Here is a 57,671-nt window from a genome sequence, read left to right as displayed (position 1 = left end):
GACAAGAGCTTTGGGATGAATTTTCGCATTATATCAATCAAATGTTTACGCGCACGCACAACTCTTTTTCGCCTTGGATTATTGTCAACGCAAATGATAAAAATACGGCAAGATTAGAATCTATTCGTTATGTGCTTTCTTTGTTTAATTATAAAGGAAAAGAGGATGCCGAAGTAAATTTAATGGTAGATCCAAATGTGATTGAACGTTATTATCGAATGGTAAAAGAATTGAATCATTAATTTTAAATTGTAAGAAAATGGAGCTAAAACCGAAAGATTTAAAATTAATCGAAACCAAAAAAGGTCTTGTTGGACTTTTACAATCTGATCATGGAAAGTTGAATTTTGCGAAAGCCTTGCGTACTGTAAAATATGAAAATAGGATAGAGCAATTACAAGAAGAATTGATAAAATTACAAACTTGGGTAGCCGAAAATAAACGAAAAGTTGTGATTGTTTTTGAAGGTCGAGATGCAGCTGGGAAAGGAGGTGCAATTCGTCGAATTGTAGAACATCTAAATCCTCGTGAACATAGAATTATAGCACTGCCAAAGCCTAATGAAGTAGAACGAGGACAATGGTATTTTCAACGTTATGTTCGTCAGTTACCACGTGCAGGAGAAATTGTTTTTTTTGATAGAAGTTGGTACAATAGAGCTGTTGTAGAGCCTGTAAATGGGTTTTGTACACAAGAGGAATATGAAACTTTTATGAATGAGGTAAATGATGTCGAGAAAATGTGGATTAATTCGGGAATATATTTGATTAAAATTTATTTTTCGATTACAAAAGAACAACAAGCAAAACGTTTTGCAGATATTGTAAATTCACCAACCAAACGATGGAAGTATAGCTCTGTAGATCAAAAAGCGCAAGATTTGTTTGATGTTTATTCAGCTTATAAAGATGTAATGTTTACGAAAACAAATACAGATTTTGCTCCTTGGAAAATCATTGATGCCAACAAAAAGTACAAGGCTAGAGTAGAGGCGATGGAATATATTTTGTCTAAAATACCTTATGATGATAAAAATAAACGTATTTTGAAACATCAAAACTTAGAAGAAGAAAATTAATTATCAAACCTAAAACTATGGCTGAATTTGATTTAAATGATTTAGAAAAAATAAATAATAAGCAAGAAATCATTGATTTTTTGGTTAGACATGATATTATAAAAGAAAAGAAGTTCAAAGAACAACTCGCTTATGAGAAAGAATTAAAAGAACTTCAAGAAAAATTGTTAGAAATACAATCTAAAGTTATTCAAGAGAATAAACGTGTGTTAATTATTTTTGAAGGTCGTGATGCAGCTGGAAAAGGAGGAACAATTTCGAGAATAACAGAATTTCTAAACCCTAAAAAATATCGTGTTGAAGCATTACCAAAGCCGACTGAAATAGAACAAGGACAATGGTATTTTCAGCGATATTTTAAAGAATTACCAAATGCAGGTGAAATTGTATTCTTTGATCGTTCTTGGTATAATCGTGCTGTTGTAGAGCCTGTTTTCGGATTTTGTACGGAAGAACAACATACAAAGTTTATGAAACAAGTAGTAGAAGTAGAAAAGCTTTTGCAAGATGATGGAATTATTTTGGTTAAAATTTTCCTGTCGATTTCGAAAGAAGAACAAGCAGAACGATTACAAGATCGGAAAGATGACGAATTGAAACAATGGAAATTAGGGGCATTGGATCAAAAGGCACAAGAGTTATGGGATGTTTATACCAATTACATTGACAAAATGTTTCAGCAAACAGGAACAGAAAGTTCATCTTGGCTAGAAATTGTGACAGATGATAAAAAAACTGCTCGACTTTTAGCGATGAAATCAGTCGTAGCACAATTAACAAATCAATCTTTTGAAAATGATTTAATAAAAATTCATTCATAAAAGAAAGAGAATCATTTGTATAATCAAGATTTTTGATTAATTTTGCATCCACATTGTTCAACCTCTGACGAAAGACGTTTAAGTTGCTCAATTCAAATAAATTGAAATTATAATAATGGAAAATTTAGTAAAATACGTACAAGAGAAATACGTAGCTAAAAAAGAGTTCCCAGCTTTCGCAGCAGGTGATACTATTACAGTTTATCAAGAAATTACAGAGGGTGGAAAAACTCGTGTTCAGTTCTTTAAAGGGGTTGTTATCCAAAGAAGAGGACAAGGAACTACAGAAACTTTCACAATCCGTAAAATGTCTGGAGATGTTGGTGTAGAGCGTATCTTCCCAGTTAACATGCCAGCGTTACAAAAAATTGAAGTAAACAAAAAAGGTAAAGTTCGTAGAGCTCGTATCTTCTACTTCAGAGCATTACGTGGTAAAAAAGCTCGTATCAAAGACGCTGCTTACTAAAAACTGCTTTTTTAGGAAAAATATAAAATCCGTTCGATTATCGAACGGATTTTTTTTGGCTGATTTTGAAAGTTTAATATAAAATATTAAATTTTACCATTTCTTAACATTCTATTAAGAGTTGAAAAAATAGTTTAATATTTTATTGAAACAAGTAATCCCTAAAATTATTCTATATATTCTTTTATTACTTGGTTTATTTTTGTATTTGAATTGTAGAGTAATTCTTAAGTGTTTTTTTTAATACTTTTATTGTTAACAATTTTAACACAAGAGATGAGAAAAAAACAATTTAGAATTTTTAGTCTTCTTTTTGTTCTTGGATCGTTTGCTTATGCTCAAACTACAGGTCATGTAAAAGATTCTGATGGTTTTCCAGAAGCAGATGTAGAGGTAAAAATAAAAGGGACTGATAAGGCAGCTTACACAGATGAAAATGGAGATTTTAATATTGATGCCAAAATCGGTGATATTTTAATTATTAAAGGCAAGGAAATTACCGTTACTTCTGAGAATTTAGGAGATTTATCCACTCAATTAAATCCTAAAAGTGAGAATATAGATTTAGGAACTGCAGTTGTAACTGGATATTCTACACAACGTAAGGAAGAGGTAACCGCTGCAGTTTCTGTTGTAAATGCAAAAGACTTAATGGATGCTAAATCTCCGAACATTACCAATTTATTACAAGGTAAAGTTGCAGGTCTTAGAATTACAAGTAGCTCTGGACAACCAGGTTCAACGGCTTCATTACGTTTAAGAGGAAAAACAAGTATTTCTGCAGGAACAGATGCTTTATGGGTAGTTGATGGAGTGATTTATCATGGAACACCAAATATTAATCCAAATGATGTTGAAACAATTTCTGTATTAAAAGATGCTGCTGCAACTGCGCAATATGGTTCTCGTGGAGCGAATGGAGTAGTAGTTGTAACAACTAAAAGAGCCAGAGGAAATGGATTGGTTGTAAATGCAGATTATTCTACAAGTTATAATCGTTTCAATCCAGGGAAATTCGAAGTAATGAACGGAAATGAATTATATAATTTGTTTCTGTCGTACTTCATGACTTCGTAGACTTTAAATATAATTATTTTAGTTTTAATTTTAGTATTTCATAAGGAGTTTTTCCTTTAAAAGATCCATGTGGTCTATTGAAATTATAAAAATTTTCCCATTGTTCTAATTTTTGATTTAGATCAACATCATCAGTATAGCTTAAAAGTTGATAAAACTCTTTTTTATCAGTTAAATGAGATCGTTCAACTTTCCCATTTAACTGAGGCGTTCCTACTTTTATAAATCGGTGTCTCATTCCTAAATCTTGAACATGCCAATGAAATTTTGATTGAAATTCATGTCCGTTATCTGTTTGAATTGTATTAATTCTGAAAGGAAATTTATCTACAACATAATTTATGAAATCAATTGAACTTAATTGATTGTGCTTTTCATAGATTTTAAGCGCTCTAATTCGTGTAGCATCATCAATTGCTGTATATTGAAATCTCTTGATTTTATGGCCATTTGCATCTTGAAAAATTAGAAATTTAACATCAACCTGTACATGATGACCTGGTGTTTCTTTTTCATATCGAATACTATGCATAGCTCTTCTAGTTGCCTTTCTGTCTAATCGACCTACATTATTGCGTTTTAGAATACGATAAACACTTGATTCTGATATTAAAATATCATGATAACGTTCTAAATACCATTTAATTCGCCAAGTCCCTAATTTATGTTCTTTTCGAAGTTCTAATACTTTATTTACAATTTCTTGCTTGATTTGATTGGGAAATGTACGAGGAGTTGGTTTTTTTCTAAGTAAACCTTCTTCTCCATGTTCATCATATGCCTTTTTCCATTTATAAAATGTACTCTTTTTCACGCCAAAAAATTTATATGCTATAGAGTTATTTCCATATTCTTTGGCATATTTTAGAACTTGTAGTTTTTTACTATAAGTTAAATAAGCTGCTATTTCTTTTGTCTTTTTAATCATCATAAAGCTATATTAGTTTTTTACTAATTTAGTCTACGAGGATATGACGTACCCACATATAGAAATGGGTTGACAATGGATAGACGCTACCCTGGTACACATTTATCAGGAAGTAATCCATTATACACTATTCTTGCTACAGCAAATGAAGTAATTGAATATATTCCTGAACAACAAATTATTGTTTCTAAAGGAGTTTTAGTTCAAAATCCATAGGATTGAGAAACATTTGTAAAACTAAAATCCGTTCGACTATCGAACGGATTTTTTTATATTTTGATTACTAACTTTCTATTTTTATTGTTTTCAACAATTCTGGTAAAACGGTATTCGTAAATTCTTCTTGGGCTTCGATTAACAAAGGTTTATAATCGTGATAACGATTAGAAAAATGACCTAAAATTAATTTCTTTACATTGGCTTGTTTCGCAATCATTCCAGCTTCTTTTGCAGTTGTATGCCCTGTGTAAACCGCTAAATCTTTCAATTCGTGTAAAAATGTTGATTCGTGATATAACAAATCGACATCTTTTATAATTGGAACAATATCTGGTTTATATTTTGTGTCCGAACAAAACGCGTAACTCAAGGACTTTTGAGCATCAAATGTTAAATAATCATTCGGAATTATTTTTCCAGATTCTAACGTAAAATCTTTTCCATTTTTCAAATTTTGATAATCGCAGATTTCAATTTCTGGAAATTCCTCGATCGTATCCATATTCAATTTTCGAGGTTTTGGCTTTTCTCGAAAAAGATAACCATTTGTATAAACTCGGTGATTTAGCGGAATAGAATAAACTTCAACTTTATCATCTTCAAAAACTAAAACAGATTCTTTTGTATGCAATTCGTTGAAAATAATCTCGAATGAGTTATTAGATTCTGTTAAACGTAATTGTGTTGTAATAAATTCCTCAATTCCTTTCGGACCATGGATATGCAAAGGCATATCGCGACCAAGCAATTGAAGTGTAGAAATTAATCCAATCAATCCAAAAACATGATCGCCGTGCAAATGCGATATAAAAATGTGATTTATTCGGTTGAATTTTGCCTTCGCTTTTCGCAATTGTACTTGTGTTCCTTCTCCGCAATCAATCAAAAAATAGCGTTCTGCGATGTTTAATAATTGAGCGGTCGGATGCGTAAAAGCTGTTGGTAATGCTGAATTAAATCCTAATATTGTTAGTTGTAAACTCAATTTACGTTTAGATTAGTTAAAAAATCGTTTAATTTTTCGACAGCTTTTCCTCGGTGGCTAATTGCATTTTTTTCTTCAGGAGACATTTGTGCAAAAGATTTTGAAAAACCATCAGGAATAAAAATCGGATCGTAGCCAAAACCATTGTCACCCATAATTTCAGTTGCAATAGTTCCATTCACTCGTCCTTCGAAAAAATATTCCTTTCCATCCAAAATTAAACAGAAAATAGAAATAAAATACGCTTTTCGATTTGTTTTTCCTTCCAATTCTTTCAACGCTTTTGCAATATTATCTTCGTCTTTTCCTGTGCCAGCATATCGAGCAGAATATACACCAGGTGCTCCATTTAACGCTTCTATCACTAATCCAGAATCATCTGCAAAGATATTTTTCCCAGTTTTATCGAAAATAGTTTTCGCTTTTAATTGCGCATTTTCTTCGAAAGTTGTACCAGTTTCTTCAATTTCATCAAAGAAATTAATATCAGTCAATGATTTCATCGATAGGTAAGAAGGTAACATTTTTGTAACTTCTTTTACTTTATTGTTGTTATGTGTGGCAAAAATTAATTCCATTTATATTGTTTTTTGTTCTGTTTTTTTGATTAATAAATAGACAGATAAAATTCCGATAAGTGTCATTCCTCCAATTAATAAATAATCTCTTTGCGCAAAAACTTCGCCTTCCATATCGCCCTGCATTAACATTAACGAGTACGAAAGAGTGTTGTTTAGGAAATGTAATAACATAGGTAAAAACAACGATTTTGTGCGATAATAAACTATTCCAAAAATGATTCCTAAAAGTCCAGCGCCTATAAATTGCCAAGGATTCATATGTGCACATCCAAAAATAAATCCATTGATTAAGATTGCAGTTGTAGGATTTACATTGAAATTTAGCATTCCTTTCAAGATTATTCCTCTGAAAATAATTTCTTCGAAAATTGGAGCCAAAATACAAATCATAATAAATCCAGCGATTTTGTAATCTAACATCATTTCAAAAGAAGCTTGAAAGATTTTATAGATTTCTTCTAAAGGTCCAGTTGTTGGAATTAAACTTGTTGCAACCTCGGCTAAAGGCAAAAGAAATAACCAACAAGCTATTGATAATATGAGCTGAATTGGAGTAAAAGAATGTTTGATATCTTTTAAAATTGATGCAAATTTAGTTTGTGTCAACATCAATAAAATAACAATTGCGCAAACCGTTCCTGTTAAAAATCCTAACGGTAAAAGTAAGTGATTAAGCGGTTTGTAAAAAAGTGCTGGAGCAGAAACAAGTCCGCCAGCAAACTGCATTATAATCACTGCAATTGCGCTATACAAAAGAGCTTTTCCAATACCAAAACTTAGTTTATTTTCTTGCTTAGGAACAAATTCTTCAAATGGAGAGGTGTTATTCATGATGATAAGGTTTACCCTGCAATATACTAAATCCTCGGTAAATTTGCTCAGTCAAAAATAGACGAACCATTTGATGCGTAAATGTCATATTGGATAAAGACATTTTTTTATTTCCACGATTGTAAACAGATTCGTCAAAACCATAAGGACCACCAATCACAAAGACAAGATTTTTGACAGATTGATTCATGTAATTCTGAATATCATCTGCAAATTGCTTCGAAGTAGGTTGTTTTCCTTTTTCATCCAAAATAATAACAAAATCTGTATTGATGATTTTATTCAAAATTTGCTCAGCTTCTTTTTGTTTTTGTTGAATTTCGGACAAATTTTTACGATTTTTGATGTCAGGAATTTCAATTCTTTGATAATTAATGTGCGAAGGCAATCGATTTTCATACTTTTGTAATAGCATTTCGATGGCTTTTTCGTCTGTTTTACCGATACAAATGGTCGTAATATTCATTCAAAATTATTTATTGAGACAAAAATATGCGCATTCTACAAGATTTTAAAACATATACAGGAATAAATTATTTTCGAGATTGGTCGAAAACAAAATTGATGAACAAAAATACGGGCATCACGGTATATGATTTCTTGAAAGTTTTTTGGATTCGCGTCATGAAAGGTAATTTTCCGTTGCGTTCGGCGGCAGTTTCGTGGATTTTATTTTTTAGTATGTTTCCATTTTTGCTTTTTTTGTTTAGTATTTTACCGCATTTGGTTTATTACCAAGAAATAAAAAACTTGCTATTTACACAACTTCTTCCTCAACTTTTACCTAAACATGTGAGCAATGAAGTGATTTCGTATATTGATAAAACGACGGCTGTACAAGGAAAACGTAAAGTGAATTATTTCTTGATTTTGATTACAATTTTTATGTCATCCAACGGAATACAAGGGATTATAAATGGATTTAATGTTTCGTATCAAGATGTTTATGTAAAGCGAAAAAACTCAAAATCGAGAATGATTTCGATAATTTTAACCTTGTTTTTTACAGTTTTTATTGTGTTACAAGTGTTTTTATCTTATTCGACATCAATTATTTGGAAATACTTAACCAACGTTTCATTTTTAAGTAAACTTGGACAATTTTCGTATTTAATCAACTATTTTTCGGTATTTATTTTTTATTTTGTTTCGATGTGTATGTTGTATTATTTCGGACCAAATCACAAAAAATCGCGTAGTACAGTTATTCCAGGGGCATTGTTAACTTCTGTTTTGTTCTTGTTAACTGTGATTGGTTTTAATTCGTATTTAAGTTATTTTACAAATATTGATTTGTTTTATGGATCGCTTGGATTAGTGATGATTATGATGATTTTTGTTTACATCAATGTTATTTTGATGTTAGTTGGTTATGAATTGAATATGTCAATTAATTACACCAAAAATTACGAATACGTTAATCATATTGACAATAATCGATTCATTAATTTGGATAAATTTTAAGGTTCATTTAAAAGATGCCCGCAGGTTTTGCAATAAATAGCACCATCTAGGTGGTAATCATCGCCACAATTGCGACATCTTTGCGTGTTTGTAGGAATATCTTCCTTATGTTTAGCCGCTTTATTCATTTCCATAGTTACAATACTTGTGGGAACAGCAATTACACCATAACCTATAATCATTACAACAGAAGCTAAGAATTGTCCTAAACCAGTGACAGGTGAAATATCACCATAACCTACTGTTGTTAAAGTAACAATTGCCCAATAAATACTAATTGGTATACTTGTGAAACCAGATTCGGGATGATCGTGTTCAACCATATACATAATCGAGCCAATTACAACAACAATTAATACTACAAATGATAAGAAAACGATGATTTTATCTTTACTTTCTTTCAGTCCTAACACCAACACATTTTTCCCACGAGTAAATCGAGTAAGGTTAAAAATTCTGAAAATACGTAGTAATCTTAAAATACGAATACTTGCTAGGTACTTACTTGTAGGTAAAACTAAACCAAGATAAAATGGTAAAATAGACAATAAATCAATAACTCCATAAAAACTAAAAATATATCGCCAACGATTTTTAACGCAATAGATTCTTAATAAATATTCTATAGTAAACAAAAAGGTTAAAATCCATTCTAAAGATACTAAAACTGTATGGTGTCTTGCGTTAATTGCCGGAATAGACTCCAACATAACTAAGCCAACACTCAATAAAATTAAAAGTAATAAAGAGATATCAAAAAGTTTTCCATAAGGTGTATCAGCTTCAAAAACTATATCGAATATTTTTTGTTTTAGCTTCTTTTCTTCATCAGCCCCCATTCTTTTTAGATAAGGAAATCTACCTTTAAACATTGGTTTATATTTTTGGAATGAGCTAAATTAGGAAAAAATTTTAGTATGAATATTCTATTGACTGGTGGAAGTGGATTAATTGGTTCAGAATTAACAAAGATTTTAATTGAAAATGGACATCAAGTTCGCATTTTGACAAGAGAAAAACAGATTGAACATCCTTTTTATCATTGGGATAAAGATACAATTGATGAAAAAGTTTTTGAAAATTTGGATGGAATTATTCATTTGGCTGGAAGCTTAATTGCGAAAAGATGGACAAATTCTTACAAAAAAGAAATTTTTTCGAGTAGAGTTGATACAGCGAATTTACTTTTTGAGTATGTCAAAAAATTGAGTATTGATTTGAAATTTTTTATCTCCGCGTCTGGAACAGCTTATTATGGACAAATTACTTCGAACAAGATTTTCAAAGAGTCTGATGAAGCAAATATTGATTTTTTAGGTAAAGTTTGTGTCGCATGGGAAAATGCTGCTTATCAGTTCGAAAAAATAGGTGCAAGAGTGGTTTGTCTTAGAACTTCTTTGGTTTTGTCAAAGAATGGCGAAGGTTTCAAATTATTAAAAAAACCTATTCAACTTGGTGTAGGAGCAAATCTAGGTGACGGAAAACAATGGATGCCTTGGATACATATTACAGATTTGATAAAAATGTATGCGGAAGCTGTGGGTAATGATAAAATAAAAGGAAGTTATAATGCATCTTCACCACAATATATAAATCATTCAGAATTCAATCATACGTTAGCGAAAAGAATGAATAAACCTTTTTTTATGCCAAATATTCCTGCTTTTGTTATGAAATTAGCATTAGGACAAATGAGTAGTTTAGTCCTAAATGGATCTAGAATTGACGCAACTAAAATTCAAGAAACAGGTTTCAAATTTCAATATCCTACCTTAGAAAAAGCGTTAGAAGAATTGATAGAAAAGTAACGAAAATTTTATTTAGATTATTCTTTATGTATTATTGTGTATCGTACTTTTGCAGGAATTACAAATTGAAATGAAATTAAAAATTACTTTACTCTTTTTATTTATTGCATTATATACAAATGCGCAATCGAAAGATTTAAAATTCGGGAAAATTTCGGAACAAGAAATTAACTTAACTCAAGTTCCTTTCGAGAAAAATGCAGATGCTGTTATTCTGTCGGAAGAAGGAAAAATGGATTTAACTTCATCTAATTATTACTTGACTGTAAAACGAAGAATCAAAATACTGACTGATAAAGGACTTGATGAAGCAAATATACAACTGAATTATTACAGCAAGAATAGAAATGAATCTATAAGCGGAATCAAAGGAGGTACAATTAATATTGTAAATGGAGTAGAGCAAATGACTCCGATTGATGAGAAAGAGATTTTTGATGTTTCTCTAAATGAATTGTATGCTGCAAAACGTTTCACTTTTCCAAACGTAAAAGTTGGTTCTATTATCGAGTATACTTATATCAAAAGTAGTGAATACAATTTTTCTATTGATGCGTGGAATTTTCAACACGATATACCAACGCTTTCGAGCAAGTTTCGATTAAATAATCAAGCTTATGGTACATATTCGATTATTACAATTGGAGATGGTTTGAATACAAAGTATAAAGGTAAATCGAGTTCAACGGAATGGTTATTACATAATATCCAAAGTTATAATCAATTAAAATACGTTTATAATCCTGAAGATCAAAGTGAACGTATCAAAATTCAGGCAGCAACTTATCATACAGATGGTGCAAAGAAAACTACGATGAGCGCGTGGAGAGATTTGATTCAAGATATAAATGCACAATATGATTTGTATCGAAATCCTTCTGCAATCAGAGATGTTGCGCAAAATATTCCGAACGGAAAAGATGAGGTAGAAACCTTGAAAAATGTGATTGAATATATTGATTCAAATGTAAAATGGAACAGATTTTATGGAATTATTCCAACGCGTTCAAATAAAACTTTATTGAAAGAAAAGTCTGGTTCTACGGCAGATATGAATCTTTTATTGAATGAAATTTTAACAGCCAAAGGTTTCGAAACTTCGATGGTTATGTTTAGTAGTCGTCATCATGGACAAATTTTGTTTTCTTATCCAATTGTCAATCAATTCAATTCTGTTTTAACAGTTGTGAAATTGAATAATGGCGCTTCAAATATTATTTTGGATGCTTCGAAATTAAATAAAGAGCAAATAGAATTTGGACCTTTAGATGTATTTAATTATCATGGAATTGTCATCAAAAAAGGTGAAGCTTCGTTTGTAAAGTTGAATCAAAAATTGTCTTATTATGAATCATCATTAAAGTATGATTTTATGAGTAATGGAAATTTAGTTCTCTATCGTAAAGACAAATTCAATGGTTATTTTTATGATGATGATATAGACGAAAAAAAAGTTTTGAATAGATATTTGACTGAATCTTTAGATGTGCGTTTGGACGAAGAAATTAATGATAAAACGATTTTTGATACTGATTCTTACGTTAAAAACTATAAAGCAAAAACTGTAATTCCGAATGCTCCATTTTATACATTTATTAATCCTTTGCGCGAATTTCTAAAACAATATACTTTTGAAGATACTAATCGTCAACGCAAAATAGAATTTAATTATCCTTATTTGTTTAATATTCAGGTTAAATCTAAGATTCCAGAAGGTTACGAAGTGATAATTGATGAAAAATACAAAGCACATCACAAAACTGAACTTGGTTTAGAATATTATCAAGAAGTAAAAGTGAAAGATGGACAATTGACGTTAGCGATTCAATTTTTATTACCAGAAGGTGTTTATGAAGCGGATAAATACAATGAATTGAAACAGTTTTTTGAGAAAATAAAAACAGAATCTCTGAAAGAAGTTTTAATGAAAAAGAAATAAAACAAAATCCCGCACTGAATTTCTCAGTGCGGGATTTGTTTTTTATATTTATACAATAACACTATGTATGAAATTTAATATTTATTTTATTTTTAGTTTTTTATTGGTTCAATTAAGTTTAGCCCAATCAACTAAATTTGAATTCGGAAATATATCCGAAGAAGAATATAACTACACAAATGTTCCATTTGAGTCAGATGCTTCAGCTGTTATTCTTTCAGAATACGGAGAATTGCAAATGAAAAATTATGGATATGTTATAAAACAACATATTCGCAAAAAGATTTTAAAACAAGATGCAATCGAAGGAAATATTTTAGAATTCACCTATAATCCTAATAATAAATATAATCGTCCAAAGATTAATAAAGTTCAGGTTTATAATAAGATTAATAATGAAATAATTATTTCTAAACTTAATAAGGCTGATATTGTAGAGGAAACAGTAGATGAAAACACAAGGAGAATAGTTTATGCTATTCCAAATATTAAGGTGGGCTCTATAATAGAATATGAAACGGAAGATGTACGTACAGCAGATTTATATGCGACACCGTGGAATTTTCAGAATGATTATCCAACTTTAGTATCAAAACTAGATATTAGAATGCATACAGATTTTGATTATCGAATTTATTTGATTGGTCAAAAGCTGAATGAGAAATATGGAAACAGAAAGGCAAACAAATCTTGGGAAATTGAAAATGTTCCAAGTGTAAAGAAATTCAATAAAGTATATAATATTAGAGATTTTAAAGAGTCAATAGGATTTCAATATACAGCTGAGCAAGATTGGCATGGTACTATCTTTTCTTCTCCAACATGGACTTCATTTCGATCTGTTTTTACAAAGAAAATAGAAACTAATTTAAGAGGAGTTAATTTTAATGAGATTGCTTTAAAAATTCAGAATGGATCTTCTCAATTAGAAACATATAAAAATGTGATAGAATATGTGAGAAAAAATTACAAGACAGACAATTCTAATACTATTGATAAAATCTCAAATTTTAATTCTGGAATTTTAAGAACCAAAATAGGTTCTAATTTAGAGTTAGTTATTTTAGTTAATAAACTACTCAAATCAAAAGGAATAGAATCTCATTTAGTCATAAATAGTTATAGAGGCAGAGGAAGATTAATTATGAATTTTCCTATTGTATCAAGAATTTCAAACATTCAAAATATGTCAGTTTTAGATAGTCAGGTTTATCTTTTTGATGAAAATATTTTAAAAATAGTTGATGATAGCTTTAAGGAGAAAATTGTTTTTCCTTATTTAGATTACTATAATCAATTGGTTTTAAAACTTGAATCTAAACAAGATGAGTTCTTTAATATCAATCCTCCCTTATCGGAGAGTTATTTAATTAATGAAATAGAGTTTAAACAAGATGATATTAGAATGAAGTCTTTAAATAAATTCAAAGGTTATTTTAACAAAGACAATCAAAAGAAATATGATTTTCCAATGTTTAATGAATTAATTTATTCGTCAGATGATATAAATAATCAAGGAGAATATTCTTCTATTAATAAGATATTTGCTGTAAAAGAGAAAAAAATAGATTATTTTGGATTTGAATTTCCATTTAATGAAGATTTAAATTTTTTAGCCATTGATAAGGATAGAAAATATCAAGTTGAATTAGATTTTCCATTTCGAAAAGTGATTCAGTTTAAATCTAAAATTCCAAATGATTTTACATTAAAACATGATAGTTTTGATAAAGAAATTAATGCTTTAGGAAATAAATTACAATATAAACAACATCTAGAAATTAAAAATAACGAATTTGTTATTTCCTATATTTTATTGGTTAATCAAGCAATTATAACCAATAAAGAACTCAAAGAATATTCAGAATTTTTAAACAAAATAGCAGAAAGAAATAAGGATACAGTCATTTTAATGAAAAAGAAATAATAAAAAATCCCGCACTGAATTTCTCAGTGCGGGATTTTATTTATTATTCAATCACCATCAAATTACAACCTCGCACATCCGAATGATCGAAACGTCCTAAGATTTCAAATTGATTGTGAGTTATTTTTTTACCTAAATCATCAGTTGCAATAAAACTAATCGAATTGTAATTTGCCAAATCAATCACATTTACGCCGCCTGTTTTTCCTTCTTCAACATATTGGAAAGGATCTTCGGTTTCTCTGATCAAAATTCGCATCCAATTTGGCGATTTAAACGTCAAATCTCCTCGAGAATAACCTTGCGAAAGCAATTCCGTCATTCCATATTCCGAATGAATTTCATTTGTGCCGAAACCATTTTTCAAAATTGAATGCAATTCTTCGCGCGTAATTTCTTTCTTGCGACCTTTCATTCCGCCAGTTTCCATCACAATTGTGTGCTGCAAATTCATTTTATAATTTTCGACAAAATCTAATAAAGCAAATGAAACACCAATCAAAATTGCTTTCTTGCCCGTTTTTTCGTGTGCAATAAGATTTTCGTACAATTCATCGTGATTATACAAATAGAAACCACTTTTATCGCTGCCAGATTTCTCAATCCAATACTCCACCATATCAATCAGTGAGGAACCTGTTCGCTCCAAATACGAAGGTAAAAGTGCGAAAATAGTATAATCGGAAAGCGGACCATAAAATTGTTCGAAACATTTTTCTAAACTATAATGATACAATGCCAAATCCGTTACCAAATGTTTACTTGTCGCCATTCCAGTTGTTCCAGAACTTGTAAAAATCTTTTCCACTTCACGATTTCCCGAAATCAATTCAAATTTCTTAAAAAACTGAATCGGTAAAAAAGGAATTTCGTTGGTGTGTTTTACAGTAGAATAATCAACGTTCAAGAAATTTAAGAAGTTTTTGTACACCTCATTTTCTTGCGCTTGATAACGGAAAACTTCCAATGCAACGTTTTGGAAATCTTCTTCGGATTGAATAGAAAAAATTTGCTTTGAATCAAACATTTTGCAAAATTACAAAATAGAGTAGAAGTGAGCGAAGTAATTATATTATTTTATAAATAAAACCGTCAATTCGAGTGAAATTCGTTTAGAATTTTGTGTCGAGAATAAGGTTTTAGAAGATAAAATTCATCTTAATTCTCGATACAATTTTTAGAAATATATTTCTAAAAATCACTCGAATTGACGAATTTTAATTCAAGACAAGTTATTATTTAAAATATTCATCAAAATGATGTTTGAATAAAGTTGACATCGTTTCAGATTCTAAACCATATAAAGTAATTTCAAATTCAAATACGTCATCAGAAATTTCAATTCCAGAAATAGAACTTCCCCAACTTTTTAATTCTTCTTTAAAATCATTATAATAAATTCTAAGATTTGGAATAATCGCTGTGTCTATCAATCTTTCTTTTTCAGAATCATAATTTATATGGATGTTATTTGCTAAACAATAATTTTTGAATAATAAATAAGGAGATTCAATATCTATAAAATTTATTTTGCCATAAACAACTCCCATCGGAACATCTGCAAATTCAAATTCTGTAGTTCCAATAATTTGTTCTTCAAGCTTTATTGTAAATGTAGTAGCCATGCAATAAATTTCTTTAAACTTACAAAAATCTACTGATTTTTTAGCTTAACAATTGTTGCATTGGCTTTGTAAAGATGATCGCCAAGAATTTCGTAATTCTGAATTAGATCTTTGTAGAAAAGCGCACTTGTAGTCAAAAGTTTCTCTTTTTCGATCGTCTTCATTAAATTTGCTTCGGCTTCTTTGTAAATTGTATTAATCGTTTTTTCGATAAACTCCGCTTGTTTGATAGAAACTTCTTCTTGTGTTTCGTTCAAATTTTGATTTAGAATACGCGTTGTTTGATCCAAATTATTTTGAAATTCGACCAAATACGTTCTCATTTTTGGTGTAAAATAACTATTTGTCATTCTACGACGACGATGAATAGAAGAAATCTTAATCGCAATATCGCCCACACTTTCCAGATGATGACAAAGTGTAATTAGTTGATGAATCGCAATTGTATTTTCGTTTGGTAAATCTAAATCAGCAATTTCATTCAAAAATTCATTGACTTCTCTCTCCAATTGATCACCTTCTTTTTCCAGTTCCAAAATTCGTTCACGAAAAACCAAAATCTTTTCTTCATCACTTTCAGTAATCATTCGCCCAAGCGTATAAATCGTTTGTTTCGTTGTAGAAGCGAGTTTCAGAAGTTTTTTGTTGGCTTCATTTTTATATAGGTCAGAATTTGTTCCGAATGGAATTGCATAAAATTCTAATTTATTGTCTGCTGATTTTACAGAGAAATATTTTTTCTGACAATAGAAAGCTATTTTATTGATAAAAGGCGTAAACAAAATGACCCCGACGAAATTACTAATAGTATCAAAAGTAATCAGTTGAACAGCGATATTTGATGAAATTGTTGTTCCAATAAATTTTAAAACAAAATTTGCAATCAACATAAAAATCAACGCAATTACAATATTGAAAAATGTATGAAATGCTGCGACAACTTTCGTGTATTTATCTCCAATTGCGGCAACTAAATGCGCTGTAAAAGTTGTTCCTATATTTGCTCCCAAAACAATCATTGCAGCTAATTCGATAGGTAAACCTTTGCTCGCTAATAAAATTGCAATCGTAATTGATGCTGATGAAAAGTGGACTAAAACCGTTAGTAATATTCCAAATAGAATAAATAACAAATTAGTCAAAAAACCATAATGCGATAATTGCTGAAAGAATTCTTGTAACTTCTGATGACTTTCGATAGAAGGTAAAAAAGTTTTCAGGAAATAAAGCGAAAGAAAAAGTAAGGAAAGCGAAAATAAAATTCCACCTACTTTTCTTTGGTTACGTTTTTTCGATAAATAAAATGGAAAAGCCACCAGTATAAGAGGCAATGCAATTTGTACCAAATCGAATTTCATTCCGAAATAGACCAACCACAATGTAAGCGTAGTTCCGATATTTGCGCCTAATATTAAGCCAAATGCTTTTCGCAAATTAATCAATCCAGCATTTACAAATCCCAATATAAACACACTCGCAGCCGAGGAAGATTGTATAGCTGTTGTAAAAAAAGTACCTGTAACAATTGTCGATAAATTGTTTTTGGTTAATTTGTTTAGAGTGCGTTTAAAATTCGATCCAGATAACGCTTGTAAATTTTCGCTTAATAGTTTTATCGCAAAAATGAACAAAGCAATTGCTCCGAAAAGTTGCAAAATTTGTATGATAAGATGCATTAATGATTAATTGACTACAAAAATAGGGACTCTAATGTAAATAGAATATTATCTTTTTTACTTTTATTGAAAAAAAGTTTAATCTTTTTTTGAATTCTAAAATTCTGATTTTCAAAATTGAAGTAAATTTTTAGAAAAAACTTCTACTTTTTTTTGAAAAAACATTTGCGAGATTCGAAAAACTGCCCTAATATTGCACCACGAAAAAGGAACAATACTTCTTTCGAGAAATGAATATCCTGTTTTCAATTTGAAATATACAAATAATAATATTTTTGCCGATGTAGCTCAGCTGGCTAGAGCAGCTGATTTGTAATCAGCAGGTCGTGGGTTCGAGTCCCTCTATCGGCTCAGCAAAAATATAGGTCGGGGAGATACTCAAGCGGCCAACGAGGACGGACTGTAAATCCGTTGGGTAACCTTCGCAGGTTCGAATCCTGCTCTCCCCACTAAAAAGCCGATGTAGCTCAGCTGGCTAGAGCAGCTGATTTGTAATCAGCAGGTCGTGGGTTCGAGTCCCTCTATCGGCTCCAAAAAAGTTTATATTTTACTTTTAAAACAAAAATAAAAAATCGCCGATGTAGCTCAGCTGGCTAGAGCAGCTGATTTGTAATCAGCAGGTCGTGGGTTCGAGTCCCTCTATCGGCTCTTCTTTTTTGAAGAATACTTTATTATTAGGCGGGGAGATACTCAAGCGGCCAACGAGGACGGACTGTAAATCCGTTGGGTAACCTTCGCAGGTTCGAATCCTGCTCTCCCCACAATCCATTTTAAATATTTGGAAAAGCAAATCATCAAATCTTTTGATGATTTTTTTATTAATGTGAGCATCAAAAAAAAAGCCCTTTTTAAAGGACTTTTTACTTGATGATGTTCTTAATAATTTCTATTGAATATACATTCGAAATCTTTTCTATAAAACTATTAAAATCTAATGTAGAATGATCGTCGGCATCATCTGATATTGTTCTTATGATGATAAAAGGAATATCAAATTCGTAACAAACTTGTGCTACTGCAGCGCCTTCCATTTCGACACAAAGTATTTCGGGTAAGTTTTGTTGTAATTTTTCTTTCTGAGAATTTGTCGAGAAAAATAAATCTCCAGATCCAATTAAACCAACATGTAGTTGAGGCTGATGAATATTAAATTTATCCAAATCTTTTTCAGAAATCACATTATGCAAATGTTGCTCTTCTAAAATTTCTAAAATAGCTGTTGTCGCAACTTCTAATTGAGAAGAATCAGCCTCAAAATAAGCTTTTCCTAACATTGGGATTTCGTAAGCAGGAAAAAGAGGTTGAGCATTCATATCATGTTGAATCAAACTTTGCCCTAGAACAATATCTCCAATTTTTACATCAGCATGAATTCCACCTGCAACACCTGTAAAAATCAATTCAGAAACGTTAAATTCAAGGATTAAGGTTGTAACCGTAGCAGAGGCAGCAACTTTACCAACACGAGAATAAACGACCACAACTTTTTGATTGTTTAATTTTCCAGTAAAATAACTTCTTCGACCAATTTTATGTTCTTGCTTGTTTGTTAATAAATTGACTACACCGTTTATTTCTTGCGGTATAGCGCCTATTATTCCTATTATTCTTTCGCTCATCTTTCCAATTTGAAAGCGAAGTTACCAATTTATTTTCTGTATTTGTAAACCGAACAATAAATCTCATAAATTAAGATAAATGGCAAACAAATGATAATCAAACATGTATTTAGAAGATTTTTTATCATCTTACAAAAGTAGAGTTTTTTCAGAATATGTTAAAAATCAATTGTGAATTAGTCTTGGCTTGTTGTATTTTTGTAGCATAAAAGTTTGAAATGAAAAAATTATCTATAGCGATTATATGCTGTGCATCAGTAATGCTGATGAATTGTACGAATAAAACAGAAGAAAAACCAGTTGAACAACCTGCTAAATCTGCTGTTACAGTGGAAGAACCAACGGAAATTGTAGAGGGTGTAATTAGAAAATCTGGAGTTGAGTGGACGGCTTATAAAACAACAGAAAAAGTGGCTGTTTCAGGACGTTTTGATGTTGTTTTGGTGAAAGACGCAAAAGAAGATGGAAAAACGCCTCAAGAAGTTTTAGAAGGTGCAAATATTATAGCGACAGTTGCTACATTAAATTCTGATCAAATTGATCGTGATCAAAAATTGAAAGATATTTTGTTTGGAAATATGATTAATACAAGCGAAATCAAAGGTCAATTACATTTCAGAGATGGTAAAACTTTCTTGAATTTAACGTTGAATAATGCTTCTAAAGAATACGAAGTAAAATCAACGTTTGAGAACAATGTTTTTTCAATTGAAACAGATGTTGATTTGATGGATTTTAACACAGGAAAAGCAATAGAAGCTCTTAATCAAGCTTGTTTAGAATTACACAAAGGTGCAGATGGCGTTTCTAAAACATGGAGCGAAGTACACATCAAAGGTCAAGTAGAATTTAGCGATAGTTTCGGTAAATAATTCAAAAAATAAATAATTAATTTTAAGGCTACAATTTTTTGTAGTCTTAATTTTTATAAATAAATCAGTAAAAAATGAATTGGGTAATTTTACTAATTGCAGGATTGTGCGAAGTCGGTTTCGCATCATGTCTTGGAAAAGCAAAAGAAGCAACCGGAAATGACACGTATTTATGGTATGGTGGTTTTTTATTTTTCTTAACGGTGAGCATGGTTTTGTTGGTAAAAGCAACGCAAACATTACCAATCGGAACGGCTTATGCAGTTTGGACAGGAATTGGAGCAGTCGGAACAGTTTTAGTAGGAATTTTTATTTTTAAAGAACCAGCAAGTTTTTGGCGCGTTTTCTTCTTAACGACTTTAATTTGCTCTATTATTGGGTTAAAATTTGTGTCAAATTAACTGAAATTAAAGTGTTGATTTATGGAGAATTTTAATGTTTTTGATCAAGAGGAATTTATTCAGCAAACTGTTGAAAATAAACGTTTGAAAAAAGATTTGATTAAGACGATTTTTATTCAGCATGGTTATTTAATTATTTCTCAAAATGACCAAGAAATTAAACTAAAACAACACGATGTTTTCTTCCCAGAACCTAATAAATCTTACCAAATAATTTCAAAATCATCTGATTTAGAATTGTTGAGTTTAGTTTTAACCAAAAAGATTTTAGATACATCGATTATCGATTTGAGTGGTTATGAATACAACCAATTTTTTGGTGAAGGTAGAATCAATAATTATCATTTCAATGAAATAGAATTTTCTGCTTTAATCGAACTTTTATTGCAATTGAAGTTGCGTTTGCAAGAGAAATTGACCAAATTCGTACGCTATTTACAGTTCAATTTATTTTATGCGATTGTTTACACAACGTTTAGCGAACTTTCGAAACAACAAACAATTATTGTAAGAAAAGGAACGCGAAAAGATGATATTGTAAAGCGTTTTTTGAATGATTTAAATAAGAGTTATACAGAAAACAGAGATGCAAAATATTATGCAGATAAATTGAATATTACAGTACGATATTTAACTGAATGTTGCAAATCAATAACAGGTAGAACGACAAAAGAATTAATCAGTTCTGTTGTGATTCGTGAATCGAAAGTATTGTTGAGTGAAACAACTAAAACAATCTCTGAAATTTCGAATGAGTTAAACTTTTCTGACCAATATTCATTCGGAAATTTTTTCAAAAAACATCTAAAAATTAGTCCAACTCAATTTAGAAAAAGTTTACAATAACTTCCGTTTTGGACATCTTTAGGCTACTTTTCAAACTTTTTTTTATCTCGATTTTTATCATCTTTGTTACTATCAAAAGGGTCACTATAATTTTATAGTAAAACAGAGGTGTTTTTTGATGGCGAAAGCTAACAAAAGTGAGTAGAGTATTACTAAAAGTTTATATCACCTCTGTTTTTTCTAAAATAATGTTTTTAAAATTAATAGTTCCGAAAAAGTTTAAAATAGTTCTAAGTTTACTGATATTTGAAAAGAAGTAATCCAAAAACCTAAAATGATTATTTTGACCATTTGACAAAAAACAAAAAGAGAACCTAAAAAATTAAGTTCTCTTTTTCTATATTTTATAGATATTTAAGTGGAAAATCACCTTTTATTGAAAGGTGATTTTTTTATGCTTTAAATAATTCATTCAAGTTTACTCCACCGAAGTTTCCTGAACTCATCATCAAAAATACTTTATCTTTTTTATCTAAACTTTCGATATAATCTTGCAATTGTTCACCATTTGTAAATACCAAAATAGAATCATCTCCAAAGGCTTTTTTGATATCTTCTGGAGAAATCATTTCCATACGTTTTATTTCTAATGCTTCTGGGCTATACATTACAATTTTGATATCAGTTTTGTCTAAAGCACCTTTGTATTGCACCAAAAACTCAGGATTCAAAGACGAATAGGTGTGGATTTCTAAACATCCTACAACTGTTTTATCTGTATATTGTTCTTTTACTGCATTCGTAACTGAAGTTACTTTACTTGGCGCATGGGCAAAATCTTTATACGCAACAAAATCAGAAGTACGATTAATTAATTCCAAACGTTTAGATGCTCCTTTGAATGATTGAATTGCTTCGTTGAAATCATCATCCATTACACCTAATTGTTTACAAATTGCACGAGCACCTTCTAAATTCATCAAGTTATGATTACCAAAGACTTCTAACGGAATTGGTCCATCTTCTGTTTCGATAAAAGTGATTCCATTTTCGATAAAATGTTCTGGTAAATGATAAGGGAATTTCTTGATTGCTTTCTCCGTTTCTTCTACCACTTTAACAACTTCTTCGTCTGTTTCGTTGTAAATTAAAGCACCTCCATTCACGATAGATTCTACGAATTTTGAGAATTGAGAAGTGTAATCTGCAAACGTTGGAAAAACATTGATATGATCCCAAGCAATACCTGAAATCAACGCAATATTTGGTTGATACAACAAGAATTTTGAACGACGATCTAAGGCAGATGATAAATATTCATCACCTTCCATAATCATAAATTCGTTGTCTTCTGTCAATTTTACCATCACATCAAAACCATCCAATTGCGCACCAACCATATAATCAACATCGATATTATGATAATGCAAAACGTGAAGAATCATTGATGTAATTGTCGTTTTTCCATGCGAACCACCAATTACAACACGCGTTTTATCTTTTGATTGTTCGTACAAATATTCTGGATATGAATAGATTTTTAAACCTAATTCTTGAGCACGTAACATTTCAGGATTATCAGCGTGAGCATGCATTCCCAAAATCACAGCATCTAAATCTGTTGTAATTTTTTCTGGAAACCAACCCATTTCTTCTGGTAAAATTCTACGTTGGTCCAAACGTGTTTTCGAAGGTTCGAAAATTGCGTCGTCAGAACCTGTTACTTGATATCCTTTTTCGTGCAAAGCAATCGCCAAATTGTGCATTGCACTTCCACCAATTGCAATAAAATGAACTTTTTTCATTTTGTATGTTGTATTCTTTTAGTCTTTTTTATTTTCTTCGTCGTAGCCCATTTCTTCGAAATCATCAAACTCTTCGTCGTCTTCATTCAAATAATCATCCAATGATTTTTCACTATTTTCAGCAAGAATTTCGTCCATTGGTCGAACTTTATTAAATTCTGGTGCTTGCTCAATTGCATTCATAATTTTTTTCATGATTGCATCACTCGAATCATTTTCATAATCGATTTCCAAAGGCTCTTTGAATGTCATTGTCGCATTAATTCCACGTTTTTTAATACGCAAACCTTTTTTATCAAAAGCTCTACGAAAACCATCAATTACAACTGGAATTACAATTGGTTTATTTTTCTTGATTAAATGTGCAGTTCCACGACGACCAGGTGCAAACGCAGTTGTAGTCCCTTGCGGAAATGTTACTACCCAACCACTTTGCAACGCAATATCAATATTGTTAATTTCGCTTAAATCTACTTTTCTATTTACATTTTCTCCTTTTGCACGCCACGTTCTTTTTACGGTAACCGCTCCTGTGTAGGCGAATAATTTCGTCAAAAGATTATCTTTCATTGTTTCTTCAGCGGCAACGTAATAAAAGTCAATCTTAGGATTAAGTAAATAAATTGGATTTTTGATGGTATCAATAAAACCATTTTTTACACTACAAAATACATGATACATCGCGAAAACATCAGCAAAATAAGTTTGATGATTCGAAACGAATAATACATTTTGAGCTGGCAAATGAACCAAGTTTTTTGTACCGCTAACTTTTAATTTATTAAAACCATTGTAACGGTTATAAGTAAATGATCCTAATAAGAAAATTAACGTCCTTTTTAGGAAATATAAATGTCCAAATGAATCGCGAAATGCGTTCTTTTTCTTTGCTTTTTGAGACACGAGTTCTTAATTGTTTAAGTTACAAATTTAATACGATTTTTAGATAATCTTTAAATTCTTCTAAAATCATTGCCGTTGCGCCCCAAAGAAATTCATCATCACCAATGTTATAACCAGGAATTTCGACAACTTGACCAGAAAATTCTCTCTCAAAAACTTCGTAATCAGCATTCAAAAAAGCTTCCAAATTTAATGGAACAACGTATTGTACTTCGCGCTCATCTGGATTGAAATGTGGTTCTCCATGATAAATTCCGATGTAAGGATAAACCAAGAAATTACTTGGCGGAATATACATTTCGCTCAATTGTCTTACAATCTCAATGTTTTCGTACTCTACACCAAGTTCTTCCATAGTTTCGCGAATAGCAGTTTCGTCAAAACTAATATCTTGTTCTTCAAATTGTCCACCTGGCAAAGAAAACTGATGCGAATGCGCTCCTTCGTAAGAAACACGCATGGTTACTGGGAATTCAACTTCTCCATCTTCGTTTTGATACAATAAAATCATCACAGACGCACTTCTAGGATTGGTACGTTTTACATATTCTAAATCAAATTTTTGACGATATGGAGGTGAAAGCTTTTGGTGTGATTCCCAACTTGGCAATTCTTCAACACTTTCAGCTAATAAATATTTTAATTCTTCTAAATCTAAATACAAAATGGATTGATTTTTAGGGTAATAAAAAAGAGTGAAATTTTTCCTCACTCTTTTTCAAAGATAATTATTTTCGTTGAAGAAAATTCAACCTTTTCGGTAAGGTTTATTAATTATTTAACTTTTAAGATTTAGCTTAAATATTTCCCATTGTTTGAATGAAAAATTGAATATTTTTGAAATTTAACATTATAAGTTTTAACTTCGTTAGGTCTAAAAATTATAAAAATGTTTAATAAAAAACTTTTTTACGGAATGATGGTTGGATCGTCAATCCTAACCACTTCTTGTAGCGAAAAGTCAACAAATAGTATGTGGAACGATAAAAATCCTTTTTTTGAAGTGAGCACTTTGCCTTATCAAACTGCTGATTTTTCGAAAATTAAAAACGAAGATTTCAAACCTGCTTTGTTGCAAGGAATGACTGAACAATTAGTCGAAATCAATAAAATTGCGAATAATTCTGAAGCACCAACTTTCGAAAATACATTAGTTGAGATGGAAAAATCGGGTCAATTATTAACACGAGTTAATCATGTTTTTGGATTATTGACTGGAGCAAATACAAACGAAACGTTGCAAGCAGTTGAGGAGGAAATGTCGCCTAAATTTGCGGCTCATAGCGATGCCATTTATTTGAATGATAAATTATTTCAACGTGTAAAAACTTTACATGACAATAAAAAATCATTGAATTTAGATAAAGAGTCATCTCGTTTGTTAGATGTATATTATCAACGATTTGAATTGGCTGGCGCAAATTTATCTGCTGCACAAAAAGATGAATTGAAAAAATTGAATGGAGAAATCGCTTCTTTAGAAACTAAATTCTCCAATCAATTATTAAAAGGAACAAAATCTGGTGGCGTTACTTTTACGAAAGAAGAATTAGCTGGTTTGAGTGATGCTGATTTAGAGGCTTTCAAACAAGCTGATGGTACATATTTAATCAGTTTATTGAATACAACGCAACAACCTGAATTACAAAATATGACCAATGCAGTTTCAAGAAAAAAATTATTTGATGCAGCTTGGATTAGAACAGAGAAAAAAGACGAAAATGATACACGTTATACAATTTTAACTTTGGTTAAAAAACGTGCGGAGAAAGCTAAATTATTAGGTTTTGCAAATTATGCAGAATGGAATTTGCAAGATCAAATGGCGCAAAATCCTACAGCAGCAAAAGGAATTTTAAATCAAATGATTCCGGCAGCAACTGCAATGGCACAAAAAGATGCAAAAGAATTTGAAGCCTTAGCGAAGAAAGAAAATCCAGCAAATACATTAACAGCTGCGGATTGGAACTATTATGCGGAGAAAGTTCGTAAAGAGAAATATGATATCGACGAAAATGAAATGAAACCTTATTTCGTTTTAGATTCAGTTGTAGAGAATGGAATTTTCTTTATGGCGAAAGAATTGTACGGAATTTCATTCAAAAAACGTACAGATATACCAACTTGGCATGAAGATGTAAAAGTGTACGAATTGTTTAATGAAGATGGTTCGCAATTGGGATTATTTTATACAGATTATTTCAAAAGAGATTCTAAACAAGGGGGAGCTTGGATGAGTAATATCGTGGAGCAATCGCACTTATTTGGCACAAAACCTGTTATTTATAATGTCGGAAACTACACAAAACCTGCAAATGGTCAACCTGCATTGATTTCGTATGATGATGTGGTAACAACTTTCCACGAATTTGGACATGCATTGCACGGTTTCTTTGCGAATCAAAAATATCCAACTTTATCTGGAACAAATGTTTCAAGAGATTTTGTAGAGTTTCCATCTCAATTTCACGAGCATTATGTAACGGAGCCATCTATCCTAAAAAATTATGCAAAGCATTATCAAACAGGAGCTGCGATTCCTGATGTGTTGGTAGAAAAAATGAAAAAAGCATCTAACTTTAACAAAGGTTATACGTTAACAGAATTACTTTCTGCTGCGGCTTTAGATTTATCTTGGCACACTGTTTCTGTCGATAAAACAATCACAAGCGTAGACGATTTTGAGAAACAAGCCTTAATTGATAATAAAACAAATTTACCACAAGTTCCGCCTCGTTACCGTTCTTCTTATTTTAGCCATATTTTTGGTGGAGGATATGCAGCGGGATATTTTGCATATATCTGGGCAGAAATGTTAGACCATGATGCCTACGAATGGACAATAGAAAATGGAGGAATGTCACGTAAAAATGGTCAAATTTTGAGAGATAAAGTATTTTCTCAAGGGAATTCGGATGATTTGAATGTGATTTACAAAAATTTTAGAGGTAAAAATCCTTCAATTGAACCAATGTTGAAATACCACGGATTGAAATAATTATTCTAAAATATTAACAACTTAAAAATCCAAGACATAGTTCTTGGATTTTTTTCGTTTTATGAATAAATTTGCAACTATTAAAACAAGTATAAATGGGAAGAGCATTTGAATTTAGAAAAGGACGTAAATTAAAACGTTGGGCAGCAATGTCTAAAGCGTTTACTAAAATTGGGAAGGATATCGTAATGGCAGTAAAAGCAGGAGGACCTGATCCGCATTCAAATTCTCATCTTCGCGCGGTAATTCAGAATGCGAAGGCTGTAAATATGCCTAAAGATAATATCGAACGCGCAATCAAAAAAGCATCTGATAAAAATACAGAAAACTATAAGGAAGTTATTTTTGAAGGTTATGGACCTCACGGAATTGCCGTTTTAGTTGAAACTTCTACAAATAACAACAATCGTACAGTAGCTAACGTTCGTTCTTATTTCAGTAAATGTAATGGACAATTAGGAACGCAAGGTTCTGTTGAATTTATGTTTGATCATATCTGTAATTTCAAGATTCAAAAACCTGAAAATCTAGATTTAGAGGAATTAGAATTTGAAATGATTGACTTTGGAGTAGAGGAGATTTTTGAGGATGAAGATGGAATTGTATTAATTGCACCTTTTGAGAATTACGGAACAATCTTCAAATCTTTGGAAGAAAGTGGATATGAAATTATTTCATCAGAATTTGAAAGAATTCCACAAACAACAAAAGAATTAACAGAAGAACAAAAAGCTGACATCGAAAAATTGTTAGAGAAATTTGATGAAGATGAGGACGTAAATAACGTTTATCATACGATGAAAGAAGACGAAGAAGAGGAAGAATAATCTTTTTTGAAAAGAATAATATGAAAACCGTTTAATTTATTTTAAACGGTTTTTTTTATCTTTAACTATAATTGAATTTTTGAGAATGATAAAAATTTTTACTTTACTTGGTTTGATATTGCAATTTCTTGCATTTTGGATGGCTGCGCCAGAAATTCTTGGAGCTGATTGGTTAAGTAAAACCGAAGAAATGATTCGGAAAGCAATTAATCAGTTGCCACAATTAATATTAGCTGTATTAGGAATGGCGATGGGAGTGATGTTTTATCATTCGATGAGTTCTTTTTTTGTATTTGTCGTTGTTATAATGATTATAATTTTATTATTGATTTTCTATAAAAAAGTAGAAAAGCTTTTGGACGAAAAAATCTCGAAACCATTGGTCAATAAATTAATCTTGAATGAAACTTTTCGTTTTACTTTATTGAAGTTTGCCGCTTTGTTTTTTACGCTTGGTTTCCTTATTCAGATAGCTTTGGTCGTTATTGTATAATTTTTTTTAAAATATTTATTTGATACTGAATAAACTATGTTTTTGTATTAAAAAAACTTTAAATTAAGGTTTGCAAATTCGAAAAAGCGTTCTATATTTGCACTCGCAATACCGCAGTAGACTGCGTTATTGGAGAGTTGGCAGAGTGGTCGAATGCGGCAGTCTTGAAAACTGTTGAGGGTCACACCTCCGGGGGTTCGAATCCCTCACTCTCCGCTGAAAGCTTGAACATTTGTTCAAGCTTTTTTTTGTTTTATAAAATTTTAATCAAAATAAAAGGCCAGATTAATCTGACCTTATAATAGAAGTATTTATTTTTCTAAATCTTTATATACTTTTCGAATAATTCCGTCCGAAAGTCCAATTTTCGGAACATGAATTTTCTTTGCATGCGACCATTTTAGTACATTACTATAAATTTCTAATGCATAAACCACTACATCAGCACGGTCGGGTTTCATATTGAAATTCTGCATACGTTCTTCAGCAGTCATCGTTTGTAAAATTTGATAATGTTTTTTGACATAAACACTACTCAAAGGCATTCCCAGTTTTACGCCTGAATATTTGTATACATGGTTAATATTTCCACCAGAACCAATTAATTCGACTTCATCATCACCAATGTTTTCGTGAATCCATTGTTTCATTTCGTTAAAAGTATTTGGTGAAACTTTATTTTCCAACAAACGTACAGTTCCTACTTCAAAAGATTTTGACGTAAAAACCTTATTATCTTTTAATAATGTTAATTCGGTACTACCACCACCAACATCTACATACAAATAGATTTTTTCGTCTTGTATAAAATCACCTAATTCTGTATTAAAAAGTAATTCAGCTTCGGTTTTTCCATCTATAATCTCGATGTTAATTCCAGATTTTTTAATCACCTTTTTTACAACATCTTTTCCATTTTTGGCTTCGCGCATGGCAGAAGTTGCATAAGCTTTATAGATTTCAATATCATAAACCTTCATCATCAATGCATAAGACAACATAGCATCGCAGATACGATCTATATTTGTTTCGGAAATTTGTCCATCAATAAAAACATCGTGTCCCAAACGAATAGGCATTCTCACAATACTGGTTTTATTAAAAATTGGCGCACGACCTTCTTCTTCGTAAACATAATTAATCAACAATCGCATGGCGTTAGATCCAATATCTATTGCTCCTAATTTTCTAATCTTCATTTTCTTGTTCGTTTAATTTTTTAAAATATTCGTAGGTCGTAAACTGAGAGCGGTTTGGTTTTTTATTGTTTCGTTTGTATTCTAAAGAAGATTCAGCCGTTATTTGGCGACCTTTTACGTTATCTTCAAAACTCAAATTAAACGTATCCATAACTATTTTTTTGAATTTATGATCGTAAATCGGACACGCTACTTCCACACGATTATCCAAATTACGTTCCATCATATCTGCAGAGGAAATATAAACTTTGTCATCGCCTGCATTTTTAAACCAATACACACGCGGATGTTCCAAAAATTTATCAATAACGCTGACACATTCAATATTTTCGGAAAGATTTTTAACTCCAGGAATCAAACAATTAATTCCACGCACAACCAAACGGACTTTTACTCCTTTTTGAGAAGCTTTATACAATAAATCAATGATTTGTTTATCACTTAAACTGTTTAATTTCATGTTGATCTCCGCAGGTAAACCAGCTTGATGATTTTTGATTTCTCGTTTAATCATCTTGACAATTTTTTTACGTGTTCCATAAGGTGAAACCAATAAATGATTGTACGTTAAGTTCAAATAATTAGCTCCGAAAAATTTAAAAATCTGTTCAACATCCTTTGTTATTCCCGGATTGGTTGTGAAATACGTATAATCTGTATAAATTTTTGCTGTTCCTGCATGAAAATTTCCTGTGCTAATAAACACATATTTCTGCGCCAACATTCCTTCTGGTTTACGTTCGATATAACCAATTTTCGAATGTACTTTCAACCCCGGAACCCCAAAAATAACATTCACACCAGCTTCTTGCAATTTTTTCGACCACATCGCATTATTCGATTCATCAAATCGCGCACGAAGTTCCAAAACAGCTGTTACTTCTTTTCCATTCATCGCTGCGTTTATCAACGAATGCATCACTTGCGAATCCTTTGCAACACGATAAATTGTAATTTTTATTTTGGTTACTTTAGGATCAATTGCAGCTTCTCGAAGAAATTTTAACAACAAAGAATAATCGTGATAAGGCGCCATCATCATTTCCTCATTTTCCGTAAAAGCCTGAAAATAACTGTTATATTCAAAAGGTTTTTTCTGAATAATTGGTTTTATTTTTTCGTACGTTAAATTTGGAATGTCAAAGCTTGGAAAGCTCATCAAATCTCGTTTGTTGTGATATTTTCCTCCCGGATTGATACTATCATATTCATCTAATCGTAATTTTTTCAAGAAAAATTTCAACGTATCTGGTGCAATTTCAGCATCATAAACTAATCGGACAGGAACACCTTTTTTACGATTTTCTAAACTATTGATGACTTTTTCTAATAAACTATGTTCTAAATCGTTATCAAAATCAAGTTCGCTATCTCGTGTAATTTTGATGGAATGTGCTTCAATTGTTTCGAAATCAAACATTTTGAAAATATCTTTCAAATGAAAACGAATAATGTCTTCCAAATACATGACATACGTATTTTGATCATACTTTGGAAGCACAATAAAACGCGAAAATAAATGCGTTGGAACAATCAAAAGTGCATATTGAACTTTGTCTTTTAATTGCATTTTCACCGCTAAATAGAACGATCCATCGCGTAAAGGCGGTGCTTTTTTAATATCATCTAAAATAAAAACTCCAACCGTATGAATAAATTCGTTGTAAAAATATTCGGAAATAAATTCTAAATAATTCTCAGGAATCGATGTATCATCTATCACAAAAATATTGTGATTCTCTAATTCTTTGAATAATTGATTATGCAAATCATCGTACTGGACTCGCTGCTGACGCACAATTTCATTGATTTCATCGATCAATTCTTCGTCCGTTTGATCTGGTACAATATTTTGATAAACAATTTCTACATCTTTGAACTGTATCGAGCGCAAAATTGTAGAATATCGAACCGAATAAAATTCATCTAAATTGTTCGAATAAATTCCTAAAAAACGAATTCGTTCTAACAACGGAACTGTTTCGTCAGAAGCCTCTTGCAACACGCGCGCATTGAAAGAAAGCCAACTGATTTCGCGGTTTATATATTTTTTCATTTAATTTCTTTAGGTAAAATTATTTTTATAGTTTTTCCTTTTTGAATCGATTTCCAATTATCAGAATCAAACTGTATCCAGACAAATCCAGAAGTCGAAAGATTGTAAATCATTTCATTTCCTAACTGATTGGTAATATCTGTAAACGCAGGATTATGTCCAAAAATAAGAACATTTTGCAATTCATTATCCAAATTTCTAATCCATTTGTCTAATAAATAATGCGAAAAAGTATACAAATCATCTTCGATATGAATGGTTTGATTAGGAAATAAAATAGGTTTGACAAGTAGATAAGTTTCTTTTGCTCGAACTGCTTTGCTCGAAAATATTTGATCAAATTTCAATTCAAAATTTTGATGAATATAATTTGCTACTTTCTTCGTTTTGAATTCACCAATCTCTGTGATAGAACGAAATTGATCTGAAACATTTTCGTTCCATTTACTTTTTGCATGACGCATTAAAAACAAATTTTTCATAACGCAACGAGTTTAAAAAGAAAAAGTAGTTAAATCTAATCATTATCTAATGAAAAGACTTAACTACTGTTGTATTTTTTTTAGGATTATTTTCTAAAGATTACCTTCGTAATTCTTAAAATCATTTTTTACCCAATCTGGCAATTCCATCGATTTTTTCTCTTCCATATCGTACATTACTTGTGTACTTTTTCCGATACAATGAATAACATCTTCACCATTTTCGCTTTTACTTGTGACAATATATTCAAAATCGAAACTCTTATTTCCTAATTTTGTAACTCGTACACCAATACGAGGTTCTATCGCATTTGGACGTAATTCTTTTTGGTAACTCGCTTCCATATGTGCAATGACAAACATGTGTCGCGTCCATTGCCATTTTTTGCTCGAAGCCATCATATAATAGGCTCTACCGATCTGGAAATACTCGAAATAAAATACATTATTTACATGACCAATTGGATCAAAATCGCTCCAACGTGGTTCTAAAGGTTTAAAGAATTTAAAGTTTTCTATACTCATTTTTAATTGGTTTTTAATAATAATTAATCTTCAGGATTTGGATCAATAAATTCGTATTTGTACAATTTGACTAACCAAAAGAATACTGAAAATAAGATAGGTCCAAATATAATTCCGATAAATCCGAATAGATTTAAACCAACGATTACTCCAAAAATAGTAATTAATGGATGAACATCTGCCATTTTTTTTTGTAAAACTAAACGGATTAAATTATCTGAAAGCCCAACAATTACAAAGCAATAAATTAATAATCCAACCGCTGATCCAGTTTCACCTTTTGCAAGTAAAAATAGTCCAAGAGGTACATAAATAAGTGCGGCACCAACGACAGGCAACATTGCAGCAAAAATGGTTAAAATAAACCAAGTAAACGCATCATCTACACCAAATATAAGATATCCAATGTAGGCAATTATTGCTTGTAGAAAGGCTGTTAATGGCATTCCGACAGCATTTGAAATAACTAAATCTTTCAAATCTTTGTTCATTTTGACTAAATTACTTGTTTTAAGCGGAATTGTTCTGTAAAACCAATTTTCAAGTTTTTGATGGTTCATCAACATAAAATACAAAATAAGGAAAGCAACACCCAACTGAACTGTCATATCCATTGAAGCATTCAGTGTTTTTTCTAATAATTTACCTCCAACTTGTGTTATTTTTTCAATGTTTGTTGCACTAAACACATCGATATGAAATTTGGTTTGCAACATTTGAATAATTTTATTGACATCTGTTTTAATTTGAGCTGTGTCATTTAATAGCACCATTACTTTATTCGTTAACATTTGAATTAATAAATAAAGAGGTCCAATAATCAAAATCGCGCTACTAATCATTAAGATAATTACACTTGCTAATTTGTTCCATTTTTTTACTTTTACTAGCCATTGCAAAGGATTTAAAAGCAAAACATACAAACACAAAGCACCGAGAAGTCCAGGGAAAAATGCTAAAAGATTTTTGGTAATTAATCCAAAAACTAAAAGTATTATTGCAATAAATGCTAACTGTAACAAGACATTGTTAGAAAGATAGTGTTTATTAGAGTTCATAGGTAATTTATTTGTTTAATAACAGTTGTTGATATTTCGTTATCAAATTCAATGCTAAAAATAGTTAATTTCTATAAACTTTTCTATTTTTAGACGTTGAATAAAATTTTACACATGAAAAAAATAGTCGGTTTAATCTTATCAGTTTTGACAATCTCTACATATGCACAAACGAAACAAGACAAAGTTGTTTTGGTAATTCATGGTGGTGCTGGTACAATTCTGAAAAAAAATATGACACCCGAAAAGGAAAAAGCGTACCGAGATGCTTTAGCTGAATCTTTGACAAAAGGTTATGAAGTCATCAAACAAGGTGGCGAAAGTGAAAATGCAGTGATAGAAGCCATAAAAGTAATGGAAAATTCACCTTTGTTTAATGCAGGAAAAGGAGCGGTTTTTACGCATGAAGGTAAAAATGAATTAGACGCTTCGTTGATGATTGGAAATACAATGCAAGCAGGTGCTGTGGCTGGAGTTACAACGATTAAAAATCCAATTTTAGCAGCAAAAGCTGTTTTACAAAATTCTGCTCATGTGATGATGGTTGGAAAAGGAGCAGAAGAATTTGCTCAAACTCAAGGTTTAGAAATTGTTGATCCAAGTTATTTTAAAACTGAGGAACGCTGGAATTCTCTTCAAAAAGTTTTGGAAAAGGATAAAGAAAAAATGGAATTAGACCATGATGCTAAAACACAAGCGTATGTTCCATTCAATTTTGTTGACGAAAAATTTGGTACTGTAGGCGCAGTTGCTTTGGATAATAAAGGTCATATCTCGGCAGGAACTTCGACTGGTGGAATGACAAATAAACGTTTTGGTCGAGTAGGCGATTCGCCAATTATTGGTGCTGGAACGTATGCAAATAGCGAAGTTGGTGTTTCGAGTACGGGTTGGGGCGAATATTTTATAAAAGCTGTTGCGGCATATGATGTTGCGGCTTTGATGAATTACAAGAAACTTTCTTCGAAAAAAGCTGGTGAAGAAGTTATTAAGAAAATTGGTGATTTAGGAGGCGATGGCGGAATGATTATTTTAGATAAAAATGGTCAAGCAAGTTTTCCTTTTAACACTGCCGGAATGTATCGCGGAAGTATTACACAATCAGGTAAGATAACTATCGAAATTTATCAATAAATTTGGAACACATTTTAAAATAAAGATATACAATACATGATAAAACAAATTTTACTTACAGCCACTGTTGTTCTTGCAAATTTTGCAACAGCGCAAGTAACCTCTATGATTAATGATAAAAATGTAGATGCTTCGACAAAAGTATATGGAATGGCTCCTTTAAGCGATGAAACAAAGGCTTATGAGAAGTTTAATTTTATGTTAGAAAATGCTGCGGCTATACAATTAGGAAAACCAATTTTGGAGTATGGATATCAATCATCTACTTTTCAAGCACAAGATAATGGAGTAATGATTTATATGGTAAAAGATAAGAAAATTGTCGATCAATGGTTGGTAAATCCTGCCTTCTACAATGTTTTTCATGACGGAATTCCGTATTCTTATGATACCGATAAATTAGCTGTTCTTGCTGATAAATATCCGTTGATTTATAAAGAAGAAAAACGTCAATATAAAACTGAAAAAGAATACCAAAAACAGCGTCCAGCCTTGTTTGCTGATCCTTATAATTTGATTATTACAGAACCAGATTTTACATACGAAGGATATTTTGATGTGCAATTTCCACAAAACGAACAATTCAAAAATTCTGAAGCTGCTATAGCTTATTTAAAACCAATTGTAGAGAAATTGACAAAAAAGAAATTTGATATTAATTATACAATTACTGAAAAAAATATTTTAGATCGTACACAATTTACAATAACAGTTGCAGGAGAAGAAAATATCTACAAAAAAATAAAATTAGATAATCTGCAAAAAGGAGATTGGCAATCATTAAGTTATGAAGCTTCGATTTTCCGAAAAGCGAATTAATAGAAAGAAAAGGTTTTTGAAATAATCAAGAACCTTTTTTTTATCCACAAAGATTCGTAATTTGACTTTTTAACCCAAAGAAATATGAATTCTAACTTCTATAAAATATTACAACACTCAAAAGAAAATCAATCAATTATTGCCGTTTATAATGATCCTGAGGGAGATAATTTTTGGGCTGGATATATTTTAGATTTTAATGACGAATTTTTTACGATGCAACACATTTCGAAATATGGTAAAAAAGATGGAATTTTAATCGAACCTTATTTCAAAATTAGTCGAATAGATGTTGATGATTACTGCAAATGTCTCAATTATTTGAAAGAACATCACACTGATTTGGATCAAGAAAATCCAATTACATTTAATGCAACAACAGAAGAAAATTGGGTTCGTCAAATTTTAGGCGAAATAAATGATCAAACCGAATATGTATCACGTATTCAATTAAATAACAATAGTCGTTTTGCAGGTTTTATTCGAAATTTAACTGAAGATGATTTCGAGTTAAAATGTATTGGTTCGGAAGGAACGGACGAAGGCTCTTTGTATTTTCAGGTTGATGATGTTTCGTCGATTCGTGTCAATGATTTAGAAGCTCGCAGAAGATTATTTTTTTATAATTATCGTCGTTCTATCGACTTTTTTGATGAATAATCGAGAGATATTAAATAAAAAAATCCAACTCAAAACGAGTTGGATTTTTTTGATACTATGTGTTTAATCTTATCCGTTTACAGCTTCAACGTTGTCTACAACATCAGGCATCATTTGTTTTAAAATACCTTCGATACCATTTTTAAGCGTTGCTGTAGAAGACGGACAACCAGAACAAGCACCTTGTAATAACATTTTTGCTGTTCTCGTTTCTTCATCAAATTCAATTAATTCGATATTTCCACCATCATTTGCAACTGCTGGTTGAACATATTCGTCTAAAATAGCTTTGATTTGTTGTTCAACAGAAGAAAACTCTTCAGCAGATTTTACCACAACATGCTCAGGAGCTTCTGTTGTGAATTCATAAAATTCATCAAAAACAGGACCTCCAGCTTGTAAATAATTCGTAATAAACGAACGAACATCCATCGCCCAAAGTGACCAATCTTCTGTTTCGTTTTTCGTTAAAGAAACATAATTATCAACAATAAAAACTTCTTCAACAAAAGGATATTCTTTGTAAATCGCAACAGCTAATGGAACTCCAGCAGCTTTTTCTCTCGATTTTATCTCGATGATTTCTGGCGCTAACATAGAATTTGAAACGAATTTCATCGCAGCAGGATTAGGCGTCATTTCTGCATAAATAGAAATAGGAGCCTTTTTCATTGGTGCTAAAATTGCATTTTCTTCTAAATGTTCATTGATAATTTCTTTCAAATCTTCTGTAACATCAGCCCAATCAACAGCATCTATTTTTTCTATCGCAACAAAATTCGCTGTGATAAATATTTTTTGAATAAATGGTATAGTCAATAAAACTTGCGCTAAAGGAGATTCGGTAGCTGTAGATTCTTTATCGAATTCCACGCCACCTTGTGTTAAAGTCTCGTCACAAACGAACTTCATCACGTTATTATTTGGTGTAATTTCTTCGTATACTCTCATAGTTCTACAAAAATACGCTATAAAAATGTATCTTTATCATTAGAATTATAGATTTTGTTATGGCAATAATTAAAGAATTAAATGGGCATACGCCAAAGTTCGGTGAAAACTGCTTTTTAGCGGATAATGCTGTGGTTGTAGGAGAGGTAGAAATGGGAGATGATTGCTCAATTTGGTTTTCAGCAGTTGTGCGTGGAGATGTACATTATATCAAAATGGGGAATAAAGTAAATATTCAGGATAACGCAACGATACATGCGACGTATCAAAAATCGCCAACAACAATTGGAAATAACGTTTCGATAGGGCATAATGCTATTGTACATGGTTGTACAATACATGATAATGTTTTGGTTGGAATGGGCGCAATTGTAATGGATGATTGCATTGTTGAATCTAATTCTTTGATTGCTGCTGGTGCAATTTTAACCAAAGGAACGCATGTAAAAGAAGGAGAATTATGGGCTGGAATTCCAGCGAAAAAAATAAAAGATGTTCCAAAAGAATTGAAAGAAGGCGAAATAGAAAGAATCGCCAATAATTATTTGATGTATAGTAGTTGGTATAAATAAAAGAAAGCTCAGTCTGTAACTGAGCTTTTATTTTCTACTTCCAGAAATTCCAAACTTTACCATCAAAAAAGGCAATTGTTTTGGATAAGGAGAAATAATATCATTGACAACATGTCTATACGAGGTAAAACTATTCAATTGTTGTTATCATTTCCAGATTGTGGAACATATTGCGAATCAATTCTGGTTGTAGATTTTCCAAAATCTTCATTAAATATTACCTTTGTTGTTTAAGGTTTAACAAAACTTATACTAAGGAAAATAAAAACATTGAAAAAAGTATATTATTAATCATAATTAATCCAGACAAAAAAAATAAAATGCAGTTTTGTAACAAATTTTTATAAAGAATGTTGAAATGTTTCTAGTAATCAAATAATTACGTTTTTAGTTGCTTGTTAAATGTTTATTAAGTAAATAAAATATTATTAAACAATACGATATGGTAAAGCAGTTAACTTATGATGATTTTGGACATACGCTTCATCATAGTCAAATTCAATCGGTTGATGGTAATTATCTTGTTTTTGATAGACGAAATGATGATACAAAAATTGGAGAAACTTCTTCCATTTGTTTACTTCATACGAGAACTTACGAATCCGAAATTATTTATACAACAAATAATCAAACAGAGTTTGGTCCTGGAGTAGGTGCAGCCTCTTTTTCACAAATTGAGAATAAAGTTATTTTTATTCATGGTATTCGAAATGCGAATCAAGCAAATCCGTATTCGGCAACAAGAAGGACAGGTGTCGCAATTGATTTAGAATTTCCAAATCAGCCTATTTTTATGGATGCTCGAAATATAAATTTTCCCTTTACAAATGGTGCTTTGCGTGGAGGAACACATTCGCATTCGTGGCAAAAAGAGAAGAATTGGATTAGTTTTACTTACAACGATTATGTCTTGGAACAAGAATCCAAACACAATTCTAGTATAAAAGATCAGCGAGTGGTTGGAATGATGTTTCCCAAAAAAGTTGAGGTTGATTTTGATAAAACATTAGAGAATAATTTTGGTGAAATGTTTTCGATTATCGTTTCTAGAGTAGTGATAAATCCTAAAAATGGAAGTGATGAAATCGAAAAAGCTTTTGATGAATGTTGGATTAACTCAACAAACAATATCGCATTTCAGGGACATGTGCGTGATGAAAAAGGGAATTTGAAAACGGAAATTTTTATTGCTGAAATTCCAAATGAAATAAGGTTTGATGAAAACGATAATTTAAAAGGAACTTTAACTACTTTGCCAGATGTGCCAAGTTGTATTTCGCAGAAACGAATCACTTTTACTCAACATGGAATTAGTAATTTTAGACATTGGTTACGTTCTTCTCCTGATGGGAAAATCATCTATTTTTTGATGGAAGATGAATTTGATAAGACGCAATTATTTGGTGTAAATTTAGTTTCGAATGAAATTATTCAATATTCTTTTTTAGAAAATTCGATTACCTCTCCATTCAATCTTTCACCAAACGGAAAATATGCTATTTATTTTGTTAACGATAAAATATATCTAAATGATTTAACCGAAAAAAAATCTAAACAAATCTATCAAGTTCAAAAAATCAATAATGAATTAACGGGAATTCCGCATTTTTCTAACGATGGAAAAAAAATCTATTTTAATCAATTTGTTTCAAATAATTTCAATGAAAAGTTTATTCAAATCTTCGAATTAGAGTTATAAAACAAAATTGAAATATGTTAAAGTTCAAAGTTTTCTAAAAAATATTTGTCCCTTATAAAAAATATTTCTAATTTTAGTACAGATACTTAACCGAACCTAAGGTCTATGCTCTTATTCGAGTCTAACCAATGGGAATAAGAACTAAAAAAAACCTCCAATTTGGAGGTTTTTTTTATGTTTTTATTAGTCTTACTTCATACAAATCCTTGCGTCTGTCTTTCATCGTTTTTACAGTTCCATACTCATGCAACTCTTTTAGAAGATAAAGATCAACATCAGAAATCAGTACCATTTCTGTATTCGGAGTTGCTTCTGCTTTAACTCCATTGTTTGGAAAAGAGAAATCTGAAGGTGTGAAAACTGCCGATTGTGAATATTGAATATCCATATTATTCACACGCGGTAAATTTCCCACAGAGCCTGCAATAGCCACATAACACTCATTTTCTATTGCACGAGCTTGCGCACAACTACGTACTCGCGTATAACCATTTTGCGTATCAGTCATAAATGGAACAAATAAAATTTCCATTCCTTGATCGGCTAAAATACGGCTCAATTCAGGAAATTCGACATCATAACAAATTAGTAAACCTACTTTTCCGCAGTCGGTATCAAAAACTTTTATTTCATCGCCACCATTCAATGCGTAATATTTGAACTCATTTGGTGTAATGTGTATTTTACTATACGAATCTAATTTCCCCGAACGATGACATAAAAATGACGTATTATATAGTTTTCCTTCCTTTAGATGAGGCATAGATCCTGAAATAATATTGACATTATATGTAATTGCAAATTCTTGAATTTTCTTCACAATATCGTCCGTCATCGTTGCTAATTGATGCATCGCTTCAATCTCTTTCAAATGATTATATGGACTCATCAACGGCGAATTGAAAAATTCTGGAAACATAATAAAATCAGAGCCATAATCGCTTACCGCACTTACGAAAAACTCAATTTGATCATAAAAATCTTGTAAACCATTAAATAAACGCATTTGCCATTGCACCAAACCAAGACGAATAGTACGTTTTGTCGGTGAATTAGATTTCAATTCAGGTTCGTAATAGATATTATTCCATTCTAATAAAGTGGCGTATTCTAAGGATTCTTTATCATCTTTCAGATAATTTTTCAAGATTTTTTTAACATTAAAATCATTCGAAATCTGAAAAGCTAAAGTTGAATCATAAATTTCTTTACTTTTTACTTTTTCTATATATTGTCTAGGAGATAATTCTTGCGAATATTTATGATAATTTGGAATACGTCCACCAGCTACAATTGATTTTAGATTCATTTCTTCACAAAGCGCTTTACGTTCGTCATATAAACGTCTTCCCAAGCGCAATTGACGATAATTTGGATGAACAAAAACTTCAATTCCATACATTACATCACCTTCTGGATCATGTTTTAAAAATTTACCATTAGATGTTATCGTATCATAATTCGATTCGATATTCGTTTTTTTCGAATTAACCACAATACTTAATGCCGAAGCAACAACTTTTCCATCCACTTCAACACAAAGTTGACCTTGCGGAAAAATAGCTAATAATTCTTTAATTTCGTCGACAGTCCAAGTTCCAAGCTGATTGTGATAGGCTTCTTTTGTAGATTCAGTCAAATCACTATAATCTTCAAGAGTCAAATTTCTGACCTGAATATTCATTTTATTTAGATTTAGATTATGTTTGAATTTAGCAAATATTAATCCAATAAACAATTTTAAAAAATAAATTTAGACCTATCTTCGTATAGACTAATAAGCATGAAATGAAAGATGTAAAAATAGAGTTTAGAAAGCCTATTTATCCTGTGAGTGACGAATTAAATCATTATTTAGAGAAATATCATCGCAAAACAAAAGCGAGTGTAGAATATGATGATTTGATGCGTTTTTCGGGTTGTGTAGCATTGGAAGATAAGGAAGGAAATGATACGCATTGGTTAGGTGTTTATTATACCGACTCGGAACATCAGGAAATTCAAGATAGTCTAAACAGAATTTACACCTACTTACATTCAGACGGAGATGAGGAGTCTTTGCCTTATCTTGTTGTTGATTCTATTGATTATTGTACGTTCGGAAATTCGAAACCTTTTCGTATTCGGGTTCGTAATATTTTGAATGATAATTATACCAATTTTTACATCAAAAAAGCAGATGCTTCGCGTATTTATGGTTTAGAATTAGAAGATATTTTGTCTCCACATCGAATCAATTTTTTGGTCTACAAAAATACATTGATTGAAGAGCATATTTTAGGAATTCCAGGAGATGTTTTTATCAAAAATTATTTGGATAAATGTAATGATTTAGAGAAAAATCAGATTGCAAAAGAGTTTGTAAAGTTCAATGAACGCTGTTTTATTGGTCTTTTAGGTGATATGCGATCGTATAATTATGTGGTGATTCCAATTCACGATTTTGATCAAGTTATCTATAGAATTCGACCAATAGATTTCGATCAACAATGTTATGAAGGAAATTTAAAAATTTATCGACCACAGTATTTCAAAGAAAATAAAATTATGGTTGATTTGGTGAATAATCGCTTGAAACCAAATTCTGTCGATCAATATAGAAAAGAAGTAAAATCCTTGATTTCGAAAAGAATTTCGAATAGTTCGAAACGTTTTCGTGATTTAATGAAAATCATGAAAAATGATCATATTTCTAAACCAGAAAATGTTGCACAATTACGAACTGGTTTTGCAAAGTTTTATAAAGATCAATCTTACGAAAATTGTGAAAGAATGGGTGAAGTTCTATATAAAGCAATTGCGAATAGTTTGGAACAGATAAAATAAGAAAAGCTTCTCAAAAATAGAGAAGCTTTCTTTTTTTATATAATTTAGAAATTAGTTTTTTAATAACTGCTTTCTGAAACGTAAAGCAACCAATCCTGCCCCTATTACCAATAATGGTAAATAATCATCGATTGGTGCTGGATCAGCATCTTCAACATCTGTTCCACCACCACCGGTTCCTGGTCTAGCAGAACTTTCATTTTGATTAGTTGATTCAAAGAACGAAATCTTATTTTCTTGAGCAGATAGACCTATTGAACAATGCAAAACTCCTGCAACTAAGATAATTTGTTTTATATTTTTCATATTGTACTATTTTATTAGATGTTAAATTATTTGTTTACAACTTTTTGAGTCTTAACTTTTCCGTCTTCAGTCAGAACTTTTATAACTAAAATTCCTTTTGCAGAAGATTCAACTTGGTAAACACTTGCACGAATGTTATTTTTCACAAATATTTTTCTTCCTTGAATATCATACAACTCTACCGAAGAAATTTTATTTTGTTTTGCATCCACTACAATTGTATTGTTTTTAGTATAAACAATAACATTTTCTTTTGACAATTCATCTGTACCTAATGTTTTATTTGTATACACAAGTTCAAAACGAGTATCAAATATTCCTGCTTTAGAAGTGAATGAATAAGCTGATTCTGATAAGTTATGTACTTGATTTAACTCTTTATCTCTTAAATAAACAATCTGTCCTTTTTCAAACAACCCATCAGCTTTCTCTATATTGATTGTGTAATTTCCTTGCTCTAAAGTTTCAAAACCTAATTTTACGACATCATCAGTTTTAAAAGGTAAGCTGCGTCCTTGGATTGCATATGCTTCATTATTAATCAATGAGTAGATTGCTGAAGATCCTCTTTGCATCACTTTTGCATCAATTTGATTATCCGCATCGTTTGTAGCTCCATCCATATAAGCTAATAAAATTTGGCTAATTGTTTTACTTTCTTTTGATAAACTTAACCAAATTCTGTTTTTCTCTGCAATTGAATTTTTATAGAAAAATGCATCTTGCGAAGTTCTCATTGTATTGTTAAAATTAACTGTAGGTGTAGCTTGAGAAAGTCCTACGATAAATCCTTGTCCAACAGAAATGTTTGACAAATCAGGAATAACACCACCTACAACGTTGAATGCGGCATAATTATTTGCATATTCTGAAGAACCAACAGGGAATTGATGTGTCCAGAAATATAATGAATTAACATTCTCATTTGCTAATAAGAATTTTTCCACATTAATGTTAGAAGCATAAGGGTTACCAACTAAATTGTATCCATTTGCTGTAAATTGAACAGGAACTGTTATATCTCCATTGAACGGAACACCTAAAAATGCACCATTATGAATTGTATTTTGCCCTGTTGGTAAAGTGTTTTTAACACGGATAGAAACCCCTTTACCTGGTTCAAATAATTTTGAGTCTGTATCTGAAGTTAAAATCTGAGTAAATTCATCTGTTGTTTCATTATATGTCCAAAAACGATTGTATAATGTTTCCGGAGAGAATGAACGTATAGTTTGTTGCGATGCTTCCTGCTGAACCGGAGAAGACCAGAACGTCATATCATTACGAACCATCGATTTACTATCGCGGTTAACTGTAATTGCTCCTGAGTTAGCAACGTTTTGATTTTGGATTAAATTACCACCATTTTCTACAACTAATCCTGTAAGACCAGCTTGATTGTCGATCTTCCCATCAACGATTAAACGAGCACCTGACTTTACGACAACTGAACCTCCAGCATCTGAAACTGTAAACGTTTTAGCTTCTAATTGCGTATCAACTGTTACTTTACCTTTGATGATTACATCTTTTGTAAGATCCGGCGTTCCATTAGACCATGCAGTTCCGTCCCAAGTTGTAGAGTTTTCAGCTGTTGAACATTGAATTTTAACATTGTCAATAAATGCTCTTTTTGCCGATGTTTCTAATTTTAAAGTAGAACCAGCAGCCACGTTTTCAAAACTTACAGTTTGTGTTTCGAAATTATCTGCCATTTTCGCTGTATAAACAACATTTTTAGTTTCTGAACCTAATGTAACATTGACACTTCCTTCAATTGCTGTCCAACCTTTTACATCAAAAGAAACTATTACATTACCAGCTATTTGATCTAACACTTTTGATGTTATCCCCCCTTTGTTATTACTTGAACCTAACCTAATAGCATTTCCTGCTTGATAAACAGTAACTACAGTAGGAAAATTAGAATTCCCATTCCAAGCCTTATTAGATCCTGCAGTACTTGTATTATTACCATTTAAACCATCAAATGTTTCCTCAAAACAATAAGTAGCATTAGGATCTGTTACTGAAACATCAAAAGTTGTACTAAATTCGTTATAATTATTATTACTAACGGCAGTTGCATTAATAGTTGTAGAACCAATACCATCAAATGATAAGCTATTTCCGTTTATAGAAACAATAGAATTATCAGCAGAAGTATACACAATATTTAACCCTTGATCTGTTTGTGATGGTAAACCAGAAAAAGTGGTTCCTTGGTTTTGAACTAAAGCTTCAAAGTTATAATCTACTGTTTGGTTTGCTTTTGCAATTTCAAAAGTTATAGTAGCCGGATCAGAAGTTCCATATTGATTTGTGGCTGCTACCTGTGCTGTAAATGTTCCTGCTTGTTCAGGTGTACCTGAGAAAACGCCATTATCAAATGTAATTCCTAAAGGTAAAATACCTGTTTGAGTCCAAAAGGTAGGATTATTAGTTGCTGTCACAGCTCCATCAGGCAATAATACACCATAAGTTCCTGTAATTGTTCGTGGAGACACAACTGGTTTTTCCGTTGCTATTCCAGCGGCAGTCCAAGAAATATTATCTAAAGTAAGTTGTGGTCCTGCATTTCTAAATGTAATAACAGCTGCCTCTGACTTATTTATTTCTACTTCAAATGAATGAATAGTAGCATCCGTTTGTGCTTTTCCAAATGTTGGTGAAGTGTAAACAACTACATTATCTACTAATACTTCAATCTTTCTATTATTTGAACCTCCAGTAAAAGCTTTTCTGACATCAAAAGATAATTTTCCGATTCCATTAGAAATTGTAGTTTCTAATGTATTTCCTGCAGCTTGAAATAGGATTCCTTTATTTGTGATTGGATATGTACTTTCATTTCTTGCATTTGTATAATTCCATACAATTCCTCCTGTTTCTCCAGTAAATGATCCTGTTGCATAAGAACTACTTAATGCTGTTTGGGACTCAAAAGTTTCTGTTCCCTGTCCAAAAGCAAATCCTGATAACAATAATGTTAATAAGGATGATTTAAAAAAGTAAAGTTTTTTCATACGATAAATTGTTTTAAGTTTTTTTTAAAAAAAGTTAATTTTCTAAACTAATATTAATATAACATTAACAAAAATAATACATAAAATTTACTTAAGTATTTTTAAATGAATATCCTACAAAAAAAATCCGCTAACAAATAAATGTTAACGGATTAATTTTAAATAAAGGGAAAAAATACTATTAATAGTATGTATATCTTCTAACACCTGCAATGTGTTTTGCTAAACGCATTACTTGGTGACTGTATCCATATTCGTTATCATACCAAACATACATCACAACATTTTTACCATCGGCAGAAACAATTGTCGCATTACTATCGAAAATCGACGGAGCAGAAGTTCCAACAATATCCGAAGAAACCAATTCATTGTTCAACGAAAATTTAATTTGCTCAACTAATTCTCCGTTCAATGCAGCATCTTTCATCAAATTGTTTACCGCTTCTACAGAAGTATCTTTACTAACTTCTAAATTCAAGACAACCAAAGATCCATTTGGAACAGGAACACGAATTGCATTCGAAGTTAATTTACCTGCTAAACTTGGTAAAGCTTTTGCTACAGCACTACCAGCACCAGTTTCAGTAATTACCATATTCAAAGCAGCAGCACGTCCACGACGGTATTTTTTGTGCATATTATCAACCAAATTTTGATCGTTTGTATACGCATGTATTGTTTCTAAATGTCCTTTTACAACACCTAAATTATCTTCAACAACTTTCAAAATAGGTGTAATTGCATTTGTTGTACAAGATGCCGCTGAGAAAATATTTACATTTTCTGGGCTATATTCTTCATGATTAACACCGTAAACAATATTCGGAACACCTTTTCCTGGCGCTGTTAATAAAACTTTATCAGCACCAACAGATTTTAAATGACGAGATAACGCTTCTTCATCTTTAAAAACACCTGTGTTATCAATAATTAAAGCATTATTAATACCATAAGCAGTATAATCAATATCTTCTGGCTGAGCTGCAGAAATCATATAAACAGAAACTCCGTTGATAATTAAAGCATTATTTTCGTGATCAGCTACAACGTTTCCGTCAAAATCACCATGAACAGAATCATGACGTAACAAAGAAGCTCTTTTTTCCAATAAAACAGGATCGTTTTTATCACGTGTTACAACAGCGCGTAATCTTAATTGTTGACCTTTTCCCATTTGAGAAGCCAACTCACGAGCTAATAAACGTCCGATACGACCAAAACCGTATAAAACAACATCTTTTGGTTCAACACTTTTTACATTTTTGCTTGCACCTAATTTCTCTTCAACAAAAGCTTCTGCCGAAGCGTAATCTCCAGAAATATATTCTTTAGCCAATTTTCCAACATCAAGTCTAGAAGCTGGTAATTTAGCTTCAGAAATAGCTTTAGCAATCGCTAACGTATCGTCGATAGCAATCTTTTTTTCTACAAATTCCTCAGCATACTGATGTAGATTTACGATGTCACTAACGTTTTTATCAACTAATTGATTACGGAAAATTACCAATTCAACAGATTGATCATACCATAAATCTGAAACAATTTTAATGAATTCTACAACCTTTTTGCTCATTTCATTGAAAGATGCAAGTTGTTGATCATAAGAAGAGTGGTTCATTTTAGAAAATGTTTATTTTGTGTTTATTTACTTAATTCTTGGCAAAAGTAATTAATTATAACGATTTCGTACATTTTTTTTACAAAAACTAATTATTGTCATAAAAAAGCAACTATTCCTACGAAAATACTAAAATATAGAAAAAAAATAAATTTTTAATAGGAAATTTTAAATTTTATGAATACTAATAAGTAGCTATTAACCATTATTTTATTGTTTAATTTAAATTGAATTGAATTTTACGAAAACGTTTTCGTAAAATAATTGTTAAAAATTTTTATTTGCAAATTCGAAAAAGCGTTCTATATTTGCACTCGCAATACGGCAATAAACGCTGTGTTGGAGAGTTGGCAGAGTGGTCGAATGCGGCAGTCTTGAAAACTGTTGAGGGTCACACCTCCGGGGGTTCGAATCCCTCACTCTCCGCTGAAAGGGATTCTATTACTTAGAATCTCTTTTTTTGTATAAATAAAAAAGTTTTCTTCCTTTATTTTCAAATGGTTACTCGAAAATAAATCCATCATTGTAGGTATTTGATAAATCCCATTTTCATAGTGTAAACTGCTGTCGAACACTATGTTTACAAATTCTTTTTTCTGTAAAGTATTAGCTTTAGAATAAACAAATGACCCGGTCCTAAAATAACTATACATGTTTTTAAATAAATCCTGTTATAGTTACACACCAATTGATCTTAATCCTAAATTTACTATACAAAGGAGTTTTGATTATTAAAACTTCTATTATAGTTTTCCATCTTTTCTTTAATTTTTCTGACTGCAAATGCGCAGCATTTGGAGTTAAATAATCACAACTTGTATGTGGTCTTAATTCATTATAAGTTTTAATACTATTAGTAATTTTAATTTTTGTCTGATCAAAACCTAATGTGCTTTCATATAAATTAAATTCCATTTTAATTATTCCATTAACCCTTTCTGCCATTGTATTTTCATAGGGATCACCTTTTTCTGTCATACTTATAGCTATGTTATTTGAGAGTAATAAATCTACATATTTATGTGAGCAATACTGCGATCCTCTATCAGAATGATGAATTATAGATTCATTATAAAGCCTGTTATTTACTGCCATGTTAAGCGCTTCAATACAACCATCAGCTGATAAATCTTCACGGAAGCAATACCCCATTATTTTTCTTGAATAAGCATCTGTTATTAAACTCAGGTAACCCCATTGAGTGCCTAGTCGAACTTGTATACCGTAGTGTTTTTGGGCTTGTTTATACGTAAAGCCGCCTTTTTCTACTTGGCGTACAACAGCTAACTTAAAGCCTAAGGTGTAATCGCGTTGTGTACGCTTTTCTCTTTCTAAGTATGATTCTTTCATGATAAGTTGATTTGGTGTCAACTTATTTTAGGATAAGACATTCTTTAACAAAAAAGGCTCTTATCCAAGAATTTTATATTAAAGAAATGTTTTGGGAAAAAGTACTTTTTACCGAGCTTAAAACAAGGAATCGTCTTGTTTCTCCTCATGCGATACAACGTTTTTTCACTAACGTTAAGTAGCCTTTGCACATCTGCACTGTCGTAGAATTCGTGAACTTTGTTATATGTTTTAATTTATTTAATTTCAGTAATATACGAGTTAATTAAATAATATAAATGATAAGAGGAAGTAGGGATAGGGTGATTCTATATTTCTTCTTTTCATTTTTTTGTTCATCCAAAAAAAACGAAACAAAAAAAGATGCCGACAGTAGTCTCTCAATGATTCAACTAACTAAATTATTTTCATAAAGTTGTCAACTCGTTCCACTCAGACACTCCAACTTTTTTTATTCCAATAATTTAGAATTGAATTTCATTTCGATACTAAATCGTCGGATTTTTAATTCCTTTTTCAATATTCAAATTCACTTATAATAACGAATTTTAAAGCTGTCATTGCTGAAGAGTCGAGTGTCAATTCTACGTAGTGAGCGTTAAAAATGATTTACTGTTCACATTTTATATGTGAATAATTTAAAGCATTTAGCGAGTAGTCGTTATTGACCGACTTGTAGGCACGGACTTGATTTTTTTTGGTTCGTTTTTTTTATCAAGAAAAAAAATGAACATATAATTTATTAATCAACTTGTAACAAGTTTACCTAAGCTCCACAAGAGCTTCTCCTTATAATTTCAAATGTTTTTTACTGTATGTAGAAGATTATTTTAGAAAAATAATTCATTTTCATGTTGAATCTTTTGTATTCTCTCTATTTTAGTAAGAAATTAATGATATGAATTTTAAAATACTGTTTTTATTTCTTACTTCTACACTACTTTTTGGTCAAAATAATTTTATAACTCCTTACGAAAAAGGAAATAAAAATCAAACTACAACCTATGATGAAATGAATGTGTTTTATCAAAATTTAGCGGAAAATTTTGAGACAATACAGTATGTAAAAAAAGGAGAAGACGATAATGGAAAGTCAATTTATGTAGTTGTTTATAATCCATTTAAAGAAAAAGATATAAAAGAATTACGTAAAACAAAAGCAGTGCTTTTCGTAAACAATGGAATTCATCCTGGAGAACCGGACGGAATTGATGCGACGATGATGTTGATGCGAGATTTGGCAATGAAAAAAATTAAACCGCTTAAGAATTTTATTATTGCTGCGATTTCGGCCTATAATGTAAGTGGTATGTTGAATAGAGGGGCTTTTTCGCGCGCAAATCAGAATGGACCTGAACAATATGGTTTTCGTGGAAATGCCAGAAATTATGATTTGAACAGAGATTTTATTAAAAATGATTCAAAAAATGCAAAAAGCTTTCAGACGATTTTTCATTGGTTGAAACCTGATGTTTTTATTGATAATCATGTAAGTAATGGGGCAGATTATCAGTACACATTTACCTATATTTCGTCTTTTAAAGCGCGTGTAGGAAATGTTTTGGGCGATTATTTTTATACGACATATCAAGCAAATAATCTAGCCGAAATGCAAAAAAATGGTTACGAAAGTACGCAATATGTGAACATACATGGCGATGTTCCTGATATTGGTTTTGCAGCTTTCGAAGATTCTCCACGCTATTCTACAGGTTATACAACATTGTTTAATGCACTAAGCACAATGCCCGAAACACATATGTTAAAGCCTTATGAAAACCGTGTAGACGCAACGTATAAATATATGTTGGTAAATCTAGAAAATTTAGATAAAGAATATTTGACAATCAGAAATTTACGAAAAGAAAATCTAAAACAATATCAGGTCGGAAATCAATATGGAATTCGTTGGAAAATAGATTCTACTCAATTTACAACAATGAATTTTAAAGGATTTGAAGCAGGATACAAGCCAAGTGCGGTTTCGGGAAAAGATAGATTGTACTATGATCGATCGAAACCATTTACAAAAAAAATTAAATTATTCAATTCTGCAAAACCAATTAGTTACATTACAATTCCGAAATATTATGTTCTTCCACAAGCTGAATATCGCGTTGTAGAAGCTTTGCAACGAAATGATATTCAAATGAAACGAATAGAAAATGATACATTAATTAACGTCGAATCGTATAAAATATCAGATTTTAAAACCAATAAAAATGCATATGAAGGACATTATAATCATTACGAAACGGTGGTTACAAAATCGATGAAATCGCTTAAATTTTTTGAAGGAGATTATATTGTGCCAACACAACAAGATGGAGTGAAATATATTCTTGAAACCTTAGAACCAGAGGCATTGGATTCGTTCTTTAACTGGAATTTTTTCGATGGAATATTAGGTCAGAAAGAATATTATTCGGCTTATATTTTTGAGGATACAGCTGCTGAATTATTGAAAAATAATGTGGTTTTGAAAACCGCATTTGAAGCAGAAAAAGCATTAAAACCAGAGTTTGCTAATGATGGCGAAGCACAGTTGGATTGGGTTTATAAAAATTCGCCTTATTTTGAGAAGAATACTTACAGACAATATCCGATTTATAGGATTCTTAATTAAAACCAGTTGTGCATTTTGAAATAAAATTATTCAAATAGATGGTTTAAGTTGTTATAACACACAATTTGTTAATTAAAATCTATTTGTTGAAATAGAAAAGGCAAAGGTGAAAAATTGTAAAAAGCTCTTATCTGTATTGATAAGAGCTTTTAATTTATAGTTTGATGCATTCTAAAAATCGTCTTCAATAATTTCTTGCACACGTCCAATTTGTCCATCCGTCAAACGAACTTTTATACCACGATGATGATAAGGCGCAGAAGTCAATAAATCTTTCACGATACCCTCAGTCAATTCGCCAGTTCGTTGATCCTTTTTCAATACAATATTAACCAGCATACCAGGTTTTATATTTGCTCTTGTTTTACCATCCATATTACAAATATCTTAAAATAAATGGAAAAGATATTCATTCTATCGTAAAGGAAATTAAAAAATACATTCATCTGGAAGGTAAAAATGAAATGGGATTGAATATGAAATTTATGAATTTTCTCTTTTATTATTTTATTTACAACCCAGCTGAAAAAATTTGAGATTGAATATAAAGGCAAGAATAACAAGAATACAACTTTCTTTTATTGGAGAGGGGTTGAGGTGAAAATCATAAAACTAGAAATAGGATTTGTTCGAGTGTTGTTCGATAATGTTTCGGAAAAAGTGGGCGAACAAAATAGGGGAGAAGTGAAGTGATTTTTATTTGAAATGGTAATTGATTTAAAAATTAATTATTACTGAGTATAAATAAGAAAATATAAGATAGATTTGGTCGAGTATTTAATTGATTTGGAATAAATTTAGAAGATAAATAATTCATTATGGAAAATTTACCAAATTTAAATAGTATTCATGATACTGATAAAAGCGTTGGAGCGATAAGTATTTTCAAAGGCGAATCTAGTAATGTAACATCAATTCAATTATTAGAAAAAAGTGTTTTAAAAGAGCACAATACAAAAATACCTGCTTTGCTTTTATGTGTTACTGGAAAAGTAGTGTATTCAGATGAAAATGAACAAACAATAGAATTAAGCTCTAGTGACTATATAACGATAGAACCAAATGTTATACATAAGTTAGAGGCTTTAGTAAATAGTCAGTTGATTTTAGTAAAATAAGATCATCAATAAAATGAATTAATATTTCTTGATATGCACGAATTACATCTATTATTAATTTTCCATTTAATAGGCGCTACGATATGGGTTGGTGGACATATTATATTAAGTTTGGTTATTTTACCACAAGTATGGAAAGAAAAATCGATAGAGAAATTGTTCTCTTTTGAAAGTAAATACGAACGAATAGGACTTCTGGATATCCCCCTGAATTTTCCAGTGTAAGTTAAGCTACATTTTTTAAAAATTGTAAATTATTATTAAACTCAAAAATAGTTTTATAATTCAAAGCTTTATGTCTTCTATTTCTGTTATACCAAATTTCAATATACTGAAAAATTTGTTTTTTCATTTTCTCTCTTGTAATTAATTTATTTCCATAAATCATTTCAGTTTTTAACGATTTAAAGAAACTCTCAGCCACAGCATTGTCCCAGCAATTCCCTTTCCTTGACATGCTACGGATAACACCATAAGAATCAAGCGTATTTGCAAACTTCTTTGACGCATATTGTATTCCTCGATCAGAATGAAATAGCATTCCTTTTTTAATCGATCTATTCTTTATAGCCATACGCCATGCTGATAAAGTTGTATCTTCAGTACTCATCGTATTGCTCAAACTCCAACCAATGACCTTTCTATCATATAAATCGATAATTGTTGTTAAATATAAAAATCCTTCTTGAGTTTGAATATAAGTAATATCTGATACCCATTTCATAGAAGGTTTTGAAGCGTAAAAATCTCGATTAAGAAGATTATTTACAGTTAAATAATTATGTTTAGAATTTGTTGTAACTCTAAACTTTTTACTTAATTTACTTCTTAAACCAAGCTCTTGCATATATTTAGCAACTGTTTTAACTGATATTCTGTAACCTAAAGCATTTAATTCTGAATGAATTCGAGGACTTCCATATCTCTGCTTGAATTTAAAATATAGATACTTTATTTTATCTAGCATCAAATTTTTTCTCAAAAGTCGATTGGAGCAACCTTTATTTTTCCATTTATAATAGCTGCTGGAGTGGATTTTTAAGATAATACACATTTTCTCAATCGGAAATTGGCAATCGTGATTCTTTATAAATCTATATTTCATCGACCGTTCTTGGAGAAAATGCTGATTGCTTTTTTTAAGATATCACGTTCTAATTCTGCATCTTTAAGCTTTCTTTCTAATTCAACTATTCGCTCCTGTTCTGGCGTTAGTTTTAAATTACCTTTTCCTGGAAAACTATTGGATCCGTATTCTTGATAATCTTTGCGCCATTTGTATAATAAGGAGGCTTTTATTCCAAGTTCCCTTGCTAATTCCGATATATTACTTCTTTCATAACTCAATTCTACCGCTCGTAATTTAAATGAAGCATCGTAATGATTTTTTATTCCTTTCATAATTGTAAGATAAGTATTATATACCTTTTCTTACTCTGGAACTTTCGTTAGGATATCCATTCCAGCTTTATTAGTTATGGTTATTACAGGAGTAAGAATGTCTTATATCTACACGATCAAGATTAGTAATTGGTTTCAATTCGAAAACCCCATTGAAAGAGTTGTCTCATTAAAACTGATAGGCTTAGCAACAATTGTATTATTGGCTTTGAGTGCTCAATTTTATGTGCTTCCTCGTTTAAAAACAGATGATACAAAACTTCCTCTCATGACATTTCATATTATAGCGGTGACAACGATTAGTATAATCATGTTAATACTAGGTAGCTTCGTACGATATGGTGGTATTTAGATAAATATTAGTAGTTTAGCCTATCTATTTATTAAATTTCTTGTTATAGTTTAGTAGAGAACAATAGTAACAAAGTAGCTATGAATCATTCTTAGGTAATGGTATTTGTAATCCAGTTTTAACTGTATGCATGTTGACAAAAGTTTTAAAACGTCGTATATTCGAGTTACTAAAAAATAATTTTCGAGTCAAGGATTCGTATTCTCGCATAGTATTAACCACCATAATCAATGCAAAATCTACTTCACCTGTTACATAATAACATTGCTGAATTTGAGGAGTTTTATTGAAAGTTGATTTTATTTCATCAATAAATTCAATTTTATCTGTATCCAATTCAATTTCTACGAACAGCTGTCGTACTTCATGACTTCGTAGACTTTAAATATAATTATTTTAGTTTTAATTTTAGTATTTCATAAGGAGTTTTTCCTTTAAAAGATCCATGTGGTCTATTGAAATTATAAAAATTTTCCCATTGTTCTAATTTTTGATTTAGATCAACATCATCAGTATAGCTTAAAAGTTGATAAAACTCTTTTTTATCAGTTAAATGAGATCGTTCAACTTTCCCATTTAACTGAGGCGTTCCTACTTTTATAAATCGGTGTCTCATTCCTAAATCTTGAACATGCCAATGAAATTTTGATTGAAATTCATGTCCGTTATCTGTTTGAATTGTATTAATTCTGAAAGGAAATTTATCTACAACATAATTTATGAAATCAATTGAACTTAATTGATTGTGCTTTTCATAGATTTTAAGCGCTCTAATTCGTGTAGCATCATCAATTGCTGTATATTGAAATCTCTTGATTTTATGGCCATTTGCATCTTGAAAAATTAGAAATTTAACATCAACCTGTACATGATGACCTGGTGTTTCTTTTTCATATCGAATACTATGCATAGCTCTTCTAGTTGCCTTTCTGTCTAATCGACCTACATTATTGCGTTTTAGAATACGATAAACACTTGATTCTGATATTAAAATATCATGATAACGTTCTAAATACCATTTAATTCGCCAAGTCCCTAATTTATGTTCTTTTCGAAGTTCTAATACTTTATTTACAATTTCTTGCTTGATTTGATTGGGAAATGTACGAGGAGTTGGTTTTTTTCTAAGTAAACCTTCTTCTCCATGTTCATCATATGCCTTTTTCCATTTATAAAATGTACTCTTTTTCACGCCAAAAAATTTATATGCTATAGAGTTATTTCCATATTCTTTGGCATATTTTAGAACTTGTAGTTTTTTACTATAAGTTAAATAAGCTGCTATTTCTTTTGTCTTTTTAATCATCATAAAGCTATATTAGTTTTTTACTAATTTAGTCTACGAGGATATGACGTACCCACAATTGGTCATGAACAGAAAATGTATGAAAGTAAAAAAGAAGAAGCTGGTAACTGGCTAGGATGGCGCACATTTATTGTGAAAAGTAAGGTTGAAGAATCTGCCGAAATTACTTCGTTTTACTTAAAACCAAAAGATGGAAAAGCTCTTCCAAAACATTTAGCAGGACAATATTTAAGTATCAAAATATTTTTACCTGAAATGAATCTTGAACAAATACGTCAATATAGTATTTCTTGTGCTCCAAATGATGAATACTTTCGTATTTCTGTGAAACGTGAAAAAGGTACGAATATCGCAGTAAATGGAATGATTAGTAACTATTTACATGATTACATTTTTGAAGGTGACGAATTGGAATTGAGCGCTCCTACAGGAAACTTCGTGTTACAAGAAACGAAAAACAAGAAGATATTTATTAGTGGAGGAATCGGTCAAACTCCTTTATTGTCTATGTTAGAAACTTTTGATTTAAACGAAAAAGTACAACATGATGTCGTTTGGATACACGCATGTCGCAATAAAGAAGTGCATGCATTTGCAGATAAAATAAAACTTATTCAAAACAACCATCCTAATGTAAGTAAATATCAATTTTACGATTATATAGAAGAGTCTATTGCAGATTCAAGTGTTTTGAAAGGCCATATTGACTTTAAAAAGATTGAAGACTGGAAGTTTGATAAAGATTCTGAATATTATGTGTGTGGACCACGCCCTTTTATTAAAAAAATGATTGAAGAACTAGAAATAAATCAAGTCAATAAAGAACAAATTTTCTTTGAAGAATTTGGACCAAAATCGTTATAATCAATAATTAAAATATGGAGAAGCAATGCTTCTCCTTTTACATGTATGAATTTTAAAAATCATGTATCAAAAAAAAACTATCGATGGGTTAAATGGAGTAGAATAGTTCTTTGTTCTATTTTAGTCGGAGTTTCTGTAGGTTTGCTTACCTTAATGTTTAAAAATTTAGTAGAACAATATGAGCATTTACTTTTAGATAAAGCAAAAAAAAATAATTTATTCTTTGTTATTTTTCCATTTATAGGATTAACATTGATTTATTTTTTGCGCCAGTTTGTTTTTAATAAAAAGAAAAATAAAGGTATTACTGAAGTATTGGAAGCTCTACGCTCTCAAAAAAAGATTCCTTCTTATAAAGTTTTTTCACATTTTTTTAATGGATTTCTTACCGTTATTTTTGGAGGAACAACAGGAATCGAAGTTTCCACTGTTGTTGCTACAGCTACTTTGGGTGATATGGCTTCCCGAAAAGATGTCATTTTCAAAAAATATCGTAAAGAATTTATGGGAGCTGCAATTGCGAGCGGGGTCACTATTTTATTTTGTAGTCCGTTGGCAGGAATCTTCTTTTCCTATGAAACGATAGGGAAACAAAAAAGCAACGTTTTTTGGTTTACACACATTCTTAGTGTTACATTTTCAACTATTATTCTATTTTTGATGAATGCTCATCCTTTGATAGATCTTAGTCAGCGTGTAAAAGAATGGCATTATGAAGCAATACCATTTTTCATTATTTTATGTGGTTCAACAAGTATTTATGGTGTATACATGACGCGAATAGTCACCTATTCAAAGCGTATTTTATTATTTGAAAACCAACCCATACTTCAATTACTAATAGGTTCTATATTGTTGGGAATCGTTTTATATTTTTTACCCGAATTATATGGGTCTGGTTATCATACTATTGCTGAGTTAACCAAAGAAACAAATTATGTTGTAGAATTTGCTCTACTTGCATTATTTCTTGTAATTATAAAGCCGTTTACAACTGGATTTACTTTAAAACTGGGAGGTGACGGCGGTGTTTTTGCTCCGAGTATTTTTGCAGGTGCATGCTTGGGTTTGCTTGTAGGTGTTTTAACTAAAGTATATTTTATGCCTGATGTAATTGTTTTGAACTTTATAATATTGGGTGTAGCATTTACAGTAGCTGCGACTTTACATGCTCCATTTACAGCCATATTTTTAACTTTCGGAATTTTTAATTCTTACGTTTTATGGTTCCCGATTGTTGTATTAACTTTTATTAGTTATCTTTTATCAAAAAAAATATATCCTTATACTGTTTATACATTAATATTAAAAAATGACAAATAATTTTGATAAATTAATAGAGGAAGTTCGTGCATGTAAAGTCTGCGAACCTTTTTTGCCATTAGGTGCAAATCCTATTGTACAAGCAAATCCTATGTCTAAAATTGCTATTATTGGGCAAGCTCCAGGTTTAAGAGTTCATGAGACAGGTGTACCTTGGAACGATGCAAGCGGAAATGAATTGCGTAAATGGTTAAATGTAACAGTAGATCAATTTTATAATCCCGAACTTTTTGCATTATTACCCATAGGATTTTGTTATCCGGGAAAA

56 protein-coding genes, 7 tRNA genes and 1 pseudogene (2 of these 64 running past the window's edge) are annotated in these 57,671 nt (G+C 30.9%); 35 read left to right on the top strand and 29 right to left on the bottom strand.

What is annotated here, in order from left to right:
- The 5 genes from ppk2 (ACTS9J_RS12500) to ACTS9J_RS12480 all read left to right on the top strand — a co-directional run.
- Positions 1–242: the 3' end of a polyphosphate kinase 2 gene (gene ppk2 / locus ACTS9J_RS12500; protein WP_312150877.1), read on the top strand. The gene continues 565 nt to the left of window position 1, outside the view; 242 of the gene's 807 nt are visible here — the last part of the coding sequence; its start codon lies beyond the left edge, outside the window; its stop codon occupies positions 240–242.
- Positions 243–259: 17 nt separating this feature from the next.
- Positions 260–1,078: a polyphosphate kinase 2 gene (gene ppk2 / locus ACTS9J_RS12495; RefSeq protein ID WP_125348818.1), complete on the top strand. Its 819-nt coding sequence runs from the start codon at positions 260–262 to the stop codon at positions 1,076–1,078.
- Positions 1,079–1,095: 17 nt separating this feature from the next.
- Entirely contained in the window at positions 1,096–1,899 is an 804-nt protein-coding gene (ppk2, locus tag ACTS9J_RS12490) for a polyphosphate kinase 2 (protein ID WP_291046653.1), read from the top strand.
- A gap of 115 nt (positions 1,900–2,014) precedes the next feature.
- Positions 2,015–2,365: a 50S ribosomal protein L19 gene (rplS, locus tag ACTS9J_RS12485; RefSeq protein ID WP_019975296.1), complete on the top strand. Its 351-nt coding sequence runs from the start codon at positions 2,015–2,017 to the stop codon at positions 2,363–2,365.
- Between the two features lie 276 nt (positions 2,366–2,641).
- Positions 2,642–3,442, top strand: a complete 801-nt coding sequence (locus ACTS9J_RS12480; protein WP_219035057.1) for a TonB-dependent receptor plug domain-containing protein — start codon at positions 2,642–2,644, stop codon at positions 3,440–3,442.
- Positions 3,443–3,455: 13 nt separating this feature from the next.
- Here ACTS9J_RS12480 and ACTS9J_RS12475 read toward each other — a convergent pair whose 3' ends face one another.
- A complete protein-coding gene (locus ACTS9J_RS12475) occupies positions 3,456–4,370 on the bottom strand; it encodes an IS481 family transposase (protein WP_280046477.1) in 915 nt (304 codons plus the stop codon).
- Positions 4,371–4,445: 75 nt separating this feature from the next.
- Here ACTS9J_RS12475 and ACTS9J_RS12470 point away from each other — a divergent pair, with 75 nt between their 5' ends.
- Positions 4,446–4,586 carry a hypothetical protein gene (locus ACTS9J_RS12470; protein ID WP_219034750.1) on the top strand — a complete coding sequence of 47 codons (141 nt, stop codon included), beginning with the start codon at positions 4,446–4,448 and terminating at the stop codon, positions 4,584–4,586.
- A gap of 67 nt (positions 4,587–4,653) precedes the next feature.
- Here the strand turns inward: ACTS9J_RS12470 and ACTS9J_RS12465 are convergent, their stop codons facing one another.
- From ACTS9J_RS12465 to rlmH, 4 genes are read right to left on the bottom strand one after another with little or no spacing between them, the layout of a single operon-like run.
- Complete coding sequence (locus tag ACTS9J_RS12465; protein WP_219034751.1) at positions 4,654–5,574, bottom strand: ribonuclease Z; 921 nt, start codon at positions 5,572–5,574, stop codon at positions 4,654–4,656.
- Positions 5,571–6,152 carry an RdgB/HAM1 family non-canonical purine NTP pyrophosphatase gene (gene rdgB / locus ACTS9J_RS12460; protein ID WP_219034752.1) on the bottom strand — a complete coding sequence of 194 codons (582 nt, stop codon included), beginning with the start codon at positions 6,150–6,152 and terminating at the stop codon, positions 5,571–5,573. The genes ACTS9J_RS12465 and rdgB overlap by 4 nt, the downstream gene beginning before the upstream one ends.
- Complete coding sequence (locus tag ACTS9J_RS12455) at positions 6,153–6,986, bottom strand: CPBP family intramembrane glutamic endopeptidase (RefSeq protein WP_219034753.1); 834 nt, start codon at positions 6,984–6,986, stop codon at positions 6,153–6,155.
- Positions 6,979–7,452, bottom strand: coding sequence for a 23S rRNA (pseudouridine(1915)-N(3))-methyltransferase RlmH (gene rlmH, locus ACTS9J_RS12450; protein ID WP_115001348.1), 474 nt, complete (start codon positions 7,450–7,452; stop codon positions 6,979–6,981). The genes ACTS9J_RS12455 and rlmH overlap by 8 nt, the downstream gene beginning before the upstream one ends.
- 26 nt (positions 7,453–7,478) lie before the next feature.
- Here rlmH and ACTS9J_RS12445 point away from each other — a divergent pair, with 26 nt between their 5' ends.
- Positions 7,479–8,450, top strand: a complete 972-nt coding sequence (locus ACTS9J_RS12445) for a YihY/virulence factor BrkB family protein (RefSeq protein ID WP_219034754.1) — start codon at positions 7,479–7,481, stop codon at positions 8,448–8,450.
- On the opposite strand, the gene ACTS9J_RS12440 is transcribed toward ACTS9J_RS12445, so the two are convergent.
- The gene (locus tag ACTS9J_RS12440; RefSeq protein ID WP_286495960.1) at positions 8,447–9,322 is read right to left on the bottom strand and encodes an ion transporter; all 876 of its coding nucleotides are present in this window, start codon (positions 9,320–9,322) and stop codon (positions 8,447–8,449) included. The genes ACTS9J_RS12445 and ACTS9J_RS12440 overlap by 4 nt on opposite strands.
- Before the next feature lie 45 nt (positions 9,323–9,367).
- On the opposite strand from ACTS9J_RS12440, the gene ACTS9J_RS12435 reads away from it, so the two are divergent.
- The 3 genes from ACTS9J_RS12435 to ACTS9J_RS12425 all read left to right on the top strand — a co-directional run bounded on the left by ACTS9J_RS12435 (position 9,368) and on the right by ACTS9J_RS12425 (position 14,124).
- The gene (locus tag ACTS9J_RS12435) at positions 9,368–10,258 is read left to right on the top strand and encodes a TIGR01777 family oxidoreductase (RefSeq protein WP_448353288.1); all 891 of its coding nucleotides are present in this window, start codon (positions 9,368–9,370) and stop codon (positions 10,256–10,258) included.
- A 70-nt stretch (positions 10,259–10,328) separates the two neighbouring features.
- Positions 10,329–12,197 carry a DUF3857 domain-containing protein gene (locus ACTS9J_RS12430; RefSeq protein ID WP_448353287.1) on the top strand — a complete coding sequence of 623 codons (1,869 nt, stop codon included), beginning with the start codon at positions 10,329–10,331 and terminating at the stop codon, positions 12,195–12,197.
- A 67-nt stretch (positions 12,198–12,264) separates the two neighbouring features.
- Positions 12,265–14,124, top strand: a complete 1,860-nt coding sequence (locus ACTS9J_RS12425; RefSeq protein ID WP_448353286.1) for a DUF3857 domain-containing protein — start codon at positions 12,265–12,267, stop codon at positions 14,122–14,124.
- A 43-nt stretch (positions 14,125–14,167) separates the two neighbouring features.
- Here the strand turns inward: ACTS9J_RS12425 and ACTS9J_RS12420 are convergent, their stop codons facing one another.
- From ACTS9J_RS12420 to ACTS9J_RS12410, 3 genes are all read right to left on the bottom strand, one after another.
- On the bottom strand, positions 14,168–15,151 hold the full coding sequence (locus ACTS9J_RS12420) for an acyltransferase (RefSeq protein ID WP_038334559.1): 984 nt from the start codon (positions 15,149–15,151) through the stop codon (positions 14,168–14,170).
- A gap of 208 nt (positions 15,152–15,359) precedes the next feature.
- Positions 15,360–15,749: a hypothetical protein gene (locus ACTS9J_RS12415; RefSeq protein WP_115001331.1), complete on the bottom strand. Its 390-nt coding sequence runs from the start codon at positions 15,747–15,749 to the stop codon at positions 15,360–15,362.
- A gap of 29 nt (positions 15,750–15,778) precedes the next feature.
- Positions 15,779–17,425 carry a Na/Pi cotransporter family protein gene (locus ACTS9J_RS12410; RefSeq protein WP_219034760.1) on the bottom strand — a complete coding sequence of 549 codons (1,647 nt, stop codon included), beginning with the start codon at positions 17,423–17,425 and terminating at the stop codon, positions 15,779–15,781.
- 277 nt (positions 17,426–17,702) lie between these two features.
- Between ACTS9J_RS12410 and ACTS9J_RS12405 the strand changes: the two genes are divergently transcribed.
- From ACTS9J_RS12405 to ACTS9J_RS12385, 5 genes are all read left to right on the top strand, one after another.
- A tRNA-Thr gene (locus ACTS9J_RS12405) sits at positions 17,703–17,776 on the top strand.
- Between the two features lie 17 nt (positions 17,777–17,793).
- Positions 17,794–17,874: transfer RNA gene (locus ACTS9J_RS12400), tRNA-Tyr, on the top strand.
- A gap of 7 nt (positions 17,875–17,881) precedes the next feature.
- Positions 17,882–17,958: transfer RNA gene (locus ACTS9J_RS12395), tRNA-Thr, on the top strand.
- A gap of 41 nt (positions 17,959–17,999) precedes the next feature.
- Positions 18,000–18,073: transfer RNA gene (locus ACTS9J_RS12390), tRNA-Thr, on the top strand.
- A gap of 32 nt (positions 18,074–18,105) precedes the next feature.
- Positions 18,106–18,186 (top strand) — tRNA-Tyr (locus ACTS9J_RS12385).
- Between the two features lie 99 nt (positions 18,187–18,285).
- On the opposite strand, the gene ACTS9J_RS12380 is transcribed toward ACTS9J_RS12385, so the two are convergent.
- Entirely contained in the window at positions 18,286–19,044 is a 759-nt protein-coding gene (locus ACTS9J_RS12380) for a 5'-methylthioadenosine/adenosylhomocysteine nucleosidase (protein ID WP_219034761.1), read from the bottom strand.
- Between the two features lie 218 nt (positions 19,045–19,262).
- On the opposite strand from ACTS9J_RS12380, the gene ACTS9J_RS12375 reads away from it, so the two are divergent.
- The 3 genes from ACTS9J_RS12375 to ACTS9J_RS12365 all read left to right on the top strand — a co-directional run bounded on the left by ACTS9J_RS12375 (position 19,263) and on the right by ACTS9J_RS12365 (position 21,163).
- Complete coding sequence (locus tag ACTS9J_RS12375; RefSeq protein WP_219034762.1) at positions 19,263–19,916, top strand: hypothetical protein; 654 nt, start codon at positions 19,263–19,265, stop codon at positions 19,914–19,916.
- Positions 19,917–19,990: 74 nt separating this feature from the next.
- On the top strand, positions 19,991–20,317 hold the full coding sequence (locus tag ACTS9J_RS12370) for a DMT family transporter (protein WP_038334569.1): 327 nt from the start codon (positions 19,991–19,993) through the stop codon (positions 20,315–20,317).
- Positions 20,318–20,338: 21 nt separating this feature from the next.
- Positions 20,339–21,163, top strand: a complete 825-nt coding sequence (locus tag ACTS9J_RS12365; protein ID WP_291046460.1) for a helix-turn-helix domain-containing protein — start codon at positions 20,339–20,341, stop codon at positions 21,161–21,163.
- A 392-nt stretch (positions 21,164–21,555) separates the two neighbouring features.
- On the opposite strand, the gene ACTS9J_RS12360 is transcribed toward ACTS9J_RS12365, so the two are convergent.
- Genes ACTS9J_RS12360 through ACTS9J_RS12350 form a run of 3 tightly spaced genes read right to left on the bottom strand, consistent with a single transcriptional unit; the run spans position 21,556 to position 24,475 of the window.
- Positions 21,556–22,908 carry a UDP-N-acetylmuramate--L-alanine ligase gene (locus ACTS9J_RS12360; RefSeq protein ID WP_115001321.1) on the bottom strand — a complete coding sequence of 451 codons (1,353 nt, stop codon included), beginning with the start codon at positions 22,906–22,908 and terminating at the stop codon, positions 21,556–21,558.
- 18 nt (positions 22,909–22,926) lie between these two features.
- Positions 22,927–23,811: a lysophospholipid acyltransferase family protein gene (locus ACTS9J_RS12355; RefSeq protein WP_038334575.1), complete on the bottom strand. Its 885-nt coding sequence runs from the start codon at positions 23,809–23,811 to the stop codon at positions 22,927–22,929.
- Positions 23,812–23,830: 19 nt separating this feature from the next.
- Positions 23,831–24,475, bottom strand: a complete 645-nt coding sequence (locus tag ACTS9J_RS12350) for an NUDIX hydrolase (protein ID WP_115001319.1) — start codon at positions 24,473–24,475, stop codon at positions 23,831–23,833.
- A 225-nt stretch (positions 24,476–24,700) separates the two neighbouring features.
- Here ACTS9J_RS12350 and ACTS9J_RS12345 point away from each other — a divergent pair, with 225 nt between their 5' ends.
- From ACTS9J_RS12345 to ACTS9J_RS12330, 4 genes are all read left to right on the top strand, one after another.
- Positions 24,701–26,809 (top strand): M3 family metallopeptidase, encoded by a 2,109-nt coding sequence (locus ACTS9J_RS12345; protein WP_219034767.1) that lies wholly within the window; start codon positions 24,701–24,703, stop codon positions 26,807–26,809.
- A 95-nt stretch (positions 26,810–26,904) separates the two neighbouring features.
- Positions 26,905–27,636, top strand: a complete 732-nt coding sequence (locus tag ACTS9J_RS12340; protein WP_219034768.1) for a YebC/PmpR family DNA-binding transcriptional regulator — start codon at positions 26,905–26,907, stop codon at positions 27,634–27,636.
- Positions 27,637–27,721: 85 nt separating this feature from the next.
- Positions 27,722–28,129: a hypothetical protein gene (locus ACTS9J_RS12335; protein WP_219034769.1), complete on the top strand. Its 408-nt coding sequence runs from the start codon at positions 27,722–27,724 to the stop codon at positions 28,127–28,129.
- 131 nt (positions 28,130–28,260) lie between these two features.
- Positions 28,261–28,345: transfer RNA gene (locus tag ACTS9J_RS12330), tRNA-Ser, on the top strand.
- Positions 28,346–28,440: 95 nt separating this feature from the next.
- On the opposite strand, the gene ACTS9J_RS12325 is transcribed toward ACTS9J_RS12330, so the two are convergent.
- The 5 genes from ACTS9J_RS12325 to ACTS9J_RS12305 all read right to left on the bottom strand — a co-directional run bounded on the left by ACTS9J_RS12325 (position 28,441) and on the right by ACTS9J_RS12305 (position 33,449).
- Complete coding sequence (locus ACTS9J_RS12325) at positions 28,441–29,328, bottom strand: Ppx/GppA phosphatase family protein (RefSeq protein WP_219034770.1); 888 nt, start codon at positions 29,326–29,328, stop codon at positions 28,441–28,443.
- The gene (gene ppk1 / locus ACTS9J_RS12320; RefSeq protein WP_219034771.1) at positions 29,318–31,384 is read right to left on the bottom strand and encodes a polyphosphate kinase 1; all 2,067 of its coding nucleotides are present in this window, start codon (positions 31,382–31,384) and stop codon (positions 29,318–29,320) included. Before ppk1 ends, ACTS9J_RS12325 begins: the two co-directional genes overlap by 11 nt.
- A complete protein-coding gene (locus ACTS9J_RS12315) occupies positions 31,381–31,866 on the bottom strand; it encodes a SixA phosphatase family protein (RefSeq protein ID WP_448353285.1) in 486 nt (161 codons plus the stop codon). The genes ppk1 and ACTS9J_RS12315 overlap by 4 nt, the downstream gene beginning before the upstream one ends.
- A gap of 93 nt (positions 31,867–31,959) precedes the next feature.
- Positions 31,960–32,391 (bottom strand): acyl-CoA thioesterase, encoded by a 432-nt coding sequence (locus ACTS9J_RS12310; RefSeq protein ID WP_052217929.1) that lies wholly within the window; start codon positions 32,389–32,391, stop codon positions 31,960–31,962.
- 23 nt (positions 32,392–32,414) lie between these two features.
- Positions 32,415–33,449, bottom strand: a complete 1,035-nt coding sequence (locus tag ACTS9J_RS12305; RefSeq protein WP_260509614.1) for an AI-2E family transporter — start codon at positions 33,447–33,449, stop codon at positions 32,415–32,417.
- A gap of 114 nt (positions 33,450–33,563) precedes the next feature.
- On the opposite strand from ACTS9J_RS12305, the gene ACTS9J_RS12300 reads away from it, so the two are divergent.
- The 3 genes from ACTS9J_RS12300 to ACTS9J_RS12290 all read left to right on the top strand — a co-directional run bounded on the left by ACTS9J_RS12300 (position 33,564) and on the right by ACTS9J_RS12290 (position 36,062).
- On the top strand, positions 33,564–34,583 hold the full coding sequence (locus ACTS9J_RS12300) for an isoaspartyl peptidase/L-asparaginase family protein (protein ID WP_219034772.1): 1,020 nt from the start codon (positions 33,564–33,566) through the stop codon (positions 34,581–34,583).
- Between the two features lie 36 nt (positions 34,584–34,619).
- A complete protein-coding gene (locus tag ACTS9J_RS12295; protein WP_280049999.1) occupies positions 34,620–35,402 on the top strand; it encodes a hypothetical protein in 783 nt (260 codons plus the stop codon).
- Between the two features lie 84 nt (positions 35,403–35,486).
- A complete protein-coding gene (locus ACTS9J_RS12290) occupies positions 35,487–36,062 on the top strand; it encodes a hypothetical protein (protein ID WP_221856134.1) in 576 nt (191 codons plus the stop codon).
- Positions 36,063–36,131: 69 nt separating this feature from the next.
- Here the strand turns inward: ACTS9J_RS12290 and ACTS9J_RS12285 are convergent, their stop codons facing one another.
- Positions 36,132–37,013, bottom strand: a complete 882-nt coding sequence (locus ACTS9J_RS12285) for a NifU family protein (RefSeq protein ID WP_038333605.1) — start codon at positions 37,011–37,013, stop codon at positions 36,132–36,134.
- A 59-nt stretch (positions 37,014–37,072) separates the two neighbouring features.
- Here ACTS9J_RS12285 and ACTS9J_RS12280 point away from each other — a divergent pair, with 59 nt between their 5' ends.
- Both ACTS9J_RS12280 and ACTS9J_RS12275 read left to right on the top strand, forming a co-directional pair.
- Entirely contained in the window at positions 37,073–37,585 is a 513-nt protein-coding gene (locus ACTS9J_RS12280) for a gamma carbonic anhydrase family protein (RefSeq protein WP_286495943.1), read from the top strand.
- 442 nt (positions 37,586–38,027) lie between these two features.
- Complete coding sequence (locus ACTS9J_RS12275; RefSeq protein ID WP_286495942.1) at positions 38,028–39,284, top strand: DUF3748 domain-containing protein; 1,257 nt, start codon at positions 38,028–38,030, stop codon at positions 39,282–39,284.
- A 172-nt stretch (positions 39,285–39,456) separates the two neighbouring features.
- On the opposite strand, the gene ACTS9J_RS12270 is transcribed toward ACTS9J_RS12275, so the two are convergent.
- Entirely contained in the window at positions 39,457–40,968 is a 1,512-nt protein-coding gene (locus tag ACTS9J_RS12270) for a carbon-nitrogen hydrolase family protein (protein ID WP_219034775.1), read from the bottom strand.
- 104 nt (positions 40,969–41,072) lie between these two features.
- On the opposite strand from ACTS9J_RS12270, the gene ACTS9J_RS12265 reads away from it, so the two are divergent.
- The gene (locus ACTS9J_RS12265; RefSeq protein WP_180904915.1) at positions 41,073–42,110 is read left to right on the top strand and encodes a hypothetical protein; all 1,038 of its coding nucleotides are present in this window, start codon (positions 41,073–41,075) and stop codon (positions 42,108–42,110) included.
- Between the two features lie 51 nt (positions 42,111–42,161).
- Here the strand turns inward: ACTS9J_RS12265 and ACTS9J_RS12260 are convergent, their stop codons facing one another.
- The 3 genes from ACTS9J_RS12260 to ACTS9J_RS12250 form a co-directional block, all read right to left on the bottom strand.
- On the bottom strand, positions 42,162–42,416 hold the full coding sequence (locus tag ACTS9J_RS12260) for a hypothetical protein (RefSeq protein WP_180904914.1): 255 nt from the start codon (positions 42,414–42,416) through the stop codon (positions 42,162–42,164).
- 26 nt (positions 42,417–42,442) lie between these two features.
- Positions 42,443–45,442, bottom strand: coding sequence for a hypothetical protein (locus tag ACTS9J_RS12255; protein WP_448353284.1), 3,000 nt, complete (start codon positions 45,440–45,442; stop codon positions 42,443–42,445).
- Positions 45,443–45,623: 181 nt separating this feature from the next.
- On the bottom strand, positions 45,624–47,063 hold the full coding sequence (locus ACTS9J_RS12250) for a glyceraldehyde-3-phosphate dehydrogenase (protein WP_448353283.1): 1,440 nt from the start codon (positions 47,061–47,063) through the stop codon (positions 45,624–45,626).
- 341 nt (positions 47,064–47,404) lie between these two features.
- Between ACTS9J_RS12250 and ACTS9J_RS12245 the strand changes: the two genes are divergently transcribed.
- Positions 47,405–47,489: transfer RNA gene (locus ACTS9J_RS12245), tRNA-Ser, on the top strand.
- 342 nt (positions 47,490–47,831) lie between these two features.
- Here ACTS9J_RS12245 and ACTS9J_RS12240 read toward each other — a convergent pair.
- Positions 47,832–48,413 (bottom strand): annotated as a pseudogene (locus ACTS9J_RS12240) (DDE-type integrase/transposase/recombinase); the annotation flags it as partial.
- Between the two features lie 44 nt (positions 48,414–48,457).
- On the bottom strand, positions 48,458–48,649 hold the full coding sequence (locus ACTS9J_RS12235) for a helix-turn-helix domain-containing protein (protein WP_286495961.1): 192 nt from the start codon (positions 48,647–48,649) through the stop codon (positions 48,458–48,460).
- A 662-nt stretch (positions 48,650–49,311) separates the two neighbouring features.
- Between ACTS9J_RS12235 and ACTS9J_RS12230 the strand changes: the two genes are divergently transcribed.
- Positions 49,312–51,039: a hypothetical protein gene (locus tag ACTS9J_RS12230; RefSeq protein ID WP_286495938.1), complete on the top strand. Its 1,728-nt coding sequence runs from the start codon at positions 49,312–49,314 to the stop codon at positions 51,037–51,039.
- A gap of 171 nt (positions 51,040–51,210) precedes the next feature.
- Here the strand turns inward: ACTS9J_RS12230 and ACTS9J_RS12225 are convergent, their stop codons facing one another.
- Positions 51,211–51,414, bottom strand: a complete 204-nt coding sequence (locus ACTS9J_RS12225; RefSeq protein ID WP_286495937.1) for a YwbE family protein — start codon at positions 51,412–51,414, stop codon at positions 51,211–51,213.
- Positions 51,415–51,857: 443 nt separating this feature from the next.
- On the opposite strand from ACTS9J_RS12225, the gene ACTS9J_RS12220 reads away from it, so the two are divergent.
- Positions 51,858–52,157: a hypothetical protein gene (locus ACTS9J_RS12220; RefSeq protein ID WP_416410800.1), complete on the top strand. Its 300-nt coding sequence runs from the start codon at positions 51,858–51,860 to the stop codon at positions 52,155–52,157.
- A 33-nt stretch (positions 52,158–52,190) separates the two neighbouring features.
- Entirely contained in the window at positions 52,191–52,382 is a 192-nt protein-coding gene (locus ACTS9J_RS12215; RefSeq protein ID WP_448353282.1) for a hypothetical protein, read from the top strand.
- A 1-nt stretch (position 52,383) separates the two neighbouring features.
- On the opposite strand, the gene ACTS9J_RS12210 is transcribed toward ACTS9J_RS12215, so the two are convergent.
- From ACTS9J_RS12210 to ACTS9J_RS12200, 3 genes are all read right to left on the bottom strand, one after another.
- A protein-coding gene (locus ACTS9J_RS12210; RefSeq protein ID WP_448352912.1) for an IS3 family transposase occupies positions 52,384–53,558 on the bottom strand; the annotation gives its coding sequence in 2 pieces (ribosomal slippage) (positions 52,384–53,291 and positions 53,291–53,558; 1,176 coding nt in all).
- A 430-nt stretch (positions 53,559–53,988) separates the two neighbouring features.
- The gene (locus ACTS9J_RS12205; RefSeq protein ID WP_286495934.1) at positions 53,989–54,246 is read right to left on the bottom strand and encodes an Lrp/AsnC ligand binding domain-containing protein; all 258 of its coding nucleotides are present in this window, start codon (positions 54,244–54,246) and stop codon (positions 53,989–53,991) included.
- 55 nt (positions 54,247–54,301) lie between these two features.
- Positions 54,302–55,216: an IS481 family transposase gene (locus ACTS9J_RS12200; protein WP_280046477.1), complete on the bottom strand. Its 915-nt coding sequence runs from the start codon at positions 55,214–55,216 to the stop codon at positions 54,302–54,304.
- A 75-nt stretch (positions 55,217–55,291) separates the two neighbouring features.
- On the opposite strand from ACTS9J_RS12200, the gene ACTS9J_RS12195 reads away from it, so the two are divergent.
- The 3 genes in view from ACTS9J_RS12195 to ACTS9J_RS12185 are tightly spaced (at most 45 nt apart) and all read left to right on the top strand, a layout consistent with a single transcriptional unit that may run on beyond the window.
- Positions 55,292–56,080: an FAD-binding oxidoreductase gene (locus ACTS9J_RS12195; RefSeq protein ID WP_448353281.1), complete on the top strand. Its 789-nt coding sequence runs from the start codon at positions 55,292–55,294 to the stop codon at positions 56,078–56,080.
- Between the two features lie 45 nt (positions 56,081–56,125).
- Entirely contained in the window at positions 56,126–57,403 is a 1,278-nt protein-coding gene (locus ACTS9J_RS12190) for a chloride channel protein (RefSeq protein ID WP_221855550.1), read from the top strand.
- Positions 57,393–57,671 carry the start of a uracil-DNA glycosylase family protein gene (locus ACTS9J_RS12185; protein ID WP_125349005.1) on the top strand. 303 nt of this gene lie beyond the right edge of the window, so the window shows 279 of its 582 coding nt (coding positions 1–279); its start codon is at positions 57,393–57,395; the stop codon falls past the right edge of the window. Before ACTS9J_RS12190 ends, ACTS9J_RS12185 begins: the two co-directional genes overlap by 11 nt.

This window comes from Empedobacter sp. ULE_I140 (assembly GCF_053482575.1).
Note: the sequence above shows the minus strand (reverse complement) of the source record. Positions and strands in the feature narration are given on the sequence as shown.

Excerpts from the sequence above, each read along its gene's own strand:
- ppk2 (WP_125348818.1), top strand. The coding sequence starts at position 260 with ATGGAGCTAAAACCGAAAGATTTAAAATTAATCGAAACCAAAAAAGGT.
- ppk2 (WP_291046653.1), top strand. The coding sequence starts at position 1,096 with ATGGCTGAATTTGATTTAAATGATTTAGAAAAAATAAATAATAAGCAA.
- rplS (WP_019975296.1), top strand. The coding sequence starts at position 2,015 with ATGGAAAATTTAGTAAAATACGTACAAGAGAAATACGTAGCTAAAAAA.
- ACTS9J_RS12480 (WP_219035057.1), top strand. The coding sequence starts at position 2,642 with ATGAGAAAAAAACAATTTAGAATTTTTAGTCTTCTTTTTGTTCTTGGA.
- ACTS9J_RS12475 (WP_280046477.1), bottom strand. The coding sequence starts at position 4,370 with ATGATTAAAAAGACAAAAGAAATAGCAGCTTATTTAACTTATAGTAAA.
- ACTS9J_RS12470 (WP_219034750.1), top strand. The coding sequence starts at position 4,446 with ATGGATAGACGCTACCCTGGTACACATTTATCAGGAAGTAATCCATTA.
- rdgB (WP_219034752.1), bottom strand. The coding sequence starts at position 6,152 with ATGGAATTAATTTTTGCCACACATAACAACAATAAAGTAAAAGAAGTT.
- ACTS9J_RS12455 (WP_219034753.1), bottom strand. The coding sequence starts at position 6,986 with ATGAATAACACCTCTCCATTTGAAGAATTTGTTCCTAAGCAAGAAAAT.
- rlmH (WP_115001348.1), bottom strand. The coding sequence starts at position 7,452 with ATGAATATTACGACCATTTGTATCGGTAAAACAGACGAAAAAGCCATC.
- ACTS9J_RS12445 (WP_219034754.1), top strand. The coding sequence starts at position 7,479 with ATGCGCATTCTACAAGATTTTAAAACATATACAGGAATAAATTATTTT.
- ACTS9J_RS12440 (WP_286495960.1), bottom strand. The coding sequence starts at position 9,322 with ATGTTTAAAGGTAGATTTCCTTATCTAAAAAGAATGGGGGCTGATGAA.
- ACTS9J_RS12435 (WP_448353288.1), top strand. The coding sequence starts at position 9,368 with ATGAATATTCTATTGACTGGTGGAAGTGGATTAATTGGTTCAGAATTA.
- ACTS9J_RS12430 (WP_448353287.1), top strand. The coding sequence starts at position 10,329 with ATGAAATTAAAAATTACTTTACTCTTTTTATTTATTGCATTATATACA.
- ACTS9J_RS12425 (WP_448353286.1), top strand. The coding sequence starts at position 12,265 with ATGAAATTTAATATTTATTTTATTTTTAGTTTTTTATTGGTTCAATTA.
- ACTS9J_RS12420 (WP_038334559.1), bottom strand. The coding sequence starts at position 15,151 with ATGTTTGATTCAAAGCAAATTTTTTCTATTCAATCCGAAGAAGATTTC.
- ACTS9J_RS12415 (WP_115001331.1), bottom strand. The coding sequence starts at position 15,749 with ATGGCTACTACATTTACAATAAAGCTTGAAGAACAAATTATTGGAACT.
- ACTS9J_RS12410 (WP_219034760.1), bottom strand. The coding sequence starts at position 17,425 with ATGCATCTTATCATACAAATTTTGCAACTTTTCGGAGCAATTGCTTTG.
- ACTS9J_RS12380 (WP_219034761.1), bottom strand. The coding sequence starts at position 19,044 with ATGAGCGAAAGAATAATAGGAATAATAGGCGCTATACCGCAAGAAATA.
- ACTS9J_RS12375 (WP_219034762.1), top strand. The coding sequence starts at position 19,263 with ATGAAAAAATTATCTATAGCGATTATATGCTGTGCATCAGTAATGCTG.
- ACTS9J_RS12370 (WP_038334569.1), top strand. The coding sequence starts at position 19,991 with ATGAATTGGGTAATTTTACTAATTGCAGGATTGTGCGAAGTCGGTTTC.
- ACTS9J_RS12365 (WP_291046460.1), top strand. The coding sequence starts at position 20,339 with ATGGAGAATTTTAATGTTTTTGATCAAGAGGAATTTATTCAGCAAACT.
- ACTS9J_RS12360 (WP_115001321.1), bottom strand. The coding sequence starts at position 22,908 with ATGAAAAAAGTTCATTTTATTGCAATTGGTGGAAGTGCAATGCACAAT.
- ACTS9J_RS12345 (WP_219034767.1), top strand. The coding sequence starts at position 24,701 with ATGTTTAATAAAAAACTTTTTTACGGAATGATGGTTGGATCGTCAATC.
- ACTS9J_RS12340 (WP_219034768.1), top strand. The coding sequence starts at position 26,905 with ATGGGAAGAGCATTTGAATTTAGAAAAGGACGTAAATTAAAACGTTGG.
- ACTS9J_RS12335 (WP_219034769.1), top strand. The coding sequence starts at position 27,722 with ATGATAAAAATTTTTACTTTACTTGGTTTGATATTGCAATTTCTTGCA.
- ACTS9J_RS12325 (WP_219034770.1), bottom strand. The coding sequence starts at position 29,328 with ATGAAGATTAGAAAATTAGGAGCAATAGATATTGGATCTAACGCCATG.
- ppk1 (WP_219034771.1), bottom strand. The coding sequence starts at position 31,384 with ATGAAAAAATATATAAACCGCGAAATCAGTTGGCTTTCTTTCAATGCG.
- ACTS9J_RS12315 (WP_448353285.1), bottom strand. The coding sequence starts at position 31,866 with ATGAAAAATTTGTTTTTAATGCGTCATGCAAAAAGTAAATGGAACGAA.
- ACTS9J_RS12310 (WP_052217929.1), bottom strand. The coding sequence starts at position 32,391 with ATGAGTATAGAAAACTTTAAATTCTTTAAACCTTTAGAACCACGTTGG.
- ACTS9J_RS12305 (WP_260509614.1), bottom strand. The coding sequence starts at position 33,449 with ATGAACTCTAATAAACACTATCTTTCTAACAATGTCTTGTTACAGTTA.
- ACTS9J_RS12300 (WP_219034772.1), top strand. The coding sequence starts at position 33,564 with ATGAAAAAAATAGTCGGTTTAATCTTATCAGTTTTGACAATCTCTACA.
- ACTS9J_RS12295 (WP_280049999.1), top strand. The coding sequence starts at position 34,620 with ATGATAAAACAAATTTTACTTACAGCCACTGTTGTTCTTGCAAATTTT.
- ACTS9J_RS12290 (WP_221856134.1), top strand. The coding sequence starts at position 35,487 with ATGAATTCTAACTTCTATAAAATATTACAACACTCAAAAGAAAATCAA.
- ACTS9J_RS12285 (WP_038333605.1), bottom strand. The coding sequence starts at position 37,013 with ATGAGAGTATACGAAGAAATTACACCAAATAATAACGTGATGAAGTTC.
- ACTS9J_RS12280 (WP_286495943.1), top strand. The coding sequence starts at position 37,073 with ATGGCAATAATTAAAGAATTAAATGGGCATACGCCAAAGTTCGGTGAA.
- ACTS9J_RS12275 (WP_286495942.1), top strand. The coding sequence starts at position 38,028 with ATGGTAAAGCAGTTAACTTATGATGATTTTGGACATACGCTTCATCAT.
- ACTS9J_RS12270 (WP_219034775.1), bottom strand. The coding sequence starts at position 40,968 with ATGAATATTCAGGTCAGAAATTTGACTCTTGAAGATTATAGTGATTTG.
- ACTS9J_RS12265 (WP_180904915.1), top strand. The coding sequence starts at position 41,073 with ATGAAAGATGTAAAAATAGAGTTTAGAAAGCCTATTTATCCTGTGAGT.
- ACTS9J_RS12260 (WP_180904914.1), bottom strand. The coding sequence starts at position 42,416 with ATGAAAAATATAAAACAAATTATCTTAGTTGCAGGAGTTTTGCATTGT.
- ACTS9J_RS12255 (WP_448353284.1), bottom strand. The coding sequence starts at position 45,442 with ATGAAAAAACTTTACTTTTTTAAATCATCCTTATTAACATTATTGTTA.
- ACTS9J_RS12250 (WP_448353283.1), bottom strand. The coding sequence starts at position 47,063 with ATGAACCACTCTTCTTATGATCAACAACTTGCATCTTTCAATGAAATG.
- ACTS9J_RS12230 (WP_286495938.1), top strand. The coding sequence starts at position 49,312 with ATGAATTTTAAAATACTGTTTTTATTTCTTACTTCTACACTACTTTTT.
- ACTS9J_RS12225 (WP_286495937.1), bottom strand. The coding sequence starts at position 51,414 with ATGGATGGTAAAACAAGAGCAAATATAAAACCTGGTATGCTGGTTAAT.
- ACTS9J_RS12220 (WP_416410800.1), top strand. The coding sequence starts at position 51,858 with ATGGAAAATTTACCAAATTTAAATAGTATTCATGATACTGATAAAAGC.
- ACTS9J_RS12215 (WP_448353282.1), top strand. The coding sequence starts at position 52,191 with ATGCACGAATTACATCTATTATTAATTTTCCATTTAATAGGCGCTACG.
- ACTS9J_RS12200 (WP_280046477.1), bottom strand. The coding sequence starts at position 55,216 with ATGATTAAAAAGACAAAAGAAATAGCAGCTTATTTAACTTATAGTAAA.
- ACTS9J_RS12195 (WP_448353281.1), top strand. The coding sequence starts at position 55,292 with ATGTATGAAAGTAAAAAAGAAGAAGCTGGTAACTGGCTAGGATGGCGC.
- ACTS9J_RS12190 (WP_221855550.1), top strand. The coding sequence starts at position 56,126 with ATGAATTTTAAAAATCATGTATCAAAAAAAAACTATCGATGGGTTAAA.